Genomic DNA, 56,608 nt, shown 5'->3' with positions numbered 1-56,608 from the left:
CGAGCGCGTCGCACCCGGCGTAGAGGTTGGCGTCCACGCCTGTGAACTCTCCCTTCCCCGCGAGCCAGATCTTTCTCGCCCCCGCGTCTCTCAACGCGGCGGCCACGGCCTCGGCGTGCTCGCCGTACAGCCGGTCGCTGGAGCACAGACACGCGACCTTCGCGCCACTCGCGGTGAACGCGGCGGCGATCCGGGCCGGGTCCACCCCGGAGCCGGCGTCCACGGCCGGATCCGCCGCGCCTTCCGCGCCTTCCGCGCCGGACGCGGCGGTCACGGCGGCGATGCCCCCGGCCTGGAAAAGGTTGGCCGCGAACGACGCCCTGGCCGTGTACGCGGCCACCGGGCCGATGGTCGCCAGGAACACGTTCGGCCGGACATCCTGGGCATCGGCCAGGTCACGCAGCGCCTCGAACTCCTGGGCGTAGTGCACCCCCGGGACGTCCCTGGGGTGCGGCGCGCGGACGGGAGTTCTCTCGGCGAGGTCGGGGAACTCACTGACGCCGGTGATGGGGTCGCGGCGGTGGGCGATGTTCGCCGCCCGCCGCTCCCAGGTGGCGGCGGTCCGGCCGGCGACGAGCCCCGACTCCAGGGCCGCGGCCATGCCGCCCACGCGCTCGATCTCCTGGAACCACTCCCAGGCCTTCTCGGCCAGGTCCTCGGTGAGCCGCTCCACGTACCAGGAGCCGCCCGCCGGGTCGGTCACCCGCGCCACTCCGGCCTCTTCGACGAGCAGCGCGTGGGTGTTGCGCGCGATGCGGCGGGCGAAGGCGTCCGGCAGGCCGAGCCGGGCGTCGAACGGCTGCACGGTCACCGCGTCGGCGCCACCGGTACCGGCGGCGAAGCAGGCGAGCGTGGTGCGGAGCATGTTCACCCACGGGTCGCGGGCGGTCATCATGGCCGAGCTGGTCACCGCGTGCTGCCGCTGCCCGGCCCCGCTCCCCGGCACCCCGCACACCTCGGCGACGCGTGCCCAGAGCCCGCGCGCGGCGCGGAGCTTGGCGATGGTCATGAACTGGTCGGCGGTGGCGGCGTAGCGGAACTCCAGCTGCCCGAACGCCTCCTCGACGGTGAGACCGGCGCCGGTCAGGACCCGCAGGGCGGCGACCCCTGCCGCGACGGAGCAGCCGAGCTCCTCGGCGTCGCTGCCGCCCGCGTCGTGGTACGGCGTGCCGTCCACGACGATCGCCCGGAGGTCCGGGAAGCTCCCGACGCAGCGCCGGGCCAGCTCGATCGCGGTCTCCGGGTCATGGAGAGGGTCGGCGCCCAGGTTGCCGGCGAGCTCCCCCGGCGTCCTCTCCCCTGCCGGCCTGTCCCCTGCCCGCTCGTCCCCGGTCCGCGGCGCCCGGAGCCGGTCCGCGGCGGCCCGCTTGCCCTCGGCCACCGCGAACAGCGCCTCGGCGGCCTCGCGGGTCCGCTCCCCCGCGTCCAGGGTGACCGAGATCAGCTCCAGGTGGACCCGGTCCAGAACGCGGGGCAGGTCCTCGGGCTCCAGGGCGAGCCAGAGCGAGGTGACACCGTTCTCCAGGTCGGCGAGGACCGCCTCGGGGTCGGCCACCTCGTGCCGCTGCCGCACGTCCCAGCTCCCGCCCTCCGGCCGGGAACCGCGGATGTAGGGCGCTGCTCCCGGCAGGCCGGGATCGGCGTCCGGAAGATCCGACGCGTCGTAGAGCGGCGCGATGGTCACGCCGTCATAGGTGGCGGAGGCCAGTGCCTCCTCCGGCGAACCAGCCTCGACCCCGGACCTGCGCAGGACTCCGAGCGCCAGCTCGCGCCACCGGTCCCGCGTGATCGGCGGGAAATCGGCGGCCGGTTGAAATTCCTCAGGCGGCACCGTCATGCACCGGATAGTAAGCGCCACGGCCGGAGAACATTCTTCCGGGGGTCCGATCAACGTCCTCGCAGCGGGTCAGGTGACGGGCTCCTCCCAGGTGGCCTGCCAGGTGGCACGGTCCACGGCGCCGGTGGCGGACAGACCCACCTCCCGCTGGAAGGTGCGGCAGACCTGCCGCGACGCCTCGCCGTACATGCCGTCGACATCGATGCTCCAGCCGCGGTTCCTCATCTGCCCCTGCCAGGTACGGACATCCTCACCGGTCATGACCGGCGGATACGTGAGGACGCGGCCGGGGAAGGACGGGTGCGGTCCGGGCGGGTCGACGGGGCCGCCGCCGGGCCGGGGCGCGCCCCGTTTCACCCAGGCGTACAGCGGGGCGCCGGGGCAGTCGGTGGAGTAACCGTCCCGGTGGCCCTTGATCTCCTGGCCCGCGCCGCCCTTGGCCCGGAGATATTCGACGGCGTCGAGGATGCCGTGCAGGACGTCGTCGGTCGGCTGGGTGAAGCCGGACGAGCCGACCAGTCCGAGCACGGCGTAGTGACCGCTGTTGAGCCCGGCGCCGTTCGCCGCAGGGAGGTGGCCCGGCCCGCGGCCCTCGAACACTTTCTGGTGCGGACACGCGATCATGGTGTAGCCGATGTCCATCCAGCCATTACCGTCCATATGGTGGTTCTGAATGGATTTGACCAGGGCCACACATCTGGCGTGGTCGTTGACGATGTCGGGGCTGATCTGGCCGCCGGTGTAGTGGACTTTGACGCCCCTGGTGGAGGTGAGCCGGCTGTAGGGACCGCGCGGCTGACGAGCCCCCCACTCGCGACGGGTAACAAGATCGATGGCCACGAGACTTCTCCACGGTTCTGGTGATAAGGGCCTATCGGAGCGTAATGCGTGACACGTCTCCATATAGCGCGCTTTACCAACTGGTCTTTTATCGAATCATTGCGTAACGGCGCCCTGGTAATGGTCAAGCAGGAGAACAGCCATCCACTTTCCATAAAATAAACTGCTAAACCCACACAAAACATCCCCAGCGCCTCGGATCGGCGGTTCACCTGTCTGTGAGATCCGGCCTGCGGCACCCCAGCAGATCCGGCGATCACCACGGACACCTACCTATGCGGCAGATCGTTCCTACGGCTCAAAACCCACCCATGCCAGGCAGGCATGGATAATCTTGCCCTCATGGTCGCGACCCCCCTCACACCCGATGACCCGGACCGGCTCGGCGCGTTCAGGCTGGCCGGAAGGCTGGGTGAGGGCGGCCAGGGCATCGTCTACCTCGCGCACGCGCCCAACGGCGAACCGGTCGCGGTCAAGCTGCTGTTCCGGGCGGACCCGGAGTGGCGGACGCGGCTATCACGCGAGCTGTCGGCGCTGGAGAGCGTCGCGCCTTTCTGTACGGCGCGCGTGCTGACCGCCTCGGTGGACGGGTCCCAGCCCTATGTGGTGAGCGAGTTCGTGGACGGCCCCTCCCTCCAGGAGCGGATCCGGGAGCGCGGGCCGCTGCGGGGCGGGGAGCTGGAGCGGCTGGTGGTCGGCACGGCCACCGCCCTGGCGGCAATCCACTCCGCCGGGGTCGTGCACCGCGACTTCAAACCCGCCAACGTACTGCTCGGCCCGGACGGTCCCCGGGTGGTCGACTTCGGCATCGCCAGGGCGGAGAGCGCCTCCACGATGACCTCCGGCCTGATCGGCACCCCCGCCTACCTGTCCCCCGAGCAAATCGCCGGGTCCGCTGCCTCGGCCGCCTCCGACGTGTTCGCCTGGGCGGCCACCATGGTCTGCGCGGCGAGCGGCCGGTCGCCCTTCAGGGCCGACACCCTGCCCGCCGTACTGCACCGGATCCTCAGCCACCAGCCGGACCTGTCCGCGCTGCCCGCCAGGTTCGTCCCGCTCATCGCCGCCTGCCTGGACAAGGATCCCACCGGCCGTCCCACGGCCCGCGCCCTGATGAACAGTCTCGTGGATCCGGGCGGCCAGAGCCCGCCCTCCACCGAGGAGCCGGCCAGGACAGGCCGCCGGATCACCGCCCCTCCCGCCCCTGACCGGTACGGCCTGACCACCCAGGCCTCGGGATCGCGCCGCCGCGGGATCGTGACCGGCGCGGTCCTCGCGGGGGTGTCACTCGCGATCGCCACCGGAGTCGTCGGCTGGCTCGTCCTCGCCGACCGCCCGGCCACGACCATCCGGAACACGGCCGCGCAGACCGCGCCCGCCCAGATCACGGACTCTCCCGGCGCCCCCTCCACCACTCCGGAACCGGTCGAGACCGGAACGGTCCGGCCGCCCGCCGAGACCGGAGACCCCCGGCCGCCCGCGGGGGACGGCCGGAAGATCCCCGCCGCCTTCGCTGGAACCTGGGCGGGACACATCAAGCCCAGCATCGCGTTCGGCCTCAGGGAGCACGATGTGACCATCGCCCTCGTCGCCGGCAGAGGTTCCGGGACGTGGACGGAACCGACCTCGGGCTGCACCGCCGTCCTCGACCTCACCGGGGTCACCGGGACGGCACTCACCTTCGATCTGAAGCCGGACCGGCCCGACGACTGCGTCCCCGGCACGCTGACTCTTACCCGCAAGGGCAAGACCCTGTCCTATCACTGGGCCGACGGCCTCGGCTTCGGCACCTTCTACAGCGGTGACCTGGCCAGGGGCTGACCCGCGGGAACGACAACCCGGCCGCGCCCCGGAGATCAGGTCAACGGACCAGATCACCCTCACGGGCGACGATCCGGCCGGACTTGACGACCAGGGACCGGCGCGGACGCACGCACACGGCCTCGGCCGCGTTGCGGGCGTCGACCACCACCAGGTCGGCGTGGTCGCCCACGGCCAGGCCGTAGTCCCGCAGCGCGAGAGCGCGGGCGCCACCGTAGGTCGCGGCGTCCAGGGCGAGCTCGACGTCCTCGTCACGCGGGCCGGTGCCCTTGGCCTGGAACAGGGCGCGCTCCAGCATGTCGCCGGTGCCGAACGGACTCCACAGGTCGCGGACGCCGTCGTTGCCGAGCGTCATCGGGATCCCCGCCTCACGGAGCAGCCGTAGCGGCAGGACGCCCCTGCTCGGCGCGACCGAGGCCAGAGCGACTCCGGCCTCGGCCAGGCCCGCGATCAGCCTGTCCCGGGTGGCGGGGTCGGCGTCGCCGAGAGCGAAGCCGTGGCTGATGGTGACTTTGCCGCTCAGGCCGAGGACCCTGGTCCGCTCGATGATGAGCTCGAACTGCCAGGCGCCGAGCGTGCCACCGTCGTGCAGGTGGATGTCCACGCCCACGCCGTACCGCTCGGCCAGGGCGAACACGATGTCCAGGTGCCTGACCGGGTCCCGGTCCACCCCCGCCGGATCGAGGCCGCCGATCGACTCGACCCCGGCTCTGAGTGCCTCCTCCATCAGCGCCTCGGTGCCGGGACTGATCAGCATTCCGGCCTGCGGGAAGGCGACGAGCTCCACGGAGATCCGGCCACCGTGCCGCTCGACGGCGGTGCGGACCGCCTCGACCGAGCCCAGGCCGACCAGCGGGTCGACGTCCACGTGGGAGCGGACGTGCGTGGTGCCGCAGACGATCATGTTCTCCAGCAGCGCTGTCACGTAGTCGGCGTTGGGGATGCCGAACTCCGGCCGCCGCTCCTGGCCGTTGCGGATCTTGCCCATCAGGCCGGGAGCCGCGTCGTGCGGCACCCAAGGACCGCCCCACAGCGTCTTGTCCAGGTGGGCGTGGCCGTCGACGAAGCCGGGAAGCACGAGCTTGCCGCCCAGGTCCTCGACGTCGCCGCCGCCGGCACCGCCTTGGCCGGGCTCGCGGAGCTCGGCGATCCGCCCGTCCCGGATCAGCAGGTCGGCGGAGCCCTCGCGGCCCCAGATGCGGGCGTCACGCAGCAACAGCTCTGTCACGGTCTTTCCTTTCTCGTCCACGATGACGCCGCCGAGATTAGTGGTATACCGCCGCGACACCGTGGCAGCCAACGCCGGATTCCACTCCGAGATCGTGAGGATCTCCGGCAACGCGCTGCTCGACACGCTGATGCGCCCGCTCGACGCCCAGCTCCGGCGGCTGTTCCGGCTCACCTCCGACCGCGACCCCGGCCGGCAGTGCGCCGAACACGAGGAGCTCTACGCGGCGATCGCGGACGGCGACGCCGACCGGGCGGCCGACTGCGCGCTCCGCCACGTCGCCGACGGCCGCGAGCCAACCCTGGCGCTCGCCGAGCGGTGGACCGCCGACATCGACCCGCTCAAGGTGACCCACACCCGCCGCCGCCGACCTGCTCCCTGAGACCACCCGCCGCCACGGGTACGCACCGCGAGCTCCGGGGGACTCCTCCCTCCCCGTCAAGGGGACCTGAACTCGGGAGCATGAACAGAACCCGTGCGACGTGCGTCTAACACTTCATGAAACGATCCAACGGCGCCGGGCGTCTTACGGCTCTGTCAGCGGTGATGGCCGGCGCGCTGACGATGTCGATCGCATGCGGCCCATCCGTGTCCGCCGGCCAGAACCCCACATCGGCGGGGCCCGCCACCACCGCGGGAACGGCCGGCTCTCCGGTCGCGAGCGGCAGCGCCACGCGCTCGGACGCCACGAGCACGGGCTCGAAGGCCGCGGGCACCACTTCCACCACCACGGACGCGGCGGTCAAGCGCTGCCGGACCGGAGCGCTCGCGGCGCGCGTCGGCCCAGTGGACGCGGGAGCAGGTCAGCGGTACGCCCCCTTAGTGATCACCAACAGGTCCGCCCAGACCTGCTGGGTGTACGGCTTCGCCGGCCTGATCATGATCGACAGCAACAGCGACGCCCTGCGCACCAGGACACGCCGGGAGAAGATCCAGCCGCACCGGGTGACCCTGCGGCCAGGAGCAGGCGCTCACGCCAGGCTCCACTGGACCCAGGTGCCCACCGGCAGCGAGACCAGGTGCCCGTCCTCCGCGCGGCTGATGGTCATCCCGCCGGACGAGGTCGCGCACCTGGAGATCCCCTTCACGGCCACGGTCTGCGACGACGGCCGTCTCGACCTCACCCCGCTGTCACCGGGGACACACCTCTGAGACGGCCGGCACCGTCCTCGGCTCCGACGCGTCCGGCTCCCACCCGACTCCGCCAAGGAGAGTAGTCGGTGTGGCGCCGGCCGGTGTCAGCCGTCCAGTCGGGTTGCGATCCTCGCTTGAAGGTCACCAAGTGCCGATGTGCCCGCGTAGGGTGCGGTTTCTTCGAGTAGTTCCCGAAGCCGGTCCTGGACGCGTGTCGAGTCCACGAAGGCCATCAGCTCCAGTGCGGAGTTGGTGGCGGCGACGGCGCCGCCCGGGTCATGGGCGGCGAGGTGCGCCCGTGCCAGGCCGATCAAGTCGAAGGTTTTGCTGCGGATACGGCCCTCGGCCCGCAGAGTGATCGCCTGCTCGATCATGCTGATGGAGCGGGTCGCGTGGGTCGGCTCGCCTTGGCGGGCGGCGATCTGGTAGCACACGCCGAGGGTGGCGTAGTACTCGCCGGCGTCGAAGAAACCCACCCACGGCGGATCATCTGCGGGGATGCTGTGAGCGAAGGCGTCTTCGGCTAGGCCCGCCGCCCTGTCGAAGTCGGGGCGTCCCATGACAGCGTAGGAGCGGGCTTCGAGACTGTGCAGGATGGCCCGGATCGTCGGAGTGGCGGTGTTGCGGGCCCCGTACAGGGCCAGGTGGACGAGTTCGAGAGCGTCCTGGGGCCGATCCTGGTGGCCGGCTTGGCGGGCCATGCAGTTGAGCAGGTGCGCGCCGAGATTGGCATCACCTGCCTCTTTGGCGGAGCGCAGGCCCAGCAGGAAGTAGTGCTGGGCGGCGGTGTGCATACCGCAGTCGTGGCTCATCCAGCCGGCGACGCTGGCCAGCTCACCAACAGCGGCATACAACTTACGACCGACCTTCTCGGTGTAGGTGGCGTCCTTCAGCAGGGATGCCGCCCAGGTGAGTTGCCCGATCACCGCTTCGCGGGCCAGGCCGCCGCCGTGGAGGTTGTCCAGCTCGCGCAGGGCCGCGGTGACGGCGTGGATCTGCGTGACCTCGCGAAGCCCGATGCGGCCGTGGCTGTGGCCGGAGGGGATGTCGAGGGGGTCGGGGGTGGCGGTCGTCCAGGGCTGGACGGCTCGCAGCAGATCGTCGCCGGTGAGGATGGCAGCGCTGTGGTTGATGACGTCGCGGCGGCCAAGCATGAGGTCGCTCCTGGTGCAGTTGATGATCTCGGTGACCGTGTGTGTCGATACCCAGGGGGTACCCGGCCACGCGGTCACCGTCGCGGCGGGGTCGAGGCCGATGTGGGCGAGGGTGAGCTGCTGGCCGAGGTGGCGGCGGAGAACTTCCAGCAGAAGCTCAGGGACCGGGTCGCGGGGTCGTTCACCGTTCCGCCAGGCGCGTACGCGCCGGGCATCGGGACACACGTTCTTGTCACCGTTTGCCTGCGCTAGTTCCTGGATCTCCCGGGCCAGCCGGCAGTTGTTCAGGCCTGCCTGCTCTTGCCAGTAGATGAGGCTGTGGTTGCGATCGGGAGCGTCGTCACCGGTATGGCTCACGAGCTACCTCCTGGCATAGGGCAACCCCCGGCCAGGAGCGTAACCGCGTTCTTCGCGGCTGTCGTTGCCCGACAAGGATTCGCCTACTTTTCGCCTACCCCGCGACCAGGACACGCCCCCTCACGACGTCTTAGTGCCGCCCTGGGGTCGCCGGTGAAGACGGCCGATTCGCCGTCTTCACCGCCTACGCCCGCCAGAGGTTCTGTGAGCGGTGACAGCTCACACGGCGATTCCCCGAGGAGACAACCTTGGACGAGCTCGATGTTCTGGTGATCGCACCCCACCCTGATGACGAAGTGCTGGGGTGCGGTGGCAGCATCATCAACCACCTGGCGGCGGGCCGCCGCACCGGCGTGGCCTACCTGACCTCCGGTGAGCACGCCAGCCCCACCATTCCAGCGGACACGCTCGGGCCGTTGCGTGAGGACGAAGCCCGCGCGGCCACCGACATCCTGGGCGTGCCCGCCCACGACCTGGAGTTTTTGCGCATCGGCGACGGACGCATCTCGCCGGCTGAGCTGACGCAGATGGGCGCGGTGATGGAGCTACTGCGGCGCCGGCGTCCGCGGCTGCTGTACCTGCCGCACCCGCGCGAACCCTACGACCATCGGGCGGCGTTTGAGCTGTGCTGGCGGGCCGCCGGCATGGCGGGCAGCAGCAACTACCCGCAGCACGGGGTGAGGCCGCACTGGGTGGAGACGATCCTCGGCTACGAGGTGTGGACGCCGATCAGTCACCCGGAGTACGGCGAAGACATCACGCCCGTGCTCGACCAGCGCACTGCGGCGCTGGCTCAATACGGCTCGCAGAGCGCGGCTGCCAAGGGAGATGGGCAGGCCGACTACATCGGCCAGGCCGCCCGGTTCCTTCCCGGCTACCGGGGCGCGATGAGCGTGGGCGGCTACCGGGAGGCCTTCCAGGTGCTGCGGCTGGGCCGGGTGGTCGCATGAACGGGCGCCGGCTACTGGCCGGGGTGTGCTGGGCGGGCGTGGTGGCGGTGGCGGCACGTGGGGCGGCCGGGTCGTGGAACACCGCCCGGTCGCTGGCCTGGCTGACAGACAGGCAGACGAAGCCGGTCGGGGGTGGGGGACCGCTCCACGTAGTGGTGATCTTGCCGATGTTGCGTGAGCAGCGGATCATCGCCGACACGTTGGGCTACTTCGCCAAACTCGCCGAGTCGTGCCCGGCGGCGGTGTCGCTGGCAGTGGTGACCACCGCCCGGGAGCACGCCGAACGCGGCCGGTTTCCCGAGGCGCGCAGCACAAACGAGCTCGCCGCCGGCCTGGTGACTGAGCTGCGCGCCGCCGGGGTCGCGGCGCAGCACTACGACTACCCCGACCCCGGCGGGACGATGGCCCACCAGGTCAACTACGCCGCTCACGGCGAGATCCAACGCCTGAGGACAGCCGGTGTGCCGCAGGACCAGGTGTGGGTGGCGCTCTACAACGCCGACTCCCGCCCGCACCCGGACACCATCGCCGCCCTCGCCGCCCGGGTGAGCGGTGATGAGCGGGTACGGCTGGTGCAGCAGTCGGCGATCTTCACCGCCAACGTGCCGCGACTCCTGGCCCAGGGAAGGCTGGTGGCCGCCGGAGCGGGCCTGCTGCAAACCCGTTGGACGTTGGCCCGGGAGATCCCCCGGCTGCGCCGCCAGGCCCGCCACGCGCGCCGTGGCGGGCGGTGGCCGCATCTGGCGCACTGCGTCGGCCATGGCCTGTTCATCCGCGCTGACGAGTTCACCGCCCGTGGTGGCCTGCCGGTGGAGACGATGAACGAGGACCTGGCGTTCGGCTACCTCGCCTGCGCGGCCGGCACGCCGATCGAGGCGCTGCCGCTGCTGGAGCTGGCCGAAACCCCCGACTCGGTGGCCGCCCTGGTCCGCCAGGGACGGCAGTGGTTTTGGTCCTACCCGGAGTATCCGGCCTTCGCCAGACTGGCCGGCCGCCAAGGGCTCGGCACGCGGTGGCGGCGGGCCTGCCTGACGGTGCAGGGGCTGGCCCGGGGCGGGCTGTGGCTGGGCCAGTCGCCCGCCGTGGCCGCCGCGCTGGCGCTGCCGCTGCTGGATCGCCGCCGTGGTGCGGTCGCGGCGGCAGCCGCCGCGCTGACCCTGTACGCGGGGGTCCCGCTGGGGCTGATGGCCGCCCACCCTGCCACCCGTACCCATGTGCCCCGGAGCGCGCGGGCGCTGGTGGGGATGCTCGGCGCCGCCGTGGTGTCGAGCGCGGGCCCGTGGTGGTGCTGCGCCAGCGCCGCCGACCGGGCAGTGCGCGGCACGACGTACCGGCACGACAAGACGGAGCGCTGACATGACGACCCACTTCGACAGCAGCCTGGATGAAGCACTCGCCGCTCTTGCTGCCGGCCCGGACTTCACCCGCGCTCTGCACCACCCCGACCTGGACGGGTCGGTCAGCGCGGTGATCGCCACCTACAACCGGTGCCCGCACGACCCGGGCACCCGGCTGGCGGACAACCCGCTGGCCTGGGCGTTGGACAGCCTGCTCGCCCAGCACGGCACCGCCCTGGGCGAGGTCGTCGTGGTCGATGACGGCTCCACCGACCACACCCCCGCAGTTCTGCGCTGCTACCAGCGCAAAGCCGCCCGGGTGCCGGTGCGTGTCCTACGGCTCAGCGTGCGGCGCGGTGTGACGGCCGCCCGTAACGCCGGCCTGGGTGCCGCCCGGGGCCGGTGGGTGCTGTTCAGCGACGACGACTGTGTGTCTGCCCCCGACCAGGTGGCCGGGGCCGCGCACGTGATGGGGCGGCTTCAGCGTGAGGACCCGGCCGCCGCCGCGGTGATGCTGCCGTTCTACTACCGCGACATTCGGCCCCGCCACGTGGTCGCGGCCAGTGAGCTCGGCCGCCTGGAGGTGGGGCAGGCGCGGCTGTGGGCGGGTTTTCACGCCTGGCCGGGCGCCTACCTGCCAGATCCGCCGTTGCTGGCCGGCGGCCCCGTGGTGGCGCCGCTGCCGGTGCAGGTGATCGCCGGTACCGCGTTGATGGACGCTGCGGCGCTCGCGGCCATCGGCGGATGCGCCGACGCCTCCGCCTGGCGCAGCGCCTACCCCGAGCACCTGTACCTGTCGGCTGATCTGACCGACGCCGGCTACACCCTGTACCACTGCCCGGACCCGCGGTTGGGCGCGGCGCACCTGAAGTTCGGCGCCGCGGGCAGGTTCACCCCGCCCGGCCGGACCGGGGACGAGAACTTGCCCGGGGTGGGGCGCACCCTGGCGGAGCTGATCGACCTTGCCCGCCGCCCGGCCGACGACACCGGCAACCGGGTGCCGGACGAGCTGTTCCACCCGGAGATGGTGGGGAGCTTCTTCGCTTTTTGGGCGTGGCGCAGCCCGCAGGCGGGCCACAGGTGGGCGGTTCGAGTGTGGGAGGAGTTCGTCATCGACGGCCAGGTCTACTCCCAGACGGTCACGACGGTGCCGCCCCGGCCGGCCCGGCAGGAGGCGTGGCGGGAAGGGCTGGCGCGCGGCGCCCGGTTCCTGGCCGACACCCCGGCTCGGGGACTGCCGGACGGTCAGGTGCAGCACCTCCTCAACGAGGTGTGCGCGACGGTCGGCCAGCCGCCCATCACCGGCTGGTGAAGGTCTGCTCCATCAACTCCAGGTGGGTGCTCCACCACTCCAGCATGGCGCTGGCGGAGATGAACAGGTGATCGCAGGAGGTGTCGTGCCGCTCGTAATGCCAGTTCAATTGCCACAGGTCACACACCCGCTCCCACCACAGGCGGCGCACCGCGTGCAGGACCTGCTCGTCACTCACTGGGACGACAGCGCGGTAGGCGGCGACGAACGCCGCCGCCCGCTGCACATCCACAACACCGGTGGTGGCGTCGCTGAAGATCAGCGTGACCGAGCGGGCCAGCTCGTAGGCGTAGGCGCGGCGCCGGCCCATGCGGTCCCAGTCCAGCACCGCCACCACCTGCCCGTCACGCCACAGCAAGTTCAAAGCGTGGAAATCGCCGTGCACATACCCGGCCGGCTCCAGGTCGGCGCTGTCATCGGGGCGCAGGTGGCCCACGCTTTCCAGCAGCTCACGCCGGGCGTCGAGCTGGGTGCGGGCGGACTGGTCGAAGTCGTCCAGGTGGGGGCGCTCGCCGATCAACGCCTGGTAGCGGTCGATACCGGATTTGGCTTTGGCCCCCTCCGGTACCCGGTGCTGGATCGCACCCACCCCTTCGGGCAGCGCTTGGGCCAGGCCCGCGTGGATGCGGCCCAGCAGTTCGCCGACCTGGCGGCACTGCGCAAGGCTCCACCGGGTTCCGGGAAGGTGCTCGCCATCCACCCACGCGACGGCGGCGAACACCGCCTCCCCCAGGTGCAGCAGCGTCTGCCCGGCGGCCGTGCTCAGCGGAGCGGGAACCGGCAGTCCGGCCGCGGCCAGCACTGCCGTGGCGCGGTGCTGGAAGAGGGCTTGGTCGGCGCTGACATCCAGAACTTCCTTGACCGCGACGCTGACGGCACCGACATCGACGCGCCAGTTGCGGTTCATCAGCCCTTCGGCGATCGCCGTGATGCCGGTGGGAGCACCGAGCCCGAAGAATTCACACACCGTAGCCAGTACCCGCAGGTCAGGGGATGCGCTGACCGTCGACAGGCTGTTCACCACGGTTCCCTCCGGTCACGTCTTGGCTCACGCGGACCACAACGTATCAGCCGCATCTACTACGCACGAGGGAGATCAATCAATGCATTATGACGATCACCGAACGCCTCAGCGGGGCCGCGTCGTCGTGGTATTGGAGGGCCCCTGCTTCGCCGGGAAGACCACCCTGGCCGGGGCGCTCGCCGACCGGTTCGGCGCCACGATCGCACCAGAGTACGCCGACGTGGCCGCCCTCCCGTCGTTTCCGCCCTCTGATGAGGCGGCCGTGACGGCAGCGCTGGAGCACTTTCTGATGGTCGAGCACAGCCGGGCTGAGCGGGCTGCCGGCACGGTGGTGGTGTGCGACCGCGGCCCTCTGACCTTGATCGCGTTCGAGCATGCGATGGCGGCCCTGGCTGTCCCCCGCGACCCCATCCAGGCCGTCGAAATGTTCACCCAGGCGGCCGAGCGCGGCGGCATCCTCGTCCCGGACGGCTACGTCCACCTGACCATCACCCCCGAGCAGGCGGCGACGCGACAGCAGCGGCGCGGCCCGGTGGCCGCCCACCTGACCCACCCCCGAGTGCAGGCCCTCATGCGGGAGGTTTATGAGTTCTACCTGCGGCAGGTGCCGCCGCAGCGGTGCCTACCCCTGAACGGCGACCAGCCCTTGGCCGAGGTGGTGCAGGCGACGTCGGCCTTCCTGGACGGGCTGGCCGCCACCACCGCCCCACCGCCGCCGTCGTGGCGGTGCCTGCTGCCGCTCGTCACCGCAGCCACCAGCGGGCAGCGATGACCACCCTCCCCGCCACCTCCCAGGAGGCCGCCCTCCGGCAGCGGCTACACCGGTTATGCCCCGGCGTCGCCACCGAGGAGCCGACGATCCGGACCGAGACGAGCCTGCTGCTACCCGGCCGCCTTGGCGATCACCTGGCGGTGATCGCCAAACAGCCGACCGACCGGCGGCCGTTCTGGCTCCAGCGGTGCCAGCACGAGATCACCGTCTACCAGGCCCTGAAGACGGCCGGACCCCCGCCGGTTGCTTTCCCCGAACTGGTCGCCGCCGACCCCGAAACACCGATCGTGGTCTTGACCCGGCTGCCCGGCGGCGCACTCGGCCCGGACCGGTACCCGGCCGCCCCACCACCGCCCGAGCGGGTCGAACTGCTGCTCGCCGCCCTGGAGCGGATGCACGCCTGGCGGCCGACCGGCGGGGACTTCCCCGCCGACGACGACTACCCCGCCCAGTACGCCCACCTGGGTCTGCTGTTCACCCCCGATGATCTGGCATGCGTGGCCCGCCTGCACCACCAGGTCACGCAACGACTGACCGTACGGCTCGCTCACGGTGACGCCCACCTGGGCAACGCCCTGCTCCACGACGGCGCCGTGGCGCTCATCGACCTGGAGTTCACCGCCTGGCGGCCTCCCGGCTTCGACCAGGCCAAGCTGTGGGTACTGCTCGGAGACCACCCCCAGGCGCAGGCCCGTCTGCGAGACGGTATCCCCGCCGACCCGTGGCATCAGGCGGCGTTCTGGCTCGCCGCGGCGTTGATCTGCGGCCGGGAAATCCTCTCCCACCAACGCCAAGCCGCCCACCGTGAGCGCCGGGCCCGCCTCACCGCCGACCTGCGCACCAGCTTGCACGCACTCCACCGATCCCCCCTCGCCTGAGGAGCCCTGCCATGGATCTGCCCGTTGAGCCCGTCAGCGACTTCTACGGCTACGACCGCGGCACCCCCATCGACCGCCACTACATCGAGGCGTTCCTCGGCCAGCACGCCGATCGGATCGCCGGTCACGTCGCCGAGATCAAGGACGACACCTACGCGTGCCGTTTCGGCGCCGGACGCCCGCACACCACCACCGTGATCGACATCGACCCCGGCCAGCTCGATGCCCTCGACGACCCGCGCTTTCCCCTGCTGGCTTGCGCCGCCGCTTGTCTACCCACCCCCTGACCTACGGAAGGCACACCATGCCGCTCATCGCCCACGACGCGGTCGTCTTCGACTGCGACGGCACCCTCGTAGACACCGAAACGTCCTGGAACCGCGCCTACCACCACCTGTTCGACCACTACGGCGTCCCCCTCGACCCGTCCGCCCGCACCCGGCTGGTCGGCCTGCAACTGAGCGAGCTCGGCCACGCCCTGGCCGACCTCCTCGGCCACCCCGCCCCGCCCGAGCAGTTGGGCCGCACCATCTACGCCCTGGTGTGCGACAACGTCGGCACCGGCGTGAACGCCCGGCCCGGCGCGGTCGAGCTCGTCACCGCCCTGCACGGCACCCGGCCGCTGGCCATCGCCACCAACACCCCGATCGAAATCGTCACCGGCTACCTGGAGCGCATCGGCATCCGGGCGGCGTTCGACGTGGTCGTGGACTGCGTCACCGCAGGTGCGCCCAAACCGTCACCGGCCCCCTACCTGCACGCCTGCATGATGCTCGGGGTGGAGGCGGCCCGGTCCATCGCCGTGGAGGACTCCGCCACCGGTACGACCGCGGCACGAGCGGCTGGCATGTTCATCATCGGCGTGCCCTCCCACCGCGACCTGGCCCTGGATGCCGACCTGCGCGCCCTCAGCCTGCACGAACCGGCGGTATGGGAGGCACTCGGCGCCACCGGCAGCGTGTTCTCCCAGACGTGCGGCCGCTTCTGCGCGTAGACATCACCTCATGCACCCTCACCTGATTCTCATCCGGCACGGCCACGCCCACTCCAACGCGGCCGGCGTCGCTGGCGGCCCGAACGGCTGTGCCGGATTGACCGACCTCGGCATCTGGCAGGCCCACCAGCTCGCCGCGCACCTGGCCCAGCAGACCAGCGCCGGCCAAGCACCACCCGCCGTGTATGCCAGCCCGAGCCGGCGCGCCCGGCAGACCGCCGATATCGTCGCCGCTGCCCTCGACGTCGCCGTCACCGAAGTGCCGGACCTACGCGACCCGGACTTCGGCGACGGCGACGGCCGCCCCTGGGAAGAGATCCTCAGCGGATTCCCCGGTGACCCCTCGACCCGGTTGGACGAGCCGCTCCTACCGGGAGCCGAACCGTGGCCGGCGTATCTGCAACGCACCTGGGCGGCCCTGGACGTGATCGTCGGTACAGCACTGCCCGCCGTGGTCGTCGGTCACGCGGAGACCGTCAAAGCCGCGTTCCACCGTTTCCTCGGGTGGCCGCCGAACCAGCGTCTGCCGATCAAGGTCATGGTGGACAACACCGCCGTCACCCGCTGGCAGCTCATATCTGCGCGGATGGAAGGCGGCTTGCCCCGGTGGATGCTGCTCACCCATAACGACACCGCCCACCTCGCCGCGCGGGCACCTTTGACGCGGTGACCTGCTTCGGCTGGTGGGCGAGGGGTGTGGTGTCCCGCCCGGAGGATGAATCAAAGCGGGACACCACCGCGACCAGCCGGCTGGCTCACGACTCCTAAAGGTCCGATTGCTTTCACCGCTTTGGATCAAGCCGCGGGCAGCAGATGATCGGCGCCAGCACCGCCCGGTCCACCATCACCCGAGGGCCCCGCGTCCTCGGGTGAGCTCTTGGACCGCGGAGGAGAGGGAGGCCGTCACGAGGGCGCTCTCCGGCTCGTCAGGGGTGGAGCGCACGGTGTTCGAGCCGCCAAGATCTTGCTTGACATGTGTCGAAATTGCCGCGATCGAGACAGGGCGCCCGTCCATAGACATTCCGTACTTCCTGCCCATAACATCAAGCCTTCTTGGGGCAGCCTTTACTGTCCCTTGAACCTTACTTGGGGCCTTTTCCCGCCCCACGCTGATCGTTCGGGAAGGTTTGTCGATGTCTATACCGCGCCAGGTGACGGGCCTTGTGGCACCAACCGCTTTCCGTAGTCCGGGATCAGCACGCCGCAGCGCCGCGGCGCTGGGTCTCGCTGCCACCATGACCCTTACCGGGCTTGCCGTGAACTCGGCCCCCGCCGGCGCAGCCGTCCCCGTCGGACCGGTCTTCCAGAACGGCATGGCCCAGCCGGTGTTCTCGTCGAACCGCAACGACTGGATCCGCGAGGAAATGTGGATCGAGACCCCGATCGACAGCGACGGCGACGGACGCAACGACCGGGTGCACGCCGAGGTCACCCGGCTGAAGGAGACCGAGACGGCCGGCCTGAAGTCGCCCGTCGTGTACGAGGCCAGCCCCTACTACGCGGGCGGCAACCCGATCACGAACCACAACGTCGATCACGAGCTCCACCAGGCACTCCGCCCGGGCAAGGGCTGGTTGAACCGCGGTGGTTCGGCGAAGAACCCGGCGACCGACGAGCGGCTGGCCGCCGCCGGCGTGACCGACGCGGCCGACGCCGACGAGGCCGCGCCCGGCGCCGGCCCGCAGCCCGCCATCAGCACCAGCCACGAGTCCAACTGGCTGCCTCGCGGTTTCGCGGTGGTCCACGCCGAGTCGCTGGGCAGCGGCAAGTCCGACGGCTGTCCGACCACCGGTGGGCGCAACGAGACCATCGGCGCGAAAGCGGTCGTCGACTGGCTGAACGGTCGCGCGAAGGCCTACGACGCCACCGGCAAGGAAGTCAATGCCACGTGGACGACCGGCAAGGTCGGCATGATCGGCACCTCGTACAACGGCACCCTGCCCAACGCGGTCGCGAGCACCGGTGTCGAGGGTCTCGAGGCCATCGTGCCGATCTCGGCGATCTCGAGCTGGTACGACTACTACCGCGCGAACGGCGCCGTCCTCGCCCCGGGCGGCTACCAGGGCGAGGACGCCGACGTGCTCGCGGACTACGTCTACACCCGCGCGGACAAGCAGGTCTGCCGCGGTGTCATCGAGGAGCTCGCGAAGGCGCAGGACCGGGTCACCGGCGACTACAGCGCCTTCTGGGACGAGCGCAACTACATGAACGACGTCGACAAGGTCCACGCCGCGGTGCTGGTCGCGCACGGGCTCAACGACTGGAACGTCAAGACCAAGCACGCCGCGCAGTGGTACGAAGCGCTCAAGGCGCGCGGGGTGCCGCACAAGATCTATCTGCACCAGGGCGGGCACGGCGGCTCCCCCAGCGTCGACGTGCTCAACCGCTGGTTCACCCGCTACCTGTGGAGCCAGGAGAACGGCGTGGAGAACGACCAGCGGGCGCTGGTCCAGCGCGAGGACAGGACGCTGGTGGAATACCCCGAGTGGCCTGAGCCGGCTGCGGCGAACACCGAGCTCAACCTGGCGCCCGGCACGGACGGCACCGCCGGTGTCCTCACCGGCGACAAGACCCGCGTGGGCAAGCCGGTGACCGAGACGATCGTCGACGACGCGTCGAAGCGGGCGCAGACCCTCGCCGACGCCGCGACGTCGCCCAACCGCCTGGCCTACAAGTCGGGGACGCTGACCGGTGCGGTCCGGCTCAGCGGCACGCCGCTGGTGTCGCTGCGGATGTCCTTCGGCCAGCCGGCCGCGAACGTCACGGCGCTGCTCGTCGACTACGACCAGAACGGCAAGGCGAAGATCATCACCCGCGGCTGGACAGATCCGCAGAACCGCAAGTCGATCTCCAAGACCGAGCCGGTCAAGCCGGGCAGCCCGTACCGCCTCGACTTCGACATGCAGCCGCATGACTACGTGTTCGCGGCGGGACACCGCATCGGCATCGTGCTGCTGTCGAGCGACTACGAGTACACCATCCGGCCCACCCCCGGCGCGACGCTGCACCTCGACACGACGAAGAGCACGGTCATGCTGCCGCTCGTCGGCGGAGCGGCCGCGTTCACCGCGGCGAACGGCTGACCCGGCGGTTCTGACCCTTTTTCGCCATGCCGTTAGCACTGTCCGGGGACGTCCCGCGCGGACGTCCCCGGACGGTGCTACCGCGTTGTGCAGACGGTTCCGTTGATGGTGAAGACGGCGGGGAGGATGTTCGGGCCGCTGTAGTTACCGACGAAGCCGATCGTGGTCGACGCGCCGGTGGGCAGCGAACCGTTGCCGGGCTCGTTGACGACCTTGACGTTCGAGCCGTTCTGCGTCCAGACGGCGCTCCAGCCGCTGCCCAGGCTCTGCCACGTCCTGGGCCAGCTGAAGTTCAGGGTCCAGCCGTTGATCGGCGCGCCGTTGTTGGTGATGTCGATGGCGCCGACGTAGCCGTTACCCCAGTCGGACTGGTCGGTCAGCCGTACCGTGCAGGAACTGGAGGCGGGCGTGCCGGTCGTGAACGTGAGAGGCGGGGAGGCCGGCGAGACGCCGCCGCCGCTGTCCCGCGCGATCACGTTGACCGTGTAGCGCGTGCCCGGCTTGAGGTTGTTGACGGTGAAGGAGTTGCCGACGGCCTCGCCGAGCTGTTCACCGACGGCTCCGTTGTGGCGATAGACCTCGTACTTCACGATCGGACGCGTCCCGGCGGAGGCGGCGGGCCAGGAGATCGTGGCGGTCCTGTCCGTCACGTTCGAGGCCGTCGGCTGCCCCGGCGCGCCCGGCAGCCCTGTCTGAGCCGAGGTGGGATGCACCACGATCGTGGTCAGCGACAGCGGCGGCAGCGTCCGGCTGGTCGCGCTCCCCGAGGTCGAGCTGGTGATGTCGGTGGCGCCGTTGGTGTGGGTCAGCACAGTCGGCGCCCCGGAGGCCGGGCTGAAGCCGGAATAGCCGATCGTGACCGGGAAGGACGTGTCGGGCGAGGTGTTGATCAACAGGACCGCCAGGTCGCCGTTGGGGCGGCGGACGGCGTGCGCGCTGACCTTCGCCTGGTCGGTGGCGGCCCGGATGAACTGGTCGCCGGGACGGGCGAACCTGCTCGTCATCCGCAGCGCGTAGTACGGCGCGAAGGGCGTGTTCACCGACGGTTCGCACACGCTGCCGTCGGAGGTGCACGCCGCGGTCGACAGCAGGCCGAAATCGCCGTAGTCGGTCTGTCCCTCGACCTGTGTGACATTGCCGATGCCGTTGTGCACGTTCCACCAGTCGACCGTGAACACCCCGTTCGCGAGCAGCGTCGCGTAGGCGTCGGCGGCGGCGAGCGCACCGGGCTGGGTGTTCGTGCCGTTGCTGCTGGTCCCGGTGTTGAACTCGGTCATCGAAATGCCGATCCGTTCCGATCCGGGCCCCGCGTACTCGTTGATCTGCCGGTGGGTGAGATAGATCATGTCGGAGACATGGCCGGCCTTGTCGAAGGCGCCGGGATACCAGTGCAGGATCACAAAGTCGATTTTCGGTCCGGCGATCGACAGGACCACCTTGTTCCAGGTTCCGTCGTCGCCGCCGGCGACCAGCCCGTCAGGCCAGTCGCCGGCCGTGGTCAGCACCGCGCCGACCTTGATGGTCGGATCCACCGCCTTCATCGCCTTGGCGTAGGCGACGACGTTGCGGGCGTACTCGGCCGGGCTCTTGTCGGCGTGGTCGTCCGCCTCCCAGGGGTCGCCGTAGTGGCCGTTGCCGTAGTTCTCGTTGCCGATCTCCCAGTACTTGACGCCGTACCCCTTGGTGACGTTGGCGTAGCGGACCCAGGCGGCGGCCTCGGCGGCGGTACCGGTGCCGTAGTTGGCGGTCACCATCGCCTGCGCTCCGGTACGCCGCGCGCCACGCATGAAGGTGTCGAAGTCGGTGTTGGGAGCCACGTAGCCGCCGGGAGCGGTGTGGTCGGCCCAGTGATAGATGTCGGAGTAGGAGCCGCCGGGATAGCGCAGCAGCTTCACACCCGCGTCTTTGAGCCGATCCGCGGTCTCGTCGGTGCCCAGATGGCTGTCCCAGATCGCATGGTTGGTGCCGATGCCGGTTTCGGGAACGGTGGCGAGTGCGGCGCGTGCGTTGACGGTCACCGCGACCGGAGTGACATCGGCGGCGTAGGCGGTGGGAACGTTCAGTGCGGCCAGCGTCAGCAGGACGGCGGACGCGATCCGTAACGGGACTTTGGGCATCAGCACACCTCGTCATGGGTAGCGGCATTCAGTCGACGCCCCCTCCTGACCAGGGAGGCACCATGATCCTGTGGGCTGGCGCCACGCGCGTCAACCGGCGGTGAAAGTTTCACTCCTTCGTGATCGCGCCGTCTTCACCGTGCCGGTTTGGTCCAGGTGAGGGAGTAGCGCCAGAGCAGATGCCGCCGGTATCGCACCCCTGGAAGCGTCTCCTCGGCGATGCGGCGCATTCCGGCGTAGGTCTCCGGCGGCGGCCAGACCATCGGGGCCGAGTGCTCCCAGTAGGTCCTGGTCAGCTTGTACAGCCGGGTTCCGAGGACGGCGGCGACCTCCCAGGGAAGATCAGCGGGGAGCCGGCTGCAGGCGAGCCCGACGACGACGAGCGTCCCGCCGGGACGGAGAAGCTCGCGCATCCGACCGAGTGCCGTGGCCGCGTCCATGTGGTGGAGCGTCGCGACCGAGACGACGGCGTCGAACGAGGCGGGCTCGAAGGGATGAGTGAGGAAGTCACCGAGAAGGTAGTCGATGTCGGAAGCGTCGTCATGCCGCCGGGCGAGATCGATGCTCGGCCCGTCGAGATCGATGGCGGAGACGTGCCCGGCGACCCGGCGTAGCTCGCGGGTCAGCATTCCCTCCCCGCAGCCGACGTCGAGCGCCCGCCCACACCCGGCCGGAACGGCACGCAGAATCACCGGGTGGTAGTGAATGTTGTGGTTCCACCGCTCGATCTCCACCGTCATGGCACAAGATCCTCGCACGGCTCCGGGGGGCCATGCGCGTTCACAACCCCGCGCCGGACGGGGCCGATCCCGGCGGCCCGCTCGCAGCGGATACGTAAACTGTCCGATGCGCCGTTTCCGGCCTGAAACCACAATCAGTCGGGTGGTCACCCCGTCGCCTGCCGAGCCGAGTCGCGTCGTCCTTCACCGGTGGACGGGCGTGGAACCGACGGAGAACGGGCTGGCCGACTACCGCGATCCGTTCGGCGGCGCCGCCAGGACCTGGGAGTACACCCGCTGGACCAGCGAGGAGAGGGCCATCGGGTTCCCCGCGACCGAGCTGGTGCCGTCGTGGACGGCGAGCACCCCGCCGGGGACCTGGCTGGAGGTCGGGCTGCGGGCCCGCACGCTCTCCGGCGACCTCACCAAGTGGTACGTGATGGGTCGCTGGGCCGAGAGCGACCGCGACATCCGCCGGACCTCGCTGCCCGGTCAGGGCGACGGGGACGGCGACGTCGCGGTGGACACCTACGTGGCCACCGTGCCGGTCGTCGCCTACCGGCTCAGGTTCACGCTGTACGGCGTGGGCGCGCGGGTCCACCGGGCCGGGGTGTTGGCCTCGGCGGTGCCCTCGCGGTCGGCGGTGCCGGTGAGCCCTCCCGGCGAGGCCGGGGGCGTCGAGCTGGACGTGCCGCGCCACTCGCAGAAGGTCCACACGGGACACTTCCCCGAGTGGGACGGCGGCGGGGAGAACTGGTGCGCCCCGGCCTCGACGAGCATGGTGCTCGCCTACTGGGGGCGCGGCCCACGGCCGGACGACCTGTCCTGGGTCACGCCGGGAGACCCGTGCCCGGCCGTGGACCACGCCGCCCGGCACATGTACGACCACAGCTACCAGGGCACCGGGAACTGGCCGTTCGGCATCGCCTACGCCGGCCGGTACGGCCTGGAGGGGTTCGTCACCCGGCTGCGCTCGCTCACCGAGCTGGAGCGTTTCGTCCGCGCCGGGATCCCGGTGATCACCTCGCAGTCGTTCCGGGATCACGAGCTCCCCGGCTCGGGATACTCCACCGGCGGTCACATCATGGTCGTCGTCGGCTTCACCGCGGACGGTGACGTCATCGCCAACGACCCCGCCGCGCCGGACGACGACGCGGTGCGGCGGATCTACCCTCGGGCCGCGTTCGAGAACGTCTGGCTCCGCGGTTCCGGCAGCGGGGGGATCGTGCACGTCGTCCACCCGTCCGGCCATGTCCTGCCCCCTTCCGACGGCAACTGGTGACCCATGCTGAACGACTCGCCCATCCGCCCCGTCGACGTGGCCAGAGTGGACGACCGTCCACTCTGGGTGGAGATCTGCGGGGAGGAGGTGTGGTGGGACGAGCCCCGTCCCCATGAGGGCGGGCGCAGGTGCGTGGTCCGGCGCGGCCCAGACGGCGTGCCGCGTGACGCGCTCCCGCCGGGCTGGAACTCCCGCAACCGCCTCATCGAGTACGGCGGGCGCTCCTGGCGGCCGCTGCCCGGCGGCGGGGTCGTCTTCACCAACTGGTCCGACCAGCGGATCTACCGGTACGGCGGGCACCCCGGCCACGCGGACGGCGGATCCGCGGAAGGGGAGACCCCGAACGGCGGGCACCCGGAGCCGGTCCCGCTGACCCCGGATGACGGCGCCCGCTACGGCGACCTCTACCTGCCGCCGGGGCGCGACGAGGTCTGGGCCGTCCGCGAGATCCACCCCGCCCCGCCGCAGGCCGCCGGGCCCGGTCCCCGGGTCGATCCCCGCCGGGACCTGGTGGCGGTGCCGCTGGACGGCGGGCCGGTTCGGGTCATCGCCCGCGCTCAGCACTTCCTGACCAACGCCCGCCTCTCCCCCGACGGGACGCACGTCGCCTGGATCGGCTGGGACCATCCGGCCATGCCCTGGGACGGCACCGAGCTGTGCGTGGCGCCCCTGGACGCGGCCGGCTCGGCCGGGCCGTACCGGGTCGTCGCCGGCGGCCCCGAGGAGTCGGTGATCCAGGCCGAGTGGCGCGACGACGGCGCGCTCTACGTGCTCACCGACCCGGACGGCTGGTGGAACCTGCACCTGGTCTCCCTCGACGGTTCACCCGCCCGTAACCTGGCCCCGCTCACCGAGGAGTGCGGCGACGCGATCTGGCGGCTCGGCAACACCTGGTTCGCGCTCGCGGGCGAGCGGATCGTCATGGTGCACGGCACTCCGGACCGGCGCCGCCTCGGCGTGCTGGACCCGGCCACCGGGAAGATCACCGACCTCGACGCCCCGCCCACCTACTGGAACCCCACGGTCTCGGCCGGCGGGGACCTGGTGGCGGGCGTGGGGGCCTCGCCGTACACGCCGTTCGAGGTCGTCACGGTGGACCTGCGCACCGGCGCGCACGCCGTACTGTCGGCGGAGAAGGACCTGCCCGGCCGCGACGTGCTGCCCGACCCGGAGGCGGTGACCTTCGACGGCGTGCACGCGCACCTCTATCCGCCGCGCGGTGTCACCGGCCCCGCCCCCTACGTGCTCTTCGTGCACGGCGGCCCGACCAGCGCCTCCACGATGGTCCTCGACGTGGAGATCGCCTACTTCACCAGCCGGGGCATCGGCGTGGCCGACGTGAACTACGGCGGTTCCACCGGGTACGGCCGCGCCTATCGGGAGCGGCTGCGTCACCGGTGGGGCGTGGTCGACGTGCGCGACTGCGAGACGGTGGCGCGCGGGCTGATCGCCGCCGGGCGGGCGGACGCCTCGAAGATCGCGATCCGGGGCGGCAGCGCGGGCGGCTGGACGTCGGTGGCCGCGCTGGTGCACAGCACGGTGTTCCGCGGCGCGGTGGCCAGCTACGCGATCACCGATCCGGAGGGGTGGGCGGCCGAGACCCACGACTTCGAGTCGCGCTACCTGGACGGCCTGATCGGCCCGCTCCCGGAGACCCGGCAGCGCTATCTGGACCGTTCACCCACCCTGCACGCCGCCGACGCGTCCGGCCCGGCGCTGCTCATGCACGGTCTGGAGGACGCGATCGTCGACCCGGTCCAGGCGGAGCGGTTCGTCGCGGCGCTGGAGCGGGAGGGCACGCCGTGGGCGTACCTGACCTTCCCCGGCGAGCAGCACGGCTGGCGCCGTGAGGAGACCATCGTCGCCGCGCTGGAGGCCGAGCTCGCCTTCTACGGTCTGATCTTCGGGTTCCCGACACCCGAGGTGCCACCTCTGACGCTGAGGGGTATGCATGAGTGATCCATATATTTCGGGGGAGCCTTTTTCATGAATGAGGTCGCACAGATCTGCTCGGACCTGATCAGGTTCGACACCACCAACCCGGGCTCCGGCGAACGCCCGGCAGCCGAGCACGTCGCCGAGCTGCTGTCCGATGTCGGAATCGAGCCGGTGGTCTTCGAGTCGGCCAAGCGTCGTACCAGCGTGGTCGCCAGGATTCCGGGTGACTCGCCCGAGGCCCTGCTGATCCACGGCCACCTGGACGTGGTGCCCGCCCAGCCCGCCGACTGGCAGGTCCACCCGTTCTCGGGGGAGCTCGTCGACGGCTGTGTCTGGGGCCGGGGTGCGGTGGACATGAAGGGCACGCTGTCGATGACGCTCGCCCTGGTCCGCGACTGGGCCCGGCGTGGCGTGCGCCCGAACCGGGACATCGTGCTGGCGTTCCTCGCCGACGAGGAGGCCACCGGCGAGTACGGCTCGCGGTACGCGGCGCAGCAGCACCGGGAGCTGTTCGACGGCTGCACCGAGGCGATCAGCGAGTCCGGCGGCTACAGCGTGCAGACTCCGGACGCGCGGATCTACCCGGTCGCGGTGGGCGAGCGGGGCACCGCCTGGATGAAGCTCACCGCGACCGGCGTCGCGGGCCACGGCTCCCGCCCGCCGAAGGACAACGCGGTGGCCGAACTGTGCCACGCCCTGTCCAGGATCGCCTCCTACCGGTGGCCGGTACGGCTGACGCCCGGGGTGGCGGCGCTGATCACCAGCCTCGGGGACATCCTCGGCGAGCCGATCGACCTCGACCGGCTGGAGGAGGAGGCCGACCGGCTGGGTTCGGTGGGCGCGCTGTTCAAGGCGCAGATCCGTAACTCGGCGAACCCGACGATGCTGGAGGCGGGCTACAAGGTCAACGTGGTCCCCGGCACCGCCACCGCGCACGTGGACGGTCGTTTCCTGCCCGGCTACCGGGAGGAGTTCCTGGAGACGATCGACCGCCTGCTCGGCCCGAAGGTCACCCGCGAGTTCGTCAACATCGAGGACGCCCCCTCCGCACCGCTGGACTCACCGTTCTTCGACCGGCTCTGCGACGCGCTCGTCGCCGAGGACCCGGCCGCGCGGCCGGTGCCGTACGTGATGTCCGGCGGCACCGACGCGAAGTCCTTCGCCGACCTCGGCATCAAGGGCTACGGCTTCGCGCCCCTGATGCTCACCCCGGACCTGGACTACTACGGCATGTTCCACGGCGTGGACGAACGCGTCCCGGTCGAGGGCCTGGAGTTCGGCGTCCGCGTCCTTGACCGCCTCCTGGCCTCCTGACTCCGTGACCGCCTGAGCCGGGGACCCGGCCCGGAGACCTCCGGACCGGGTCAGCGGATGACCGGCGCCTGCGCGGCGGGGTGGGCGCTCAGGAACTTCTCGATGACGAGGGTGGCGGCTCCCAGCGCGACGGCGTCGGGGCCGAGGTGGCCCAGCACGATGGAGGTGGCCGCGTACGGCTGGGCCAGGGAGTTGTCCGCCGAGGCGGTGCGGATGTCGGCGAGCAGGTGCCGGCCGAGCAGGAGGCCGGCCCAGCCGCCGATGATGACCCGCCCGGGATTGATCAGATTGATCAGGTTGGACAGGCCGACGCCCAGGTAGACGGCGGTCTCCTCGATCACCGGCGATCCGGATTCGAGCAGGCGGGCCAGTTCGGCCTGCCAGTCGGCCGTCTGCGTGGGAATGCCGGCCCGGTCGAGGATGGCCTCGGCCCCGATGTAGGCCTCCAGGCAACCGCGCCCGCCGCACCGGCAGAGCCGGCCGTTCACGACGATCTTGGTGTGTCCCCACTCGCCCGCGCTGCTGCTCACCCCCCGGAAGGTGGTCCCGTCGGTGACGACGGTGGCCCCGACCCCCGAGCCGATGAACACGATCACCGCGTCACCGGCTCCGCGGCCCGCGCCGAACCACAGCTCGGCCTGCCCCATCGTCTTGGCACCGTTGTCGATGAACACCGGGAACGTGGTGCCGGCCCGCATCATGGCTCCCAGGGGCACGCCCTCCCAGCCGAAGGTCTTGGCGTGGACGAGCACGTCGTCTCCGCGCTCCACTATGCCGGGAACGCCGACCCCCACGCCGAGCACCTGCTCGGCGGAGACTCCGCCGTCGGCGAGCACGACGTCGATGCCCGCGAGGATGTGGCGCACCACCAGCTCGATGTCATGCCTGGCGGGACGGAGCGCGTACTCGACCTTGGCCTTCTCGTTCATCTCCATGTCGAACAGCTCGACGCGCACGTGCGTGTCCCCCACGTCGACGCCGATCGCGTAGCCGTAGAGGGGGTTGACCCGCAGGATCACGCGGGGGCGCCCGCCGTCGGATTCGACCTGGCCCGCCTCGACGATCACGTTGTCGGCGAGCAGGTCACCGGTCATGCTGCTGACCGTCGCAGCACTGAGGCCGGTGAGCCTGGTGAGGTCGTTGCGGCTCGCGGGGCCGTCGAAGTACAGCGTCCGCAGGAGCATGGACTGGTTGCCCTTCCGGACGTCCCTGACCGTCCTGCGTTCAGGCCTTGCCATGACCCAACCTCCCCACTTCACGACACATGTTAGTTCAAAGCTTGAAGGTGTCCGTCCGCCGCTCCGAGGTCCGGACGACCCCTTCCGGCAGCGACTCACGCCGCCGACGCGACTGCGTTACCAAAGCGTTTCCTCATATGTCTGAACTTTTTTCGCGTCTTACATTATCGTCCGTTCAACCCCCTATGAGGAGTCAGGAAATGATCAGGAGAGTCACAGGGACCACGGCCGGCATGGCGCTGCTCATCGGCCTCACCGCCTGTGGCGGCGGTTCCGACAAGGCCGCCGATGCCACGACGCTGACCTACTGGATGTTCCAGGACCGCACGCCGCAGGCCACGGAGGTCGTCGAGAAGATCCGCGCGGACTTCGAGAAGGCCAACAACGTCACGGTGAAGATCGTCAAGATCCCCAAGGACGACTACAACACCAAGCTCGGCAGCGCCGTGGCCAGCGGGACCGTCCCGGACGTCGGCGTCCTCGACCAGCCGCTCGTCGCCCGGTACGCACTGGACGGCACCATCCAGGAGATGCCGGCCGGCACGATCGACGAGAAGACGTACTACGAGGGAGCGCTGAACACCAACCGGGTGGACGGCAAGCTCTACGGCCTGCCCATCGACCACACCGCGGTCGCCCTCTTCTACAACAAGAAGTTCGTCCCCACTCCGCCCAAGACCTGGGACGAGCTCAAGCAGATGACCGCGAAGATCCACCAGGACGACCCGAAGACCGCCGGCATGGTGGTCCCCAAGGGAGACGGCTACGGCGCCTGGATGTGGCCGGGCTTCGTCGCGGGCGCCGGCGGCTCCATGGTGGACGAGAAGGACAAGAAGATCCTCTTCGACCAGCAGCCCGGCGTCGACGCGCTGCAGCTCTGGGTGGACCTGCTCCCCTCGTCGCCCCGGAATATCACCGACTCGGACAAGGCGTTCGAGAACGGCCTGGCCGGCATGATGGTCTCCGGCCCGTGGGACGTCGCCAACATCAAGGACCAGTTCCCCGACCTGGATTTCGGCACCGCACCGCTGCCGTACAAGACCCAGCCGGGCGGCAACATCGGCGGGGAGAACGCGGTGGTGTTCTCCAAGGGCAAGAACGCCGACCTGGCCTGGAAGTGGCTCAAGCACCTGACCAACAGCGAGAACAACACCAAGCTGGCCCAGGCGCTCGGCGGTTTCCCGACCAACATCGAGGCCGCGGAGAGGGACGCCGCCGACTTCGGGCCCGACCAGGCCGCCTTCCTGGAGCAGCTCAAGGTCGCCCAGGCCCGTCCGGCCCTGCCGCAGTGGATCCAGATCAACGACGAGATCATCGCTCCCACCATCGAGTCGGCGCTGAGCGGCAAGGTCACCTCCCAGCAGGCCCTGAGTGACGCGGCCGACAAGACCCGCGCCCTGCTCGGCTGGACCGGCTGACGCGGAAGCGAGGCAGACGTGGCATCTCCGGTGACGGCCGAAAGGCCCACCGCGACGCCCCGGCCCGGGCGGCGGCGCCTCCCGGGCCTCGGGGGGCGCGACCACATCATCGCGTGGCTCCTGATCGCCCCCGCGATGGCGTACTTCGTCATCTTCCTGCTCTACCCGGCGCTGTCGGCGCTCTACTACAGCTTCACCGATTGGAACCTGCGGTCGGCGGCGAACTGGGTGGGACTGGCCAACTACAGCGACCTGTTCTTCGACGACGTCAAGTATCCGCACTTCTGGAAGTCGGTGCGGGTCACCCTCCAGTACACCCTGATCGCGGTGCCCCTGACACTGGGCACCGCGCTGGCCCAGGCGCTGCTGATCAACACGATCCGCCGGGGCTCCAACCTGTTCCGGCTCCTGCTGTTCCTGCCCGTGGTCACCGCGGAGGCGGCCGTCGGCGCCATCTGGCGCTGGCTCTACGACCCGCAGTACGGGTTGGTCAACGGTTTCCTGGGCCTGTTCGGAATCCCCGAGCAGAACTGGCTCAACACCCCCGAGCTGGTCATCCCGGCCCTGGCGTTCATCGCCGCCTGGCAGTGCGGCATCTCGATGATCATCTATCTGGCGGGGCTGAAGGGCATCCCCGGCTCGATCCGCGAGGCGGCGATCATCGACGGCGCCGGGCCGGTCCAGCGCTTCTGGAAGGTCGTGCTGCCGATGTTGCGGCCCACCACCTTCTACCTGCTGGTCACCGGTGTGATCGCGGCGCTGCAGGTGTTCGGCCTGGTCTACGTGATCTTCTCCGGTGGCGGCGGCAAGAGCGTCACCGGCGGCCCCGAGCAGTCAGGTCTGACCTACGTCCTGCATCTCTACCTGTTCGCGTTCCGCTACGACGCGATGGGCGCGGCCTGCGCGATGTCGTTCATCCTCTTCCTCTTCATCATGATCATCACCGCCCTCCAGTTCAAGTTCGTCAAGCAGGATGCGTCGTGAAGGACACGAAGAAACTACGGCTCGCGCCCGTCTACGTCGCCCTGGTGCTGCTGGCGGCGGTCTCGGTCATCCCGTTCATCTGGATGCTGGCCACCTCGTTCAAACACGGCTCGGACGTCTACACCAAGGTGCCCAGCCTGCTACCGCTCGACCGCAAGACCGGCGAGTGGTCGCCGACGCTGGAGAACTACGAGCACGTCCTGCAGGTCGGCGGGCTCGGTCAGGCGTTCCTCAACAGTGTCTGGGTCTGCCTGATCCTGGTGCCCGCCAAGCTCCTGATCGACGCGCTGGCCGCCTACGCCTTCGCCCGCATCCCCTTCCCGGGACGCAACAAGCTGTTCGTACTGCTGCTCGCCGGCATGATGGTGCCCACCATCACCCTGCTGGTGCCGCGCATCCACGTCACCCAGCAGCTCGGCATGTTCGACTCCGGGTGGGGCCTGATCATTCCCAATGTGGCCTCGGTCCTCGACATCTTCCTGCTCCGGCAGTTCTTCCTGTCGCTCCCCACCGAACTGGAGGAGGCGGCGCGCATCGACGGCGCCGGGCGGATGCAGATCTTCTGGCGGATCATCCTGCCGCTGTCCAAGCCGGTGCTGGCGGTCGTCACGATCACCAGCTTCATCTTCCACTGGAACGACCTGGTCTGGCCGCTCGTGGTGCTCAACGACCCCGACCTCTACACGCTGCCCCTCGCCCTGCAGCAGCTGGCCAGCAGCGAATCCGGACGCGCCTACTACATCATGGCGGGCGCCGCCCTGGCGGTCGTCCCCGTGGTCATCGTCCTGCTGATCTTCCAGCGCCGCATCATGCAGGGCATCGCCTTCACCGGTCTCAAGAGCTGATCGCCTACGGCGCGAGCCGTACCTGACGAACGGAAGTGTGCGCGTGACCATCGAGGTCCGCAACGGTGTGACCGTCATCGACGGCGAGCCCCGGGTGCTCGTCAGCGTCGACTACCCCTACTACCGGGACGATCCCGGCGTCTGGGCCGACCGGCTACGGGTGATGCGCGACGAGCTGGGGGTCGAGGTGATCAGCAGCTACATCCCGTGGCGGCACCACCAGCCCGGCTCCGCAGCGGCACCCGACTTCACCGGTAGCGGCCACCCCGGCAGGGACGTCGTCGGTTTTCTCCGCCTCTGTCACGATCTCGGGCTGAAGGTGATCGCCAAACCCGGCCCCTTCATCCACGCCGAGACCACCTACGGCGGCCTGCCCGACTGGGTCTGCCCCTCGGCCGACCCGGAGATCGAGCCGTTGCTCGACGCGGCGGGCGCCCCCTCTCGCTGGGCGGACTCGCCCGCGCATCTGCCGGGCAGGCCGCTCCCCGCTCCGCTGGGGCCGGCGTTCCTCGCCAAGGTCACCAGCTGGCTGTCGGCGGTCGGCAGGGAGGTGCTGGACGCCGCGGCCCACCCGGACGGCCCGGTGATCATGGTGCAGATCGCCAACGAGGGCATCTACACCAACGGCGCGCGGTCGCTGGCGGCATACGACTACAGCCCCTCGGGGCTGGCGTTCTTCCGCGACCGTCTCCCGGCGTGGTACGGCTCGATCGAGGAGTACAACCGCACCCACGCGACGGCACACCGGCGCTGGGACGAGGTCGAGCCACCCCGCTCCTGGACCGGGGCCGCGTGTCCGGAGGAGATGCGGGGCTACGCCGACTGGGGCCGCCTCCACGCCGAATACCTGGCCGAGGTCTACCGCCGCTGGAGCGCGGCGGTGGACTGCCGGGTTCCCGTGGTGGTCAACCTGAACCCGCCGACGGTCGAGGAGCTGGACGACTGGCTGGCCCGGGTGCGCCCCGAGATGTGGGGGGAGATCGCCTACGGGTTCACCAACTGGATGGGCGTGGTCTCGGTGGACCCCGACGCCCAGGCCCGCTACGTGATCGCCGCCAAGCGGGCCGCCGGCCCGAACCTGGAGGAGAACTGGGGCTTCTCCCAGCTGTACGACCCCGCCTACGCCGACGCCACCACCAGCTTCCACCAGAGCCTGCTGGCCCTGGCCGCCGGAGCCACCGGGTTCAACGTCTACACCGGAGCCGCCACCTCCGGCTGGTCGCCCGACCTGGACTCCGCCCACACCCCGCCCTACCCCGACAGCGCCCCCGTCGCCGCCGACGGCTCCGCCACCGCCAAGGCCCCCGTCGTCCGCGTGCTGGCGGACTTCTTCGCCCTCCACGGCGTGGAGTTCCTGGAGTGCGCACCGGTCACGGCGGGAGCCTTCGGGCTTTACCTGCCCTACGCGGGCATCGCCGCCTGGGCCGGGCCGGGCTCCGGCGGCCCGGAGTGCGGTCGCTCGCTGCGCGCCTTCCACGACCGCATGCGGGGAACCGGTTGTGACTACGGCGTCGTCGAACTGGAGACCGCCACGCTTGAACAGCTGTCCGCGTACGGGACGTTGACGGTTCCGGGCGGCCCGTTCATGCATCGTCACGTCCAGCGCCTGCTGGCCTCCTACCTCACGGGCGGCGGCCGGATCCTGCTGGACGGCCCCGCACCCACTCTCGACGAGGACCTACGCCCGTGCGGCGTGCTCGCCGAGGCGCTCGGCCGTCCCGTCTCCACGGCGCTCGTCCCCGGCCCGGAGGCGGTCCGGGTGACGTGCGGCGAGGCGGACGCGTTCCTCCGGGTCCATCCCGGACGCGACGTCCAGTACCTGACGATCCTCGTCCACGGTAAGAACGAGGGGCCCATCAGGGTGGAGACCGCGCACGCCGTCTTCGAGACGGAGTGCGCGCGGGGCGGGGCGGCCGTGGTGAGGCTGGCCGAGGGAGTGCTGGACGACTTCGTCGTCAAGGGGCTCAACGGTTTCCTCGACTCCGCCGTACCCGCGTGGATCGCTGTCGGCGACCAGGAGGTCAAGGCGGCCCAGGCCGCCGACCTGGCCCGCGTCGGCGGGGCGATCCGCCTGCTCGGGCGACCGCCCGGCTGAGGCCTCGGAGCGCATCCCGTCCGGCCCGGTGACGCACATCCCGCCCGGCACGGCGACGGCCACGTCGCGGTGCCGGGCGGAGTGCGCGCCCGGCCGTCCCGGCTCAGGCCGTCATGAACAGCGTCGCCGGGTCCACGCGGTGGAGCAGCGGCTCTCCGGCGACGACCCGCAGCACCTCGTCCACCGCGGACGACCCCAACCTGGCCACCTCGTTGCCGAGCGCCCCCGCGATGTGGGGCGTCAGGACGACGTTGGGCAGCTCCCACAGCGGCGAATCGGCCGCCGTGACCTCGGGTTCCGTCACATCGAGCACGGCTGACAGCCGTCCGCCGACCAGTTCGGCCACCAGGGCGTCCTGGTCGACCAAGGAGCCGCGGGCGGTGTTGATCAGAGTCGCGCCGTCCCTCATCGCCGCCAGGCGCCTCCGGCTCACCATGCCTCGCGTGTCCGCGGTGGCGGGCGCGTGCAGAGAGACGACGTCGCTCGCGGTGAAGATCTCGTCGAGGTCCACCAGCCGGGCGCCCAGTGCGCTCGCCGCCGGTGGATCGACGAACGGATCGGCCAGCAGTACCTGGAGGTCGAAGGGGCGGAGCAGCTCGAGAACGCGCCTGCCCGTTCTGGAGGCGCCCACCAGGCCGACGGTCCTGCCGTGGTTGCCGATGTCGAGGGGCCTCCGCACCAGGCAGAGATCCTCGCGTCTCGCGCGGTACTCGCGGGCGAGGGCGGGAACGGCCTTGTTGGCCAGCAGGATCATCGCCACGGTGTACTCGGCCACGGGGAGCGCGTTGGCCGCCGCGGCCGAGCTCACGGGGATGCCCCGGGCGAACACTCCGGGGCTGATGTGGCCCTTGACGCTTCCGGCGGCGTGCACGACGGCCTGGAGCCCGGAGGCGTCGTCCAGGGCGCGCTCGTCGAGCAGCGGGCTGCCCCACCCGGTCAGCAGTATCCGTGCCCGCCCGAGACGCGCCCGCGCCTCGGGCGAGCGGAACTCGGTGAGCGGCGTGGGCAGCTCGGTCCCGGTCACCGCGCGGAGCCTGTCGGCGACGGCAGGGGTGAACAACCTGCCGGGCAGCTCCGGGAACATGGCGAGTTCCACGGCTGTCACCGGCTCACCCCGATCCCATCGCGGGGCGCCGGCGCGTGCCGTACCGCAGGGTCCGGGCGGGAGGGGCGAGGGGTGTGCGCCGCGTCCCGACCCGGAGGCGCGGAACCTTCCGTCCTTGGAGAGCCGACCGGCACCAGGAGAGTCATGTCCGGAATCATACGGTTGTTCTTATACAAAAAATAAGGGTTGAAATACCAAGGGGCCCGGAGGATCGCCGTCCCCCTTCCGTGAAGATATAAAACTAAGTATTGACAGAAACGGGGCCCTGCGGTCACGCTCACCGGTGGGACGCTTTCACCTCTCCCACGCCGTCCTCACACGTGCAGAAGCCCTCTTCCTGGCGGAGCAGGTGGTCCGCGAGGCGGCGGGTCCGGTCACCCACCACGAGACATGGGGTTGGCGGTATTGGAACGATCAGCCACGTCACCGGCGGCACCAGGGACCCGTCCGGCGGGGAGACCGATCACCGGCCCGAACGCGGAGAACTCCTCCCCCGGCCGGCGGACGGGGCCGGCCGTACCGCGTGACCGCGACGACATGGGCCGGCTCGTGCGTGAGCTGACCGCCCCGCTGATCCCCCTCCTCAGCCCCGGCCGCGCGCGCCTGCGGCTCGGGGACAACGCCGCCCACTACCCCGATGTGGCCGCCGAGCTGGAGGCGTTCGCCCGGCCGCTGTGGGGACTGGCTCCGCTGGCGGCCGGCGGCGGGACGTTCGAGCACTGGGAACTGTGGCGCCGGGGACTCGCCGCCGGCACCGACCCCCGGCACGAGGAGTTCTGGGGGGCGGTGACCGATGTCGACCAGCGGCTGGTGGAGACCGCCGCGATCGGCCTGGCACTCGCCATCGCGCCCGAAGTCGTATGGGACCCGCTGAGCGGCCGGGAGCGGGACAATCTCGCGGCCTGGCTGCTCCACGCGCTCACCGCCGAGCCCGCCGACAACAACTGGCATTTCTTCCCCGTCATGGTGGGGCTCGGCCTGGACCGCGTCGGTGTCCGCTCCGACCCCGCTTCCACCCTCGCCCGCCTGGATCGCCTGGAATCCTTCACCCTCGGCGGGGGCTGGTACAGCGACGGCCCCACGGCTCAGCGTGACTACTACATCCCTTTCGCGATGCACTACTACGGCCTGATCTACGCCGCTCTCGCCGGAGACCGTGATCCCGGCCGTGCCGGGCGCTTCCGCGAGCGGGCGGCGGCCTTCGCCCTCGACTTCCAGCACTGGTTCGCCTCGGACGGGGCGGCCGTGCCCTTCGGCCGGAGCCTGACCTACCGCTTCGCGCAGGGGGCCTTCTGGGGCGCGCTCGCCTTCGCCGACGTCGAGGCCCTGCCCTGGGGGACGGTGAAGGGCCATCTGATGCGGCACCTGCGCTGGTGGCTGGAGCGGCCGATCCGCGACTCCGCCGGACTCCTCACGGTGGGCTACGCCTATGCCCAGCCCGCGCTCGCCGAGCAGTACAACGCCCCCGGCTCCCCCTACTGGGCGCTGAAGGCATTCCTGCCGCTGGCGGTGCCCGCCGAGCACCCCTTCTGGGCGGCACCGGAGCAGGCCGCGCAGGAGCTACCGCCGGTCAGCACCCAGCCGGAGGCGGGTGTCGCGCTGATGCGGTGCGAGGAGGGCCGGCAGGTGATCATGCTGAACGCGCGGCAGCACCATACGTGGGTACGCCACGGTGCGGCGAAGTACGCCAAGTTCGCGTACTCGACCTTCTTCGGATTCAGCGTGCCGAGCGGCTCGTGGGGCCTTGACCAGGGCGCCTTCGACAGCACTCTGGCGGTGAGCGACGACGGAGTGCACTGGCGGCCGTGCGAGGTGCCGCAGGACTCCACGGCGCACGACGGCCTGCTCCACGCCCGGTGGACGCCCTGGCCGGATGTGGAGATCGAGACCTGGTTGGTCGCTCACCCCCCGTGGCACGTACGGGTGCACCGCCTCCGGTCGGGACGCAGGCTCCTGTCCGCCGAAGGCGCGTTCGCGGTGAACCGCGACACGCCCGTACGGCGCTCCGCCGCGGGGCCCGGCCACGCCCGTCTCGATTCCCCCTCGGGGCTGTGCGTGATCGAGGATCTCAGCGGGGCACGGACCGGACGGCTCGTACACGCCCTGCCCGGCACCAACGTTCTCGCCCCGCGCACGGTGATCCCCACGCTGACCGGCGAGCACGGCCCGGGTGACCACTGGCTGGCCTGCGCGGTACTGGGCCTGGCCGAGGCCCGGCCGGGCGCCGGGTGGCCCGAGCCCCCCGGTTGGGAGGGCGTCTCGGACCTTCTCGCCGGCAGCCATACCTTCACCGCCGCCCGCTCCTCCCCCGAATAGCCGCTATACATATTTTCTCTATTTGGTACTTTGGGGCACTCTGTGCACGGAGGAGACCATGGACCAGATCACCCTGAGCCCACGCCACCTCCATGCCTTCACCGAGGTGGGCTTCCAGGTCGCCGGGCGCAGCGGCATACCCGGCGCGATGCGTGCCCTGCGGAAGGTCATCGCACTGGAGGCCTACGAGTTCGTCGCCTATGACCCGGCGACGGGACGACACCACAGCCTGATCTCCGACGGCTACACCCGGGTGGACGGCGACGCCGCCGAGGAGTACGTCCGGCTCGCCCCCTACCGCCGGGCCATGGACTCCCGGGTCCCGTTGGTCATGGGCGCCCCGGGCACCGAGCGCTACTTCCGGCGCCACCTGGAGCCGTACGGCTGGCGTGCCGGGCTGACCACTCCCCTGTTCCTGACCGAGGGCCGCTACACGGGTCTGCTCCACCTGAACTCGCGCGACCCCGGCGCCTTCCCCGCCGAGGCCGGCACGCTGATCGGCGCCGTCTCCCCCACGCTGGCACATGTCACCGACCTGAGCCGCTGCGTGGTCGACTCCGTCGGACCGCCGCCGGGTTTCCACGCGGCGGCCTTCGACCGTGCCGGCACCCGCAGGGACGTCACCGGCACCCCGCCCTCCGAGGCGATCGCCGCCGAACCGGCCATGGCCGAGCTGGCCAGGGAGTTCATCGACTCCCGGGAGCTGAACCGGCGCGGGCTCTGGCTTGACGGGACCAGGCGGTGGCGGGAGGTGCGGCTGCTGCGTGCCGGGGTCGGGCCGCACGGCGCCATCCAGGGAGCGGTGATCGCCGAACGTCCGTGCTCCCTGCCGTACGAGCTGACCGGCCGGGAGATCGAAGTGATCACCCGGGTCGCGCTCGGCGACTCCAACCCGCAGATCGCGGCGGCCCTGGTGCTGAGCGTCCGCACGGTCACCACCCATCTTGAGCACATCTTCGCCAAGCTGGGCTGCGAGAGCCGGACCCGGCTCACCACCAGGGCCCTCGCCGAGGGACTGTGCCGGCTGTCTCTGTGACGCTCGAAACCCCGCACTCACCCGGCGCCGAGCCTCACCTGACGCCGGCCAGGCGGCTCATCGGCACCGTGGCCGGCTCCAGCACGAGTTCGAACCAGACCCTGTTGGCCCCCGCCTGCCGGACCAGGCCCCAGCGGTGTGCCAGCGCCTCCAGCAGGGGAAGACCCCGGCCCCCCGTGGCGTCCGCCGAAGCGTGACACACACAGGGCGCGTTCGACGACCCCTCGTCCTGGACGCAGACCCTCACGGCCTCCGACGAGTAGGCCACCGTGACGGTGAACAGCCCGCCGTCCCCCGACCGGGAGTGGAGCACCGCGTTCGTGGCGATCTCACTGGTCAGCAACACGCAGTCGTCGTGGAGGGGATGGTCGCGGCCCAGGGTCATCGAGACCAGCCGGCGGGCCCGCGCCACCTGGTCGGGAGAGCCCTCCAGGCGGAGAACCCCTTCGCTGCCGTCATACTCCGACGAGTCCATCCTGGCCCCTCCGATGCTGTCCGCGCCCTTGGAAGGACGCGGGGCTGAAGGAGGTAGATGTCTCGGAAAAGTGCTAATGGGATCACTTACCGGATAGACAGGTCGGGCTTGCCAGAAGGGCGTTCACCTGCGTGCCCACCCCTGCCGTCCCTCGCGCGGCCACCCGTCACAGCCGGTGCCGGCGCGCCTCGGGGAGACAGCGGACCGCGCCCCGGGCACCACCTCCGGCTCCCGCACGCCGGGCAGCCCCAATGTGCGTACGTCAAACGCCTTCAGGGTACAGAACATCCAAATAAGGAGAAAAGGGATAAGTATGGACAAAATTCGCGGGCCGACCATCGGGCTCCTCGGCTCGTACGGTGGCCGCAACGTCGGGGACGAGGCCATCCTGACCAGCATCCTGAGCAGTATCCGGCAGGGGCGGCCCGACGCCTCGACGACGGTGTTCTCCCGCTGTCCGGACCACACCCGCATCCATCACGGAAACATCGAAGTGGTGGGCTGGGAAGGGGTCAGCCGCGAGTCGGCCTCGCAGATCATGAGCCGCCTGGACATGCTGATCCTGGGCGGGGGCGGCATCCTCTACGACACCGAGGCCCGCCGCTACCTGCGGCTCGTCCGGCTCGCCCAGGAACAGAACGTCCCGGTCTTCACCTACGCGGTGGGTGCCGGACCGCTCAGCGACCGCGTGGACTGCATGATGGTGCGCGAGACTCTCACCTCCTCGACCGTGGTCACCGTACGTGACGAGGAGTCCCGGCTGGTGCTGGAGGAGGCGGGGGTGATGAGCCCGATCACCGTCACCGCAGACCCGGCGTTCCTGCTCGAACAGGAGGAGTTCAGCCAGGAGCTGTTACACGCCGAGGGCGTACCGGAGGGGGTCCGGCTGGTCGGCATGAGCGTGCGCGAACCCGGGCGCGCCGCCGAACATCTGGACGTTCAGGGCTACCACGAGCTGCTCGCCCACGTCGGGGACTTCCTCATCCACCGGCTCGACGCCTACATCGTCTTCGTCCCGATGGAGCGTGACGACATCCGGCACTCACACGCGGTGCTGTCCCACATGAACGCCGCCGACCGCTGCCGTGTGCTGCACGGCGACTACCGGCCCCGTCAGATCCTCGGGCTCGTACGGCACCTGGACCTGGTGGTCGGCATGCGGCTGCACTTCCTGATCTTCGCCGCGCTGCAGGGCGTGCCGCTGCTGCCGCTGCCCTACGCCGGAAAGGTCTTCGACCTCGCCCAGCAGCTGGGGGCCCCGGCCCTCCGCGGGGTGATCAGGGAGGCCGCCGGCCCGCTGCTGGCGGAGGTCGACCGGGTCTGGGACGAGCGGCCCACCCACACGGAACGGATCAACTCCCGCACCCCGGCCCTGCGCATCCGTGCCGCCGCGACGGTCGGACACTTCCTGTCGCAACTCGAACTCGTCGCACCGCGCACACCCGTCTGGGACCGGACCGCGTAGACCACGCACCCGTCCGCGACCAGGCATACCGGCTCGCAGATACCGCCGCCCGCGGCTACGACGGACGGCGGTAGAACCAGCCTCGGGAAGTCATCCGAATAACCGGATCGCTCCCCTTGTTGGCGATGACCTGGAGACGGACCGTACCGAGATGGTCACCCCGCGATGAGGGCCTCGTCTCCAGGACGGTCAGGAACGCGTCCAGTCTGTCACCGGGATACACCGGTGCCAGCCACCGCAGTTCCTCCATTCCCGGAGACGAGTCGGGGGCGGCCCTGGAGAGGAATGAGTCCACGTACAGGCGCATCACCGCGGCCGCCGTCCACATCCCCGGGGCGATGAGCCCTCCCCAGGAGGAGGCCCTCATCTTCTCCTCGTCCAGGTGAATCCACTGGGGGTCGTAGCGGCGGGCGAAGGCCAACATCTCGTCGCGCTCCGCCGTCACCGACCCGAGCGGATAGACCTGTCCCCGCTCGAGATCCTCGAACCAGAGGTTCGGAGTCCCACCGGTCCCCTGCCTGGTAACCCCCATCGTCAGCCCTGACAGCGTAGGGTTCTCGCTGACGATCCTGCTCGTCACCGGCCTGGTCATCGGCGGAATGGCCTCCGTCTACGGAAGCATCGTCGGTGCCCTGGTGGTGGTGTGGCTGCCCTATTACGCGTCGGACTGGGGACAGTACATCCCCTTCGTCGGCGACCGTCGAGCGACAGCGCTGGCGAGCGTGATCTATGCGGCCCTCCTCCTGGTCATCATCTTCACCATGCCGGGTGGAGCCGCCGCCGGTCTTCGGAACCTCTGTGCCCGCTTCCTCAGCATCATCCCCCGTCCGCCCCGTCCACACGCGTCGCGGGCTCAGAGCGCCCGGCCGGCAGCCGAAGCCACGGAACGCGACCTGACTTCATCAACATCAACATGACGCCACGTCCGGCGGCACGGACAGCTACCCTGCTGTCTCACGTCGATCATCGGCCGGCTGCCGTGCGGTGACGCGCGGACTCTCAGTCCAGGGCGGGGGCACGCACCGCGAGGTGTGTTCCCCCGCTCAGATAGCGTCTGAACCTTCGCCCGGCGTGGCCAGAAGGGACCGGCGTGGCCGGAAGAGAACCGGCCACGTAAGAATGGAAACCATCGAGGAGTGCCGAAAGGGAAGATGACGCAGTCACTCGCACCGAACTCGCTCGGCCTGGGCAATGTCGCGCTGGGCGATCGCTGGAACATGCTGATCCTGCGTGAGGCGTTCGCCGGAGCCGGGCGTTTTCAGGATTGGCTCGCACGCCTTCCTGTCTCCGATCCGGTCCTCTCCAGCCGGCTGAAGGACCTCACGGCACTGGGGATCCTCGCCAAGGAGCAGTACTCGGTGTCCCCCCCTCGCTACGAGTACCGGCTTACCGCGCAGGGCCGCGACATGTGGCAGGTGTTCGTGGCCGTCTGGATGTGGGACAGCCGCTGGATCGAGCACCAGATCCCGGTTTACGCACCGGGAGTCCGGCTACGGCACGAGTCGTGCGGCTACACCATCACGCCCCTGCTCGGCTGCGACACCTGCGACGCACGCGGGGTGACGCCGCATGACATCACGACCATCCGTCATCCCGACTATGTCTACGACCAGAGCAATCCTCCCCGCCGCTACAGAAGGACGCGGCTGCCGTCGGAGACGCAGGAAGGCGTTCTTCACTCGTCCATAGACCTGCTGGGCGATCGCTGGAGTACATCGGTGCTCAGCGCCGCGTTTCTGGGTGCCCGCCGGTTCGGCGACTTCCAGCGGGATATCGGCCGGATTCCCCCGCTGCTGTTGACACAACGGTTGAACACTTTCGTGGAACAAGGGGTTCTACGCCGGCAACCGCTGGCCGAGGGCGGGCGTCGGCACGAATATCGGCTGAACCCGAAGGGGCTCGACTTCTTCGGCATCTTCGCGAACTCCATCGCCTGGTCCCGTGCGGCGTTCCAAGACGAACAGGGCCCCCCGCTCATCCTCAAGCACCGCCCATGCGGCCAGGACTACGTACCGCGCTACGTCTGCAATGTCTGCAACGAGGTGCTCGAGCGCAGAGAGCTCAGTTTCGTGTCGCGCTCCTCGGAGACCGCGGATACGGAGCCCCTCGACGTCTGACGTTCGCCCCCGGAAGCCGCTCGCGGCAGGCCGGCTGTCCGCTGCCTACGCCGTCTCGGTCTTCCCGCCCTGTGGCTCGACGACCACCTGATCGCGGCGGAGCTCCCCGTTACAGGCGTTGCACGTGAAGCGCGGCCGGAGCTGCTCGCCGCAGACGCGGTGAACGAAGGACAGCCCGGACATGCCGTCCGGGGACAGCCAGCGCGCCGCCCAGTCGTTGAGCATCGCGAAGACGGTGAAGAAGTCCAGCGCCTTCGGGGTCGGCCGATACTCCTGACGGCGTGCGCCGTCGCTCACCGGCGCGCGTGACATCAGGCCGGCCTCCACGAACAGATTGAGCCGATCGGTCAGCGTGACCGGAGAGACGCCGAGGCGTTCCTGGAAGTCGCTGAAGCGCCGGCTTCCATTGAGCGCGTCGGCGAGGAGGAAGGTCGACCAGCGATCTCCGAGGACGCCTGTCGAGTCGATCTGGGAGGCCGGTGCGACCGAGGGCGCCCGGCGCGAACGGCGGTCCGTGACATCGATGAGCAGCCGTCCGTCAATGGCCGCCGTGACGTCGCGCGCGGTCACCCCGATGGCACCGCAGGCGCCGCACCCGAAGACCGGGGTGATGAGGTGCCCGCAGGTGAGATGGCGCAGCTCGCCCCTCACGGCGCTGTCCGCGGCCGGCGCCCACCGGCGGTCCCAGACCCAGAGGGCGACGAAGAACCCCCAAAGTTCTCTGCCTCGCTCGGTCAGGCGGTATTCATGGCGCGGTGGGGCGTCGGTGTAGCGATGCGTCTCGAGGACCTGTTCCGCGACGAGGTCGCGCAGACGTCCGGCCAGCACGGCCTCGGAGATGGGCAGCTCCGCCCGGAGGTCCTGGAACCGGCGGTCGCCCCGGAAGCCCGCACGGATGATCTGCAGGTTCCACAGATCGCCGGTCAGCAACAGCGCCTGCCCGAGCGGGGACGCGGCCTTCGGCCGGGCCGGGGTGGTGTCCTCGCGGCCTGGTTCTGCCACTGATGAGTGCTTCGCTGCCATAACACCGAATCATGCCAAAGAATCCTCTCGGCAGTCTCCGGCGCCACTCTGGTCGAGTAACTAGCGCAACGATAGTGATCACTTGAAGACCCAGCACGTTTCTCACGTTCTGCGATGTTTCTAGATCTAGATACCCTACAAACGTCACTTCGCACCTTGTAGTAAATTTCCTCCAAAGCTATGGTCGTGGGAGTTGGGGGTGACCAGCGGTCATGGTGAAGCTGAAGTCAGGTGGAGGTGCGGGAATGACCCAGACCCAGGGCGAGCAACCGATTGCCGTCGCGCGCGTGATCGGCGAGGAGGACGAGAAGAACCCCTATCTGCTGGGCGTGTACGCTCCGGTGCACGAGGAGATCACGGTCGGCGACTTCGAGGTGATCGGAGAGATCCCCCGCGATCTCAACGGTGTCTTCCTACGTAACGGCCCCAACCGCAGGTACGCGGGGCCGGGACGCTACCACTGGTTCGACGGGGACGGGATGATCCACGCTGTCCACTTCGAGAACGGCAGGGCCCGCTACCGCAACCGCTGGGTGCGCACCCAGGCCTTCCTCGCCGACAGCGAAGCGGGCCGTGGGCTGTGGTCGGGCGTCATGGAGGATCCGAGGGAGAACCCGTTCGGCAATGGCCATGGCCTGGGGTTGAAGGATTCCTCCAACACCGACGTGATCTTCCACAGGGGAAAGATCCTGTCGACCTGGTATCTCTGCGGCACACCGTACGCCGTCGACCCGCTGTCGCTGGAGACGCTGGGCGCCGAGGACTTCCTGGGCACGCTCACCGGTGACTTCATGGCGCACCCGAAGGTCGACGAGCGGACCGGCGAGCTGTTCTGGTTCGACTACGGACCGCAGCCACCGTACATGCGCTACGGCGTTGTCAGTCCTGAGGGGACCGTCACGCACGTGACCGACGTGGAGCTGCCCGGTCCACGGCTCCCACACGACATGGCGATCACAGAGAACTACGCGATTCTCATGGACCTGCCGCTGATCCAGGACCAGGAAGCGCGCCAGCGCGGTCGCTACCGCATCTCGTTCGAGCGGGAGCTGCCCTCGCGGTTCGGAGTGATCCCACGGCACGGGCAGGGAAGCGAGACGCGCTGGTTTGAGGCATCGCCCTGCTACATCTACCACGTCGTCAACGCCTGGGAGGAGGGCGAGGAGATCGTCCTCGACGTCTGCAGGGTCCGTCAGCCCCAGCACCAGGCATCCTTCACCTCGAAGCTCGCCCAGATGCTCGCTTACCTGAAGGTGGATGCCCGGATGTGGCGCTACCGCTTCAACCTGCGCACAGGAGCGACGACCGAGGGCCCGCGCGACGACGACAACACCGAGTTTCCGAGCATGGACTCGCGTATGGTCGGGCGGCGCAGCCGGTACACCTACAACGTCCACGTCGCCCCGGCCGAGACCAATCTCTTCGACGGGCTGGTCCGCTACGACCTGCACACGGGTGAGACACAGGCGCACACGTTCGGCCCCGGACGGTGGGGAAGCGAGGCCCCGTTCGCCGCGCGCGACGGGTCGACCGGTGAGGACGACGGCTACCTCGTCACCTTCGTCACCGACGAGCGGGAGGGCCGGTCGGAGGTCGCCATCCTGGACGCGGCCGACCTGACCGCCGGACCGGTGGCGCGGATCCTGTTGCCACAGCGCGTGCCCATCGGCTTCCACGCGACCTGGGTGCGCGCGGACCAGCTGAGAGGTTCCGGCCGTTGAAGCCGTATCCCGGGTCCATTGAAACGAGCCAGGAGGAGAGAACCTCATGACGTCACCGGTGTACGTGCTCGGCGGAGCGCAGACCGACTTCGCACGCAACTGGGCCTCCGAGGGCCTTGGACTCTTCGACATGTTCGCCGAGGTGGTGCCCGCCGCGTGCGCGTCGGGAAGCACCGCGGTGCTCGCGGCGTGCGCCGATATCGAAGCCGGTCGCTACGACCTCGCGCTGGTCATCGGCGCCGAGCTGATGCGTAACGTACCGGCCAAGACCGCCGCCGGCCATCTGGGCACCGCAGCCTGGGCCGGCCGTGAGGCGATCGGCGCGCGGTTCGCCTGGCCCGCGCTCTTCGCCGAGGTCGCCGACGCGTACGAGGCCCGCTACGGCCTCGACCACGCGGTACTCGGCCGGTTCGCCGAGATCGCGTTCGCGAACGGCCGTCGTAACCCGCTCGCGCAGGCACGGTCCTGGACGTTCGAAGCGGGATCCTTCAGCGAGGACGACGAGGTCAATCCACTCGTGGAGGGCCGGCTGCGCAAGACCGACTGCGGCCGCATCACCGATGGCGCCGCGGCCGTGCTCCTCGCCGGTCCCCGTTTCGCCGCGGAACGGCCCGCGCCCAGGGACGGTCGCTCGACGACCTCGCCGTCGTCTCAGGCTTCGGCCACCGTACGGCGACGCTGCTGCTCGCTGACAAGCTCACGGCCGGCGAAGGCGGCACGCATCTGTTCCCGCAGCTCCACGGCGCGATCCACGACGCCTACCGGAGAGCGGGACTGCCCGGTGCGCAGGCCGTCGACGTCGTGGAGATGCATGACTGCTTCACCATCACCGGTTTGGTGACATTGGAGCATCTGGGTCTGGTCGGGCCGGGGAAGGGTGGTGAGATCGTCCTGGACGGGACGATCGAGCCGGGCGGCCGGCTGCCGGTCAACCCGGGGGGTGGCCTGCTGGCCGCCGGCCACCCTGTGGGCGCAACCGGTGTGCGCATGCTGCTGGACGCGAGCCGCCAGGTGACCGGGTGCGCGGGCGATCTGCAGGTCGAGGGGGCCGGCACCGCGCTCACCGTCAACGTGGGCGGCTCGTTCACCACCGCGGTGGCCACCGTCGTGACACGGGGGGCGCGGTGAACACGGCCCGCGAGGCGTACGTCCTCACCTCGTTGCGCACGCCGCGCGGCAAGTCCCGGCCCGATGGGGGTCTTGCCGGTACACCACCGCTGCGGCTCGTCGAAATCCTGCTGCGGGCACTGGTCGAACGTACCGGCCTGGATCCGTCGGCGGTGGACGATGTCGTACTGGGCTGCGCCGCCCAGACGGGGGCACAGGGTGGGAACCTGGCACGGACGGCGGTGCTCACGGCCGGTTGGCCGCGGACGGTCCCCGGTCAGACCGTCAACCGCTTCTGTGCCTCGGGGATCGACGCGGTGGCGCTCGCGAGCGCGCTGGTGCGTTCGGGAGAGGCCGACCTCGTCGTGGCGGGCGGGGTGGAGTCGGTGTCTTCGGTGCCGATGTTCGCCGACAACGGACCACTCTGGTCCGACGCGGCCGTCGTCGAGCAGATCGGCAGCGTGCACATGGGCATCGCCGCCGACGTGGCCGCGACCGAGGAGGGCTTCGAACGCGAGCAACTCGACGCGTACGGCGCCTGGACGCAGCGGCGAGCCGCGCAGGCCTGGGCCGAGGGCCGCTTTCACGACACCGTTGTGCCGGTCACGGACGGCGAAGGCGCGGTACTACTCGCGCGGGACGAGCACGTGCGCCCGGGAGTGACACCCGAAGACCTGGCGACGCTTGAACCGGCGTTCGCGGAGCTCGGCGCGTCCGGGCAGGACGCGCTGGTGCTGCGGCACCTGCCGGAGCTCGGCAGGGTACGGCACCTGCACACACGCGGCACCTCGCCCTCGCTGGCCGACGGGGCGGCCGTCGTCGTGATCGGAACGGCGGACGCCGCCGCACGGGCCGGGCTGCGGCCTCTCGCACGGGTGGTTGCCTCGGCCGCTGCCGGTGCGGATCCGGTGCGGATGCTGGTGGCCGGCCAGTACGCCGTCGAGCGGGTCCTGGCCAAGGCCGCGCTGAAGCCGGATCACCTTGATGTCGTCGAGTTCGCCGAGGCCTTCGCCGCGCTGTGCTTGAAGATCAAGCGTGAGCTGGGATTCGACGACGACCGCTTCAACCGCAACGGAGGAACCATCGCGATGGGACACGCCTTCGGAGCCACCGGGGCGATCCTCGTCGGTTCCTGCGCCGACGAGCTGGCGCGCGTGGGTGGCCGCTACGGCGTCGCCGCCGTGAGCGGTGCGGCCGGTCTCGGCTCCGCCGTGCTGCTGGAGCGTGCCTCATAAGCCCGGCTTCCGGCCGGTCTTCGCCCGTCGTGCCGCGCGTGAACCGCGGTCAAGAGTCCTGACGGCGCTGCCCGCGCACCCCGACGATGCGCATGGCGAGCTCGCAGTAGTGGTCGGCGATGTCCTTGTCGCTCCACTCCCCCTCGTCGCGGTACCACCGGGCGACGTCGACGCCGAGCGACAGCAGCGCGAGCGCGGTCATCTGCGGATTGGAGGTGTGGAAGACACCGCGGGCCACGCCTGCCTCCACAATCTGGCGGATCTTCTGCTCGATGGAGCGCCGGGTAACGCGGATCTCCTCAAGATGCTCCGGGCTGAGAGCGGCGAGCTCGTAGTTGACGATGCGTGCGCTCGTGTGACTGCGGGCGTGATACATGGTGAACCGCCGGACGACCGCGAGGAGCTGCTCCACCGGGTCGTCCGAGCTCGCCGCACCCTCCTGTACGAGCCGTAGTGTGACGTCGTGTCCTGACCGTGAGATCAGGTAGAGCAGCTCCTCCTTGGACTTGTAGTGCACGTAGAGGGCCGCCGGACTCATCCCCGCCGCCGACGCGATGTCGCGGGTGGTCGTGCCGTGGAATCCCCTGACGGCGAAGGACTCCACCGCGGCGGCGATCAGCCGGTCGCGGGCGTTGTCGGGGCGGCTCTCCCCCGTCGCCGGATGCTCGTCTGGCACGTCGCCGCTCTCTGTGATCTGACGCATAGGACCCCTTACGGTCAGGGCGTTGACAAGAATGTCGTAATTGGGGAATGCTAAGCAAACGCTTAGCAATAAGCAAGCGCTTAGTCACTCTGTCTGTGCGAGGTTTGTGTGAGGCGCAGCATCTACAGCCCCGACCACGAGGCGTTCCGGGACTCGGTCCGGGCGTTCCTGGACCGGCACGTGTGGCCGCGCACGGAGCAGTTCATCGAGGCTCGGGCCTTCCCTCGGGACCTCTGGATCGAGGCGGGCAAGCAGGGCTTCCTGAGCCTGGACGTCCCGGAGCAGTACGGCGGTTCAGCCGCGGAGGACTACCGCTACAACGCCGTTCTCGGCGAGGAACTCGCCTGCGTGTCGGCGGCGCTGTCCTCATCCCTCAGCATTCACTACGACGTGGTGGCCCCGTACCTGGTGGAGCTCACCAGCGAGGCGCGGAGACAGCGGTGGCTGCCCCGGTTCTGCTCCGGAGAGCTGATCACCGCGATCGGCATGACGGAGCCGAGCGCCGGCTCAGACCTCGCCGCGCTGTGCACCACAGCGGCGCGCGACGGGGACACCTGGGTGCTCAACGGTTCCAAGACCTTCATAACCAACGGCTACTCGGCGGATCTGGTGGTCGTGGCCGCTCGCACCAGCCCGGAGAAGAGGGCCAAGGGGATCACGCTGTTCGGTGTCGAGACGGGGATGGAAGGTTTCACCCGCGGCCGGAAGCTCGACAAGGTCGGGCAGTCCGAGTCCGACACCGCCGAACTGTTCTTCGACAACGTCCGGGTGCCCCAGGCGAACGTCATCGGTGAGATCGACTGCGGCTTCATCCACATGATGGAGCGTCTGCCGCAGGAGCGTATCGGCGCGGCCGTCTCCAACATCGCGCACGCCGCACGGATACTCCAGGAGACCATCGAGTACGTCAAGGGACGCAAGGCGTTCGGGCAGCCGGTGGGCTCCTTCCAGCACAACAAGTTCCTGCTCGCCGAGCTCGTCACCCAGATCGAGGTGTCCCAGGCGTACATCGACCAGGCGGTCATGGCTCACGTCGACGGACAGCTGACGGCTGTGGACGCGGCCAAGGCCAAGTGGTGGTCCGCGCAGGTGCAGAACGACGTGCTTGACGCCTGTGTCCAGTTGCATGGCGGCTACGGCTACATGAACGAGTACCGCGTGGCCCGCGCCTGGCGTGACGCCCGGGTGACCAAGATCTGGGCCGGTTCCAACGAAATCATGAAAGAGCTCATCGGCCGGGACCTCGGTCTCTGACCCACGACACGGACCTGGAAAGCAGAGGAAACGACCATGCCCGAAGCAGTCGTCGTCGCCACCGCACGCTCAGCGATCGGCCGCGCGTTCAAGGGATCGCTGAAGGAGATGCGCCCGGACGACCTCACCGCGCAGATGGTCCGCGCGGCACTGGACAAGGTTCCCGAGCTGGACACAGCCGACATCGACGACCTGATCCTCGGATGCGGGCAGCCCGGCGGTGAGTCCGGTTTCAACATGGGACGCGTCGTCTCGGTGCTCCTGGGCCTGGACAACCTCCCGGGTACGACGGTCAACAGGTACTGCTCGTCGAGCCTGCAGTCCACCCGGATGGCAATGCACGCGATCAAGGCGGGCGAGGGGGACGTCTTCATCTCCGCCGGCGTGGAGACCGTCAGCCGGTTCGCCAAGGGCAGTGCCGACAACCTCCCGGACACCGAGAACCCGGTGTTCGCCGAGGCCGGGGCCCGGACCGAGAAGTTCGCCGCCGGTGGCCAGACGTGGTCCGATCCCCGGGGAAGCGGTGACCTTCCGGACGTCTACATCACGATGGGGCAGACCGCGGAGAACGTCGCGCGGTTCAAGGGGATCACCCGGGCCGAGCAGGACGAGTTCGGTGTCCGTAGCCAGAACCTGGCGGAGAAGGCGATCGCCAACGGGTTCTGGGAGCGTGACATCACCCCCGTGACACTGCCGGACGGCACCGTGGTCAGCAAGGACGACGGTCCGCGGTCAGGTGTGACCATGGAGGCGGTCTCCCGGCTCCAGCCGGTGTTCCGGCCCGACGGCACCGTGACGGCGGGCAACTGCTGCCCGCTCAACGACGGGGCCGCCGCCGTGATCGTGATGAGCGACACCAAGGCCAAGCAGCTCGGACTCACCCCGCTCGCCCGGATCGTCGCCACGGGTGTCTCCGGACTCGCACCGGAGATCATGGGCCTCGGACCGGTCGAGGCCTCGAAGCAGGCGCTCGCCCGTGCCGGGATGACCATTGACGACATCGACCTGGTCGAGATCAACGAGGCCTTCGCCGCCCAGGTGATCCCGTCCGCCCGCGATCTTGGTATCGACTTCGACAGGCTCAACGTCAACGGTGGCGCGATCGCGATCGGTCACCCCTTCGGCATGACAGGTGCTCGGATCACCAGCACTCTGATCAACTCTCTGCGGTTCCACGACAGGCAGTTCGGCCTGGAGACGATGTGCGTCGGTGGCGGGCAGGGCATGGCCATGATCCTGGAACGACTGAGCTGAGAGCGCGAGCGGAGCGAGCGGTCAAGAAAGCATGGAGATGATGCGGAGATTCGAGGGAAAGACGGCGATCGTGACCGGCGCCAGCCGCGGCATCGGCTTCGCCATCGCGGAACGGCTGGTGGCCGAGGGTGCGAGGGTCTGCGTCACCGCCCGCAAACGGGAGGCACTCGACGAGGCGGTCGCGGCTCTGGGCGGCCCCGGGCGGGCGATCGCGGTGGCCGGCCGGAGTGACGACGTCGAGCACCAGTCGGATACGGTCCGGCGCACCCTGGGGGCGTTCGGCAGCGTCGACATGCTGGTGAACAACACCGGCATCAATCCGTTCTACGGGCCCATGATCGACCTCGACCTCGACACGGCACGCAAGATCTTCGAGGTCAACTGCCTCGCCGCGCTGTCGTGGGTCCAGCAGGTACACCGCGCCTGGATGGGTGAGCACGGCGGCTCCGTGGTCAACGTGTCCTCGGTGGCCGGCGTCAAGCCGGCTCCGGGTATCGGCTTCTACGGGGCGAGCAAGGCGATGCTGACCTACATCACCCAGGAGCTCGCGGTCGAACTCGGTCCCGGCATCCGCGTCAACGCGGTCGCGCCCGCGGTGGTGAAGACGAGGTTCGCGACCGCGCTGTACGAGGGCAGGGAAGAGCAGGTGGCATCGGCGTACCCGCTCAAACGGCTCGGCGTGCCGGAGGACATCGGCAGCGTGGCGGCCTTCCTGCTCTCGGAGGAAGCGGGATGGCTCACCGGCCAGCTCATCGTGGTCGACGGAGGGCTGACCCTCACCGGAGGCGTGTGACATGGACAGAACGGGCACGGGAATGGTCGTCACCGGCGCCTGCCACGGCATCGGGCGACGGACACCGACGTCCGGACACCGCTCAACCAGAATCGCGTAACAGAGGAGACCGAGTGAACGAGCAGCAGAACCAGCAGTCGGGCCGTACCGCGATAGTCACCGGGGCCGCGCGTGGCATCGGCGCCGCGGTCGCGAAAAGGCTCAGCGAGGACGGATTCGCCGTGGCAATCCTGGATCTGAACGAGGCAACGTGCAAGCCCGTCGTGGACGAGATCGAGGCCGCCGGCGGTAAGGCGCTGGCGGTCGGCGTGGACGTGGCCGACGAGCAGGCGGTCCAGGCCGCGGTGGCGAGGGTCGCCAAGGAGCTCGGTGCTCCGACGGTGCTGGTGAACAACGCCGGCATCATCCGGGACAACCTGCTGTTCAAGATGACCGCCGACGACTGGGACATGGTGATGGGCGTGCACCTGCGCGGGTCGTTCCTGATGAGCAGAGCCACGCAGAAGTACATGACCGAGGCGAGATGGGGCCGCATCGTGAACCTGTCCAGCACCTCCGCGCTCGGCAACCGGGGGCAGGCCAACTACGCCGCGGCCAAGGCCGGGCTGCAGGGTTTCACCAAGACGCTGGCGATCGAGCTGGGCAGGTTCGGGGTCACCGTGAACGCGGTCGCACCGGGGTTCATCGAGACCGAGATGACCGCCGCCACAGCCTCACGGGTTGGGATGCCGTTCGAGGACTTCAAAGCGGCGGCCGCCACGGAGATCCCCGTCGGGCGGGTCGGCCGTCCCGCGGACATCGCCGCGACGGTGTCGTTCTTCGTGCGCGAGGAGGCCTCGTTCGTGTCCGGCCAGGTGATCTACGTCGCCGGCGGGCCCCGCGCCTGACGGCGGAGACGACACGGAGCCTCAGATGAAGACGTTCAACAGTATTGCGGAGTTCGAGAAGGTCGTCGGCACCCACCTGGGTTACAGCGACTGGCACATGGTCACCCAGGAGCAGATCGACCTGTTCGCCGAGGCGACCGGCGACCGCCAGTGGATCCACACGGATCCCGGGAAGGCGGCTGAGGGTCCGTTCGGCACGACCATCGCGCACGGCTACCTGACCCTGTCGCTGATCCCCGCGCTCGTCGGGCAGATCTACGACGTGGAGGGGGTGAGGGTGAAGATCAACTATGGCTCCGAAAAGGTCCGGTTTCCGTCCCCGGTGCCGGTCGGATCCCGGATCCGGGCGGGCGCCGAGCTTCTCGGCGTCACCCGCGGTGCCGGTGGGACGCGGGCAACCGTCCGGGTCACCGTCGAACGGGAGGGCAGCCCCAAGCCCGCCTGCGTCGCCGAGACCGTCCTGATGATGGTGACCTGACATGTCCGGACAGAACACGCGCGACACCGCCCCTGGCCACGGCGGCCCTCCCGGCATGGACCTGGCCCGGGTCTCGGCCTACCTCGGCGGTGTCGCGCCCGAACTGGTCAGGGGCCCGCTCCGGGCGGAGGTGGTCGCCGGCGGCAAGTCGAACCTCACCTACCTGGTGAGCGACGGCGCCAGCGAGTGGATCCTGCGTCGGCCCCCGCTGGGGCACGTGCTCGCCACTGCGCACGACATGGCCAGGGAACACCGTGTGATCACTGCGCTCGGCCCCACCGAGGTCAGGGTCCCGCGGACGTACGCGCTCTGCGAGGACCCCGACGTGATCGGTGCGCCGTTCTACGTGATGGAGAAGGTCGAGGGGACGCCGTACCGGACGGCTTCCGAACTCGAACCGCTGGGCCCTGACCACACCCGCTTGATCTGCGAGCGCATGGTCGACACCCTCGCCGCTCTGCACGCCGTGAATCCGGCGGCCGTCGGGCTGTCCGACTTCGGGCGGCCGGAAGGGTTTCTCGAGCGGCAGGTACGCCGCTGGAGCAGGCAACTCGCCGCGTCGTACAGCCGGGACCTCGCCGGTGCGGAGGAGCTGCACCGCCTTCTCGAGGCGAACGTGCCCGAGCCGTCGGACCCCACGATCGTGCACGGGGACTTCCGGCTCGACAACCTGCTCGTCGACGGGGCCGGCGAGGTCGTCGCGGTGCTGGACTGGGAGATGGCGACGCTCGGGGACCCCTTGACCGACATCGCCCTGCTGCTGGTCTATCAACGTCTGACGGCGTTCGGGACCGGCTACGCCGTGTCCGACGTCTCGACCGCACCCGGCTACCTGTCCGACGGAGCGATCGTTGACCGCTACTCCGTCGCGAGCGGCCGGAGCCTGTCGGACCTGGGCTTCTACCTCGGGCTGGCCTACTTCAAGCTGGCAGTGATCCTCGAGGGCATCCACTACCGCCATACCCGGGGGCAGACCGTCGGAGCCGGGTTCGACACGGTCGGCACGGTCGTGGAACCCCTGATCGCTGCCGGTGTCAACGCGCTGAAGGAGCACCACCGCTGATGGACTTCGCATTCGACGCCAAGACCGAGGAGCTGCGTGGACGGCTGCTCGCCTTCATGGACGAGATCATCCACCCCGCCGAACGTGTATTCGATGAACAACTCGCCTCGCTCGAGAATCCATGGCACTGGTCCGCGGTCCCGGTGCTTCAGGAACTGCGTGCCGAGGCGCGGGAGCGCGGGCTGTGGAACCTTTTCCTCCCGGGAGAGCTGGGTGCCGGGCTGACGAACCTGCAGTACGCGCCGTTGGCCGAGATCAGCGGACGTAGCCCCCGGATCGCTCCCGCGGCGCTCAACTGTGCCGCGCCGGACACCGGCAACATGGAAGTGCTGGCGATGTTCGGCACCCAGGAGCAGAAGGAACGGTGGCTCCACCCGCTGCTGGCAGGTGAGATCCGCTCCTCGTTCGCGATGACCGAGCCCGACGTCGCCTCCTCCGACGCGACCAACATCAGCACACGCATCGAGAGGGACGGCGATTCCTACGTCGTCAACGGACGCAAGTGGTGGATCACCGGCGCCATGAACCCCGACGCCAAGATCTTCATCGTCATGGGGAAGACGGACCCGGCGGCGGACCGGCACAGGCAGCAGTCGATGATCCTGGTCCCGCGCGACACACCCGGAGTGACGATCAGACGCGGCATGCACGTGCTTGGATACCACGACCACGACCACGGCGGCCACGCGGAGATCGATTTCGACAACGTCCGCGTGCCCGCCGAGAACCTGATCGGTGCCGAGGGAGCCGGGTTCGCGATCGCACAGGCACGCCTGGGCGGTGGCCGGATCCACCACTGCATGCGGTCCATCGGGGTCGCGGAGCGGGCAATCGAGCTGATGTGCCGGCGCGCGTCGGAGCGGGTCGCCTTCGGCAAACCCCTCGCCCAGCAGGGAGTCATCCGCGACTGGATCGCCGAGTCCCGGGTCCGGGTCGAGCAACTGCGGCTGCTGGTGCTCAAGACCGCCTGGCTCATGGACACCGTCGGCAACAAGAGCGCCCACACCGAGATCCAGGCAATCAAGATCGCCACCCCCAGGACCGTGGAATGGATCCTGGACAAGGCGATCCAGGTGCACGGGGCCGGTGGCCTCAGCCAGGACTTCCCCCTCGCCTCCGCGTTCGCGGGGATCCGCACGCTCCGCTTCGCCGACGGCCCGGACGAGGTGCACAAGAACTCGCTGGCCCGCAACGAACTCAAGCGGCAGACAGGGATCGCGTGACGGACCAATCGGGCTGACCGGCTCGCACGGACCCGGAACCCTGGGGCCGCGCGAGCCGGTGCTTCTCCCGACGGGGCCGAGCATGTTCTCTCAGGCGATGATCGCGATGACCTTGGAGGCGTAGCCGACAGCCTCGAGTGCCGAGTCCACCGTACCGGCGAGGTTGAGCTTGACGCTGTTCTTGCAGCTCGCGTTGTAGCTCGAGGACGCACGCCAGGCCGCGGGCAGGGCGGGGATGGAGCCCGACTTGCTCCAGTTGTGGTCGCGGGACCCGGAATCGAACGTCCCGTGGAGCCGCCCGGAGGTCTCGAAGACGAAGGCCGAACCCGACGACAGGCGGACGACGCAGACACCGGTGAAGTTGTAGCTGGTGGCACCCGAGTCGTGCATGTGCCCGGACCACTGGTAGGTCCCGTTGTCATACAGGGTCAGCGATGTCCATCCCCCCACTGGGACCCCTCCGCTGAAGGCGACCTTGCGGTTGAGGGCGATCGGTGAAGGCAAGGTGGTCGAGGCCCGACGGCCGGCCGCGGCGGCGTTGTCGGCAAGCGTCTGCCTCCGGACTTCGGGCGTGACGCAGACATCGTCCCCGGTGAAGGCCTCGCGCCAGACGAATCCGGTCACGCAGGTGTGCGGTCCGTACGCGCCGTTGGTCCACCGGGACGCTCTGACACTGTTGTCCCGGGCGGTCTGGGCGCGGACGGCGGGGGTGACGCAGACGTGATCGGTCGCGTTGGCCTCACGCCAGACGTAACCCTGAAGGCAGGTGTCGGGGCCGTAGCCGGCGGCGGATGCGGGCGTGGCGATGACGGTGACGGGGAGGGCGGCGAGGCCGGCGATCGCGGTGGCGGCCAGACCGAGTGCAACGCGCTTCATGGTGATCTCCTGAGTGCGTGTGTCCCCGGACGGCCCTTGCCTTCCGGGCTTGTGCACCCAGTGAAAGACCGGCTGCTTGCATGTCCCTTGACCGTGGCATGCAGAGAAGATGACCATTCGCCTGGCCGTCGAGGCCGCGGCCCGTAACCAGATCAAGATCGGGTATGGGCGTCTGTCCTGCCGGACCCATGGGCCGCTGCGATCCCCTTCAGCGCTCGTTAAGAGAGTTGAAAGCGTCTGATGGCAGTCTGCGGCCAACAGCATCTGAAAGGACCCCTCATGATCACCCGCTCTCTGGCAGGCATCGCCGTCGCAACCGGAATTCTCGTCCTCGCCCCGATCACCGTTTCAACCGCCGCCCAGGCGGCCACCGGCGCGTCGGCGGCACAGGCTGCGGCCCCTGGCCAGTGGGGCCCCTACTACGCCGCCGGGAAGAAGGCCAAGACGTCCGGCTCGCTGACGGCGGCGCCGAAGGACGACGCCAGCTTGCCCGCCCCCTACGTCAAGGTCACCGGCAGCGTCGTCAGCCTGACTCGCCGGTCTTCGACCTGCGGATGGGCCCTCTTCCGCATCAGCTACTTCGACTCCGCCAACCAGCCACACCTGGCGCACCGCAACTACCGCAGCTGCTCGTACGGCACGACGCAGAAGTTCGCGTTCGACGCCAAGAACGTCGGCGAGGTCGAGCTCAAGGTCTGCACCGAGGCGAAGGCCTCCAAGCCGTCCGTCAACTGCCTCTACGGCGGCACCTGGAAGCCGCTCTACACCTACTACCAGTAGATCTCTCGGCGACCGTCGAACCGGGCCTCCACGCGCGGCTGCAAGAGAAGAACGGTCAGACCTCCTCCGTCGCGAGGCAGAGGACAACGTGCCGGAACAGCGCAGCACAGAGGTGACGTGACGCCATCAAGATGTTCCGGTTATCAGGAGAAGGGGATCCGCATGGGCACTCCCGGCAGGTGAGGGGATCTCAAGAGAGGCTTCCTGGGGAGCTGCCCGCCGCGACACAGGTTCGACAGCACCCCAGGAAGCGCGACGCGGAGCAGCTCGACGTCCTCGCCGCTGTCCGCACCGGCCCTTCCCACATCAACCACCGCGCAAGGGAGAACGGGAGCCACCTCCACCGCGAGAAGACCGGATCCGTTGAACGACCGGATCCGTTACGTCGGTGTGGACACCTGCCGGGACTCCGACGGGGAGGCCGTGCCATGCGGCGGCTGGAAACTCGTCATGCGCTCCGGCGTTGTGCGCTTACTCCCCGACGCCCACTTCCATCCCGTGGCCGGCACCGGAAAGGTCGGCAAGGAGGCTCTTACCGCGTTCGCGATCGGCGACGACGGCCGAACGGTCGCCGCGCTCAACGGCACATCGTCGAGCACGTGGCGGCTCCGGCGCTACGACCTGGCGACCGACGCGGCCGGCACGACCATCACGATCGACATGCCGGAGCGGGAGAGCGTCGCGGGGCTCCGGTGCGCTCCCGTCGGGAGATTTCCCAGCGAAAGTAAGGTCGCGGCCCCAACCGGGCCGCCGGGCCGACACCATAATCGATTGACCTCCTCTCGGCCCTTAAGGGACTGAGATTCCCCGCGCCGCCGACACGCCACCCGGAGGGGCGCACTCAACGGTGCGGGGTGGTTGACGCTTCGCAGACCCGCCCAACGGCTGGAGGTCTCCACGCCCTGAGACGGCAAGCCCTGCCGCCTTGATATTTTTCGCCGCGTTCACGTCCGCGTGCTCGCGATGAGCGCAGGTGGCGCAGGCGAAGACCGCTTGGCTCTCGCGGGACCTCGCCTCCACCACCGTGCA

Annotated in this window: 52 protein-coding genes (1 of these 52 cut by a window edge); 37 read left to right on the top strand and 15 right to left on the bottom strand. The window is 69.7% G+C overall.

Annotation, left to right across the window (positions count from 1 at the left end):
- On the bottom strand, positions 1–1,837 hold the 5' portion of the coding sequence (locus ACIN94_RS20570) for a methylmalonyl-CoA mutase family protein (protein WP_400708240.1). It extends 44 nt beyond the left edge of the window; 1,837 of the gene's 1,881 nt are visible here — the first part of the coding sequence; it begins with the start codon at positions 1,835–1,837; its stop codon lies beyond the left edge, outside the window.
- A gap of 69 nt (positions 1,838–1,906) precedes the next feature.
- On the bottom strand, positions 1,907–2,677 hold the full coding sequence (locus ACIN94_RS20565; protein WP_400708238.1) for an N-acetylmuramoyl-L-alanine amidase: 771 nt from the start codon (positions 2,675–2,677) through the stop codon (positions 1,907–1,909).
- A gap of 342 nt (positions 2,678–3,019) precedes the next feature.
- On the opposite strand from ACIN94_RS20565, the gene ACIN94_RS20560 reads away from it, so the two are divergent.
- Positions 3,020–4,495, top strand: a complete 1,476-nt coding sequence (locus ACIN94_RS20560; RefSeq protein ID WP_400708236.1) for a protein kinase — start codon at positions 3,020–3,022, stop codon at positions 4,493–4,495.
- A gap of 40 nt (positions 4,496–4,535) precedes the next feature.
- On the opposite strand, the gene ACIN94_RS20555 is transcribed toward ACIN94_RS20560, so the two are convergent.
- Positions 4,536–5,723 (bottom strand): amidohydrolase, encoded by a 1,188-nt coding sequence (locus tag ACIN94_RS20555; protein WP_400708234.1) that lies wholly within the window; start codon positions 5,721–5,723, stop codon positions 4,536–4,538.
- Positions 5,724–5,784: 61 nt separating this feature from the next.
- Between ACIN94_RS20555 and ACIN94_RS20550 the strand changes: the two genes are divergently transcribed.
- Both ACIN94_RS20550 and ACIN94_RS20545 read left to right on the top strand, forming a co-directional pair.
- Positions 5,785–6,105 carry an FCD domain-containing protein gene (locus tag ACIN94_RS20550; protein ID WP_400708232.1) on the top strand — a complete coding sequence of 107 codons (321 nt, stop codon included), beginning with the start codon at positions 5,785–5,787 and terminating at the stop codon, positions 6,103–6,105.
- A gap of 116 nt (positions 6,106–6,221) precedes the next feature.
- Positions 6,222–6,875 (top strand): DUF4232 domain-containing protein, encoded by a 654-nt coding sequence (locus tag ACIN94_RS20545; protein ID WP_400708230.1) that lies wholly within the window; start codon positions 6,222–6,224, stop codon positions 6,873–6,875.
- An 86-nt stretch (positions 6,876–6,961) separates the two neighbouring features.
- Here ACIN94_RS20545 and ACIN94_RS20540 read toward each other — a convergent pair whose 3' ends face one another.
- Positions 6,962–8,368, bottom strand: coding sequence for a hypothetical protein (locus tag ACIN94_RS20540; protein ID WP_400708228.1), 1,407 nt, complete (start codon positions 8,366–8,368; stop codon positions 6,962–6,964).
- A gap of 248 nt (positions 8,369–8,616) precedes the next feature.
- On the opposite strand from ACIN94_RS20540, the gene ACIN94_RS20535 reads away from it, so the two are divergent.
- The 3 genes from ACIN94_RS20535 to ACIN94_RS20525 are packed head-to-tail and all read left to right on the top strand — an operon-like array spanning position 8,617 to position 11,967.
- Positions 8,617–9,318, top strand: coding sequence for a PIG-L deacetylase family protein (locus ACIN94_RS20535; RefSeq protein ID WP_400708226.1), 702 nt, complete (start codon positions 8,617–8,619; stop codon positions 9,316–9,318).
- Positions 9,315–10,673: a glycosyltransferase family 2 protein gene (locus ACIN94_RS20530; RefSeq protein WP_400708224.1), complete on the top strand. Its 1,359-nt coding sequence runs from the start codon at positions 9,315–9,317 to the stop codon at positions 10,671–10,673. The genes ACIN94_RS20535 and ACIN94_RS20530 overlap by 4 nt, the downstream gene beginning before the upstream one ends.
- A gap of 1 nt (position 10,674) precedes the next feature.
- Positions 10,675–11,967 carry a glycosyltransferase family 2 protein gene (locus ACIN94_RS20525; protein WP_400708222.1) on the top strand — a complete coding sequence of 431 codons (1,293 nt, stop codon included), beginning with the start codon at positions 10,675–10,677 and terminating at the stop codon, positions 11,965–11,967.
- Here the strand turns inward: ACIN94_RS20525 and ACIN94_RS20520 are convergent.
- Positions 11,954–12,988 (bottom strand): phosphotransferase enzyme family protein, encoded by a 1,035-nt coding sequence (locus tag ACIN94_RS20520; RefSeq protein ID WP_400708220.1) that lies wholly within the window; start codon positions 12,986–12,988, stop codon positions 11,954–11,956. The two genes, ACIN94_RS20525 and ACIN94_RS20520, sit on opposite strands and share 14 nt — an antisense overlap.
- An 82-nt stretch (positions 12,989–13,070) precedes the next feature.
- On the opposite strand from ACIN94_RS20520, the gene ACIN94_RS20515 reads away from it, so the two are divergent.
- The 6 genes from ACIN94_RS20515 to ACIN94_RS20490 all read left to right on the top strand — a co-directional run bounded on the left by ACIN94_RS20515 (position 13,071) and on the right by ACIN94_RS20490 (position 18,718).
- Positions 13,071–13,763, top strand: a complete 693-nt coding sequence (locus tag ACIN94_RS20515) for an AAA family ATPase (RefSeq protein WP_400708218.1) — start codon at positions 13,071–13,073, stop codon at positions 13,761–13,763.
- Positions 13,760–14,641 carry a phosphotransferase gene (locus tag ACIN94_RS20510; protein WP_400708216.1) on the top strand — a complete coding sequence of 294 codons (882 nt, stop codon included), beginning with the start codon at positions 13,760–13,762 and terminating at the stop codon, positions 14,639–14,641. Before ACIN94_RS20515 ends, ACIN94_RS20510 begins: the two co-directional genes overlap by 4 nt.
- Positions 14,642–14,652: 11 nt before the next feature.
- A complete protein-coding gene (locus ACIN94_RS20505; protein ID WP_400708214.1) occupies positions 14,653–14,928 on the top strand; it encodes a hypothetical protein in 276 nt (91 codons plus the stop codon).
- A 17-nt stretch (positions 14,929–14,945) separates the two neighbouring features.
- Positions 14,946–15,635 carry an HAD family hydrolase gene (locus tag ACIN94_RS20500; RefSeq protein WP_400708212.1) on the top strand — a complete coding sequence of 230 codons (690 nt, stop codon included), beginning with the start codon at positions 14,946–14,948 and terminating at the stop codon, positions 15,633–15,635.
- A gap of 10 nt (positions 15,636–15,645) precedes the next feature.
- Positions 15,646–16,305: a histidine phosphatase family protein gene (locus ACIN94_RS20495; RefSeq protein ID WP_400708210.1), complete on the top strand. Its 660-nt coding sequence runs from the start codon at positions 15,646–15,648 to the stop codon at positions 16,303–16,305.
- A gap of 565 nt (positions 16,306–16,870) precedes the next feature.
- Positions 16,871–18,718, top strand: a complete 1,848-nt coding sequence (locus ACIN94_RS20490) for a Xaa-Pro dipeptidyl-peptidase (RefSeq protein ID WP_400708208.1) — start codon at positions 16,871–16,873, stop codon at positions 18,716–18,718.
- 77 nt (positions 18,719–18,795) lie between these two features.
- Here the strand turns inward: ACIN94_RS20490 and ACIN94_RS20485 are convergent, their stop codons facing one another.
- The gene (locus ACIN94_RS20485; RefSeq protein ID WP_400708206.1) at positions 18,796–20,835 is read right to left on the bottom strand and encodes a cellulose binding domain-containing protein; all 2,040 of its coding nucleotides are present in this window, start codon (positions 20,833–20,835) and stop codon (positions 18,796–18,798) included.
- A 134-nt stretch (positions 20,836–20,969) separates the two neighbouring features.
- Positions 20,970–21,575: a class I SAM-dependent methyltransferase gene (locus ACIN94_RS20480; protein ID WP_400708204.1), complete on the bottom strand. Its 606-nt coding sequence runs from the start codon at positions 21,573–21,575 to the stop codon at positions 20,970–20,972.
- Positions 21,576–21,774: 199 nt separating this feature from the next.
- On the opposite strand from ACIN94_RS20480, the gene ACIN94_RS20475 reads away from it, so the two are divergent.
- Genes ACIN94_RS20475 through ACIN94_RS20465 form a run of 3 tightly spaced genes read left to right on the top strand, consistent with a single transcriptional unit; the run spans position 21,775 to position 26,088 of the window.
- Positions 21,775–22,836, top strand: a complete 1,062-nt coding sequence (locus tag ACIN94_RS20475) for a C39 family peptidase (RefSeq protein ID WP_400708202.1) — start codon at positions 21,775–21,777, stop codon at positions 22,834–22,836.
- 3 nt (positions 22,837–22,839) lie between these two features.
- Entirely contained in the window at positions 22,840–24,795 is a 1,956-nt protein-coding gene (locus tag ACIN94_RS20470; protein WP_400708200.1) for an LpqB family beta-propeller domain-containing protein, read from the top strand.
- Between the two features lie 27 nt (positions 24,796–24,822).
- Complete coding sequence (locus ACIN94_RS20465) at positions 24,823–26,088, top strand: M20/M25/M40 family metallo-hydrolase (RefSeq protein WP_400708198.1); 1,266 nt, start codon at positions 24,823–24,825, stop codon at positions 26,086–26,088.
- 50 nt (positions 26,089–26,138) lie between these two features.
- Here ACIN94_RS20465 and ACIN94_RS20460 read toward each other — a convergent pair whose 3' ends face one another.
- The gene (locus tag ACIN94_RS20460) at positions 26,139–27,326 is read right to left on the bottom strand and encodes an ROK family protein (protein ID WP_400708196.1); all 1,188 of its coding nucleotides are present in this window, start codon (positions 27,324–27,326) and stop codon (positions 26,139–26,141) included.
- A 200-nt stretch (positions 27,327–27,526) separates the two neighbouring features.
- On the opposite strand from ACIN94_RS20460, the gene ACIN94_RS20455 reads away from it, so the two are divergent.
- Genes ACIN94_RS20455 through ACIN94_RS20440 form a run of 4 tightly spaced genes read left to right on the top strand, consistent with a single transcriptional unit; the run spans position 27,527 to position 32,668 of the window.
- On the top strand, positions 27,527–28,744 hold the full coding sequence (locus ACIN94_RS20455; RefSeq protein ID WP_400708194.1) for an ABC transporter substrate-binding protein: 1,218 nt from the start codon (positions 27,527–27,529) through the stop codon (positions 28,742–28,744).
- 18 nt (positions 28,745–28,762) lie between these two features.
- Positions 28,763–29,728: a carbohydrate ABC transporter permease gene (locus tag ACIN94_RS20450; protein ID WP_400708192.1), complete on the top strand. Its 966-nt coding sequence runs from the start codon at positions 28,763–28,765 to the stop codon at positions 29,726–29,728.
- Positions 29,725–30,573, top strand: a complete 849-nt coding sequence (locus ACIN94_RS20445) for a carbohydrate ABC transporter permease (protein ID WP_400708190.1) — start codon at positions 29,725–29,727, stop codon at positions 30,571–30,573. The genes ACIN94_RS20450 and ACIN94_RS20445 overlap by 4 nt, the downstream gene beginning before the upstream one ends.
- 43 nt (positions 30,574–30,616) lie before the next feature.
- Positions 30,617–32,668 (top strand): beta-galactosidase, encoded by a 2,052-nt coding sequence (locus ACIN94_RS20440; RefSeq protein ID WP_400708188.1) that lies wholly within the window; start codon positions 30,617–30,619, stop codon positions 32,666–32,668.
- A 103-nt stretch (positions 32,669–32,771) separates the two neighbouring features.
- Here the strand turns inward: ACIN94_RS20440 and ACIN94_RS20435 are convergent, their stop codons facing one another.
- Positions 32,772–33,773, bottom strand: a complete 1,002-nt coding sequence (locus ACIN94_RS20435) for a hydroxyacid dehydrogenase (protein ID WP_400708186.1) — start codon at positions 33,771–33,773, stop codon at positions 32,772–32,774.
- Positions 33,774–34,310: 537 nt separating this feature from the next.
- Here ACIN94_RS20435 and ACIN94_RS20430 point away from each other — a divergent pair.
- Positions 34,311–36,089: a DUF2264 domain-containing protein gene (locus tag ACIN94_RS20430; RefSeq protein ID WP_400708184.1), complete on the top strand. Its 1,779-nt coding sequence runs from the start codon at positions 34,311–34,313 to the stop codon at positions 36,087–36,089.
- Positions 36,090–36,147: 58 nt separating this feature from the next.
- Positions 36,148–37,125 carry a LuxR C-terminal-related transcriptional regulator gene (locus ACIN94_RS20425; RefSeq protein WP_400708183.1) on the top strand — a complete coding sequence of 326 codons (978 nt, stop codon included), beginning with the start codon at positions 36,148–36,150 and terminating at the stop codon, positions 37,123–37,125.
- A 34-nt stretch (positions 37,126–37,159) separates the two neighbouring features.
- On the opposite strand, the gene ACIN94_RS20420 is transcribed toward ACIN94_RS20425, so the two are convergent.
- Positions 37,160–37,600 (bottom strand): ATP-binding protein, encoded by a 441-nt coding sequence (locus ACIN94_RS20420; protein ID WP_400708182.1) that lies wholly within the window; start codon positions 37,598–37,600, stop codon positions 37,160–37,162.
- Between the two features lie 313 nt (positions 37,601–37,913).
- On the opposite strand from ACIN94_RS20420, the gene ACIN94_RS20415 reads away from it, so the two are divergent.
- Positions 37,914–39,065, top strand: a complete 1,152-nt coding sequence (locus ACIN94_RS20415; RefSeq protein WP_400708181.1) for a polysaccharide pyruvyl transferase family protein — start codon at positions 37,914–37,916, stop codon at positions 39,063–39,065.
- Between the two features lie 55 nt (positions 39,066–39,120).
- Here ACIN94_RS20415 and ACIN94_RS20410 read toward each other — a convergent pair whose 3' ends face one another.
- Positions 39,121–39,657 (bottom strand): MaoC/PaaZ C-terminal domain-containing protein, encoded by a 537-nt coding sequence (locus ACIN94_RS20410; protein WP_400708180.1) that lies wholly within the window; start codon positions 39,655–39,657, stop codon positions 39,121–39,123.
- A 7-nt stretch (positions 39,658–39,664) separates the two neighbouring features.
- On the opposite strand from ACIN94_RS20410, the gene ACIN94_RS20405 reads away from it, so the two are divergent.
- The gene (locus ACIN94_RS20405; protein WP_400708179.1) at positions 39,665–39,982 is read left to right on the top strand and encodes a hypothetical protein; all 318 of its coding nucleotides are present in this window, start codon (positions 39,665–39,667) and stop codon (positions 39,980–39,982) included.
- 234 nt (positions 39,983–40,216) lie between these two features.
- Positions 40,217–41,182 carry a winged helix-turn-helix transcriptional regulator gene (locus ACIN94_RS20400; RefSeq protein WP_400708178.1) on the top strand — a complete coding sequence of 322 codons (966 nt, stop codon included), beginning with the start codon at positions 40,217–40,219 and terminating at the stop codon, positions 41,180–41,182.
- A gap of 45 nt (positions 41,183–41,227) precedes the next feature.
- Here ACIN94_RS20400 and ACIN94_RS20395 read toward each other — a convergent pair whose 3' ends face one another.
- The gene (locus ACIN94_RS20395) at positions 41,228–42,184 is read right to left on the bottom strand and encodes a winged helix-turn-helix transcriptional regulator (protein WP_400708177.1); all 957 of its coding nucleotides are present in this window, start codon (positions 42,182–42,184) and stop codon (positions 41,228–41,230) included.
- A gap of 266 nt (positions 42,185–42,450) precedes the next feature.
- On the opposite strand from ACIN94_RS20395, the gene ACIN94_RS20390 reads away from it, so the two are divergent.
- The 4 genes from ACIN94_RS20390 to ACIN94_RS20375 are packed head-to-tail and all read left to right on the top strand — an operon-like array spanning position 42,451 to position 46,268.
- Positions 42,451–43,926 (top strand): carotenoid oxygenase family protein, encoded by a 1,476-nt coding sequence (locus ACIN94_RS20390; protein ID WP_400708176.1) that lies wholly within the window; start codon positions 42,451–42,453, stop codon positions 43,924–43,926.
- A gap of 46 nt (positions 43,927–43,972) precedes the next feature.
- Entirely contained in the window at positions 43,973–44,767 is a 795-nt protein-coding gene (locus tag ACIN94_RS20385) for a beta-ketoacyl synthase N-terminal-like domain-containing protein (protein ID WP_400708175.1), read from the top strand.
- On the top strand, positions 44,650–45,054 hold the full coding sequence (locus ACIN94_RS20380) for a thiolase C-terminal domain-containing protein (protein ID WP_400708471.1): 405 nt from the start codon (positions 44,650–44,652) through the stop codon (positions 45,052–45,054). The genes ACIN94_RS20385 and ACIN94_RS20380 overlap by 118 nt, the downstream gene beginning before the upstream one ends.
- Entirely contained in the window at positions 45,051–46,268 is a 1,218-nt protein-coding gene (locus ACIN94_RS20375) for an acetyl-CoA C-acyltransferase (protein ID WP_400708174.1), read from the top strand. Before ACIN94_RS20380 ends, ACIN94_RS20375 begins: the two co-directional genes overlap by 4 nt.
- A 49-nt stretch (positions 46,269–46,317) precedes the next feature.
- On the opposite strand, the gene ACIN94_RS20370 is transcribed toward ACIN94_RS20375, so the two are convergent.
- Positions 46,318–46,971, bottom strand: coding sequence for a TetR/AcrR family transcriptional regulator (locus ACIN94_RS20370; RefSeq protein WP_400708173.1), 654 nt, complete (start codon positions 46,969–46,971; stop codon positions 46,318–46,320).
- Between the two features lie 108 nt (positions 46,972–47,079).
- Between ACIN94_RS20370 and ACIN94_RS20365 the strand changes: the two genes are divergently transcribed.
- The 7 genes from ACIN94_RS20365 (at position 47,080) to ACIN94_RS20335 (ending at position 53,923) form a co-directional block, all read left to right on the top strand.
- On the top strand, positions 47,080–48,225 hold the full coding sequence (locus ACIN94_RS20365; RefSeq protein ID WP_400708172.1) for an acyl-CoA dehydrogenase family protein: 1,146 nt from the start codon (positions 47,080–47,082) through the stop codon (positions 48,223–48,225).
- Between the two features lie 36 nt (positions 48,226–48,261).
- Positions 48,262–49,479: an acetyl-CoA C-acetyltransferase gene (locus ACIN94_RS20360; RefSeq protein WP_400708171.1), complete on the top strand. Its 1,218-nt coding sequence runs from the start codon at positions 48,262–48,264 to the stop codon at positions 49,477–49,479.
- Positions 49,480–49,516: 37 nt separating this feature from the next.
- Complete coding sequence (locus ACIN94_RS20355; protein WP_400708170.1) at positions 49,517–50,272, top strand: SDR family oxidoreductase; 756 nt, start codon at positions 49,517–49,519, stop codon at positions 50,270–50,272.
- 113 nt (positions 50,273–50,385) lie between these two features.
- Positions 50,386–51,159: a 3-oxoacyl-ACP reductase FabG gene (fabG, locus tag ACIN94_RS20350; RefSeq protein WP_400708169.1), complete on the top strand. Its 774-nt coding sequence runs from the start codon at positions 50,386–50,388 to the stop codon at positions 51,157–51,159.
- A gap of 25 nt (positions 51,160–51,184) precedes the next feature.
- Complete coding sequence (locus tag ACIN94_RS20345; RefSeq protein WP_400708167.1) at positions 51,185–51,637, top strand: MaoC family dehydratase; 453 nt, start codon at positions 51,185–51,187, stop codon at positions 51,635–51,637.
- Position 51,638: 1 nt separating this feature from the next.
- A complete protein-coding gene (locus tag ACIN94_RS20340; protein WP_400708165.1) occupies positions 51,639–52,700 on the top strand; it encodes a phosphotransferase family protein in 1,062 nt (353 codons plus the stop codon).
- On the top strand, positions 52,700–53,923 hold the full coding sequence (locus tag ACIN94_RS20335) for an acyl-CoA dehydrogenase family protein (RefSeq protein WP_400708163.1): 1,224 nt from the start codon (positions 52,700–52,702) through the stop codon (positions 53,921–53,923). The genes ACIN94_RS20340 and ACIN94_RS20335 overlap by 1 nt, the downstream gene beginning before the upstream one ends.
- A gap of 90 nt (positions 53,924–54,013) precedes the next feature.
- Here ACIN94_RS20335 and ACIN94_RS20330 read toward each other — a convergent pair whose 3' ends face one another.
- The gene (locus ACIN94_RS20330) at positions 54,014–54,799 is read right to left on the bottom strand and encodes a hypothetical protein (protein WP_400708161.1); all 786 of its coding nucleotides are present in this window, start codon (positions 54,797–54,799) and stop codon (positions 54,014–54,016) included.
- 279 nt (positions 54,800–55,078) lie between these two features.
- Here ACIN94_RS20330 and ACIN94_RS20325 point away from each other — a divergent pair, with 279 nt between their 5' ends.
- The gene (locus tag ACIN94_RS20325; protein ID WP_400708159.1) at positions 55,079–55,579 is read left to right on the top strand and encodes a hypothetical protein; all 501 of its coding nucleotides are present in this window, start codon (positions 55,079–55,081) and stop codon (positions 55,577–55,579) included.
- Between the two features lie 363 nt (positions 55,580–55,942).
- Positions 55,943–56,380, top strand: coding sequence for a hypothetical protein (locus tag ACIN94_RS20320; protein ID WP_400708157.1), 438 nt, complete (start codon positions 55,943–55,945; stop codon positions 56,378–56,380).
- Here the strand turns inward: ACIN94_RS20320 and ACIN94_RS20315 are convergent.
- Positions 56,369–56,599, bottom strand: a complete 231-nt coding sequence (locus ACIN94_RS20315; RefSeq protein ID WP_400708469.1) for a zinc ribbon domain-containing protein — start codon at positions 56,597–56,599, stop codon at positions 56,369–56,371. The two genes, ACIN94_RS20320 and ACIN94_RS20315, sit on opposite strands and share 12 nt — an antisense overlap.
- Positions 56,600–56,608 lie beyond the last annotated feature (9 nt).

This window comes from Streptosporangium sp. NPDC087985 (assembly GCF_044741965.1).
Classification (GTDB): domain Bacteria; phylum Actinomycetota; class Actinomycetes; order Streptosporangiales; family Streptosporangiaceae; genus Streptosporangium.
The sequence above is the reverse complement of the archived record's forward strand: the minus strand, read 5'-3'. Positions and strand labels throughout refer to the sequence as shown.

What these genes read in the sequence shown, in the direction of transcription:
- ACIN94_RS20460 (WP_400708196.1), bottom strand. Translation starts at nt 27,326, where the DNA reads ATGGCAAGGCCTGAACGCAGGACGGTCAGGGACGTCCGGAAGGGCAAC.
- ACIN94_RS20335 (WP_400708163.1), top strand. Translation starts at nt 52,700, where the DNA reads ATGGACTTCGCATTCGACGCCAAGACCGAGGAGCTGCGTGGACGGCTG.
- ACIN94_RS20560 (WP_400708236.1), top strand. Translation starts at nt 3,020, where the DNA reads ATGGTCGCGACCCCCCTCACACCCGATGACCCGGACCGGCTCGGCGCG.
- ACIN94_RS20515 (WP_400708218.1), top strand. Translation starts at nt 13,071, where the DNA reads ATGCATTATGACGATCACCGAACGCCTCAGCGGGGCCGCGTCGTCGTG.
- ACIN94_RS20470 (WP_400708200.1), top strand. Translation starts at nt 22,840, where the DNA reads ATGCTGAACGACTCGCCCATCCGCCCCGTCGACGTGGCCAGAGTGGAC.
- ACIN94_RS20495 (WP_400708210.1), top strand. Translation starts at nt 15,646, where the DNA reads ATGCACCCTCACCTGATTCTCATCCGGCACGGCCACGCCCACTCCAAC.
- ACIN94_RS20505 (WP_400708214.1), top strand. Translation starts at nt 14,653, where the DNA reads ATGGATCTGCCCGTTGAGCCCGTCAGCGACTTCTACGGCTACGACCGC.
- ACIN94_RS20420 (WP_400708182.1), bottom strand. Translation starts at nt 37,600, where the DNA reads ATGGACTCGTCGGAGTATGACGGCAGCGAAGGGGTTCTCCGCCTGGAG.
- ACIN94_RS20385 (WP_400708175.1), top strand. Translation starts at nt 43,973, where the DNA reads ATGACGTCACCGGTGTACGTGCTCGGCGGAGCGCAGACCGACTTCGCA.
- ACIN94_RS20455 (WP_400708194.1), top strand. Translation starts at nt 27,527, where the DNA reads ATGATCAGGAGAGTCACAGGGACCACGGCCGGCATGGCGCTGCTCATC.
- ACIN94_RS20485 (WP_400708206.1), bottom strand. Translation starts at nt 20,835, where the DNA reads ATGCCCAAAGTCCCGTTACGGATCGCGTCCGCCGTCCTGCTGACGCTG.
- ACIN94_RS20390 (WP_400708176.1), top strand. Translation starts at nt 42,451, where the DNA reads ATGACCCAGACCCAGGGCGAGCAACCGATTGCCGTCGCGCGCGTGATC.
- ACIN94_RS20330 (WP_400708161.1), bottom strand. Translation starts at nt 54,799, where the DNA reads ATGAAGCGCGTTGCACTCGGTCTGGCCGCCACCGCGATCGCCGGCCTC.
- ACIN94_RS20370 (WP_400708173.1), bottom strand. Translation starts at nt 46,971, where the DNA reads ATGCGTCAGATCACAGAGAGCGGCGACGTGCCAGACGAGCATCCGGCG.
- ACIN94_RS20510 (WP_400708216.1), top strand. Translation starts at nt 13,760, where the DNA reads ATGACCACCCTCCCCGCCACCTCCCAGGAGGCCGCCCTCCGGCAGCGG.
- ACIN94_RS20325 (WP_400708159.1), top strand. Translation starts at nt 55,079, where the DNA reads ATGATCACCCGCTCTCTGGCAGGCATCGCCGTCGCAACCGGAATTCTC.
- ACIN94_RS20525 (WP_400708222.1), top strand. Translation starts at nt 10,675, where the DNA reads ATGACGACCCACTTCGACAGCAGCCTGGATGAAGCACTCGCCGCTCTT.
- ACIN94_RS20480 (WP_400708204.1), bottom strand. Translation starts at nt 21,575, where the DNA reads ATGACGGTGGAGATCGAGCGGTGGAACCACAACATTCACTACCACCCG.
- ACIN94_RS20545 (WP_400708230.1), top strand. Translation starts at nt 6,222, where the DNA reads ATGAAACGATCCAACGGCGCCGGGCGTCTTACGGCTCTGTCAGCGGTG.
- ACIN94_RS20345 (WP_400708167.1), top strand. Translation starts at nt 51,185, where the DNA reads ATGAAGACGTTCAACAGTATTGCGGAGTTCGAGAAGGTCGTCGGCACC.
- ACIN94_RS20500 (WP_400708212.1), top strand. Translation starts at nt 14,946, where the DNA reads ATGCCGCTCATCGCCCACGACGCGGTCGTCTTCGACTGCGACGGCACC.
- ACIN94_RS20340 (WP_400708165.1), top strand. Translation starts at nt 51,639, where the DNA reads ATGTCCGGACAGAACACGCGCGACACCGCCCCTGGCCACGGCGGCCCT.
- ACIN94_RS20405 (WP_400708179.1), top strand. Translation starts at nt 39,665, where the DNA reads ATGGCCTCCGTCTACGGAAGCATCGTCGGTGCCCTGGTGGTGGTGTGG.
- ACIN94_RS20360 (WP_400708171.1), top strand. Translation starts at nt 48,262, where the DNA reads ATGCCCGAAGCAGTCGTCGTCGCCACCGCACGCTCAGCGATCGGCCGC.
- ACIN94_RS20410 (WP_400708180.1), bottom strand. Translation starts at nt 39,657, where the DNA reads ATGACCAGGCCGGTGACGAGCAGGATCGTCAGCGAGAACCCTACGCTG.
- ACIN94_RS20425 (WP_400708183.1), top strand. Translation starts at nt 36,148, where the DNA reads ATGGACCAGATCACCCTGAGCCCACGCCACCTCCATGCCTTCACCGAG.
- ACIN94_RS20415 (WP_400708181.1), top strand. Translation starts at nt 37,914, where the DNA reads ATGGACAAAATTCGCGGGCCGACCATCGGGCTCCTCGGCTCGTACGGT.
- ACIN94_RS20465 (WP_400708198.1), top strand. Translation starts at nt 24,823, where the DNA reads ATGAATGAGGTCGCACAGATCTGCTCGGACCTGATCAGGTTCGACACC.
- ACIN94_RS20355 (WP_400708170.1), top strand. Translation starts at nt 49,517, where the DNA reads ATGATGCGGAGATTCGAGGGAAAGACGGCGATCGTGACCGGCGCCAGC.
- ACIN94_RS20430 (WP_400708184.1), top strand. Translation starts at nt 34,311, where the DNA reads ATGGGCCGGCTCGTGCGTGAGCTGACCGCCCCGCTGATCCCCCTCCTC.
- ACIN94_RS20530 (WP_400708224.1), top strand. Translation starts at nt 9,315, where the DNA reads ATGAACGGGCGCCGGCTACTGGCCGGGGTGTGCTGGGCGGGCGTGGTG.
- ACIN94_RS20400 (WP_400708178.1), top strand. Translation starts at nt 40,217, where the DNA reads ATGACGCAGTCACTCGCACCGAACTCGCTCGGCCTGGGCAATGTCGCG.
- ACIN94_RS20490 (WP_400708208.1), top strand. Translation starts at nt 16,871, where the DNA reads ATGACCCTTACCGGGCTTGCCGTGAACTCGGCCCCCGCCGGCGCAGCC.